The sequence below is a fragment of the Planococcus chinensis genome (assembly GCF_020071995.1).
Lineage (GTDB): Bacteria > Bacillota > Bacilli > Bacillales_A > Planococcaceae > Planococcus > Planococcus chinensis_A.
This window is the reverse complement of record NZ_JABWTK010000015.1, coordinates 1-57,378: the sequence shown is the minus strand read 5'-3', so window position 1 is coordinate 57,378 and position 57,378 is coordinate 1. Positions and strand designations below refer to the sequence as shown.

Genomic DNA, 57,378 nt, shown 5'->3' with positions numbered 1-57,378 from the left:
TCGATTTGCCGAATTCCGCCACTTCTTCTTCTGAATGGCTTGATGCGACGAGCGGTGTCCAGATCGGCCCCGGGGCGATGCCGTTTACCCGTACACCGTCCGGAGCAAGCTCCTGCGCCATCGCCCGGGTGAATGCCACAATGGCGCCTTTGGTGGTGGAATAGTCCACTTGTCCGGTCTGGCCCGCATATGCATCGATGGAAGACGTATTGATAATTGAACTGCCCGCTTTCAGATGGGGCAACGCCGCTTTTGTTAAATAAAACATGGAAAAAATATTGACGGCGAAGGTTTTCTGCAATTGTTCTGCCGAAATATCCAAGATACTTTCCTGCCGCGCGGCCCATGCCGCATTATTGACCAAAATATCAAGCTGGCCATGAAGTTCGATGACGTCTTCAATCGCTTTCCGGCAAAACACTTCATCTGAGATGTCGCCTGCGTGCAGCGTACAGCGCACATCCTGCTCTTCAATCAAATGCTTCGTTGCCTCTGCATCAATATGTTCATCGTAATAAAGGATCGCCACATGCGCTCCTTCTTTCGCAAAACCGATAGCCGCCGCTTTGCCGATGCCGCTGTCTCCGCCTGTAACCACTGCCACTTTGCCGGCCAGCTTGCCGCTTCCTTTGCGGCTCTTCAAGTCAAAAATCGGCTGGGGATCCATTGCTTTCTCGAGGCCAGGCTTTCGTGATTGGGATTGGGGCGGGATGCCTGCAGCCAAGTATTTTTCCTGCGTCAAATCCTCCATCAGAACACGCTCCTTTTTTCTCCTTGCTATACCCGCTTTGCAAAAAAACAACTCGTTTATTCAACTGTCTCGGGTTGATAGGGATGCTGTACAGGGTTTCTTTCTGATGGGGAAACTGGTTAAATAAAATCAACAGTATTTTCCCTGGAGGCGTAGCATGGTCGTTTATTGGATTGCAGCTTATATGATTGGAAATATTTTGACCGCGTGGTGGGTCGGCAAATGGAAAGGGATTGATTTGCGGAAAGAACGGAGCGGCAACCTCGGCGCCCGGAATGCCGGAGCCGTTATCGGCAAATCGGCTTTTGTCCTGACATTTCTAGGGGACGCGGCTAAAGGCGCGGTTGTCGTAGCACTCGGCCATTACGCAGGTTTGGCAGAATGGGTGGTGTCCGTTGGCGGCCTTTCCGTGATTTGCGGACACCTTTTTCCCTTATGGCTAAAAGGGCGCGGCGGCAAAGGCATTGCGACGTTCATCGGTGTCAGCTTGTCTTTGGCTCCGTTCTTTTTTCTGGTCATGTTTCTGGCTTTCGCCCTGGCCTTCCCCCTCTTGAAAAGTGCGACATTAACAATGCTGGTCAGCTACGCGGCGTTTATCTGTGCCTTGGCTTTCACTGACGGCTGGATGGACTACTGGCCGCTTATTGTGGCAGTGATCCTGATCTTGATCAAACATCAGGCAGATATCCATGAATCATTCTACAACCGGTTTCCCAAACAGTAGGCATGCGATGCTGGCTAAAGATTTTACACCAGCGGCAAGATGTGCCTTTTTTCTGGACCCATTTGTCTATCGAAGGGTTTCCATACGTGTTATAGTTTAATTATTCAAAATAATTTTATGATAGGATGGCTGAAATGAAAAAACCAATAGCATGGGTAATGGATACGACAGGGTATGTCACGGAAGAATTCAAAGCTCATCCAGACGTTTATATTGTGCCGCTCAACATCCATTTTGGCACAGAAGAGTTTATTGATGGCGTGGATTTAACCAATTCGCAGCTATATGAACGCATCAAAAAAGCGACCGAATTCCCGAAAACTTCTCAGCCTGCTGCCGGCAAATTTGCCGAACTGTACGAAAAGCTGCAGGAAGAGTATGAGTGCGCCATTGCGGTACATGCATCAGCCAAATTGAGCGGCACGATTGCTTCTTCAACCGCCGGAGCTGAAATGACAGGATTTAAAGTTTATGCCGTTGATTCTTTGGCGCTGTCTTATGGCTTGTCCGGTTTGATTGAACGCGGCATGACGCTTGCTGCAGGCGGAATGGCTGCTGAAGACATAGCCGCACAGCTCGAAATGGAAACAAAAAACTTTCGAAACTATATTTTAATCGGCAATCTGTCTCAATTGTACAAAGGCGGACGCATGAGCGGTGCCCAGTATTATCTAGGCAGCCTCTTGAAAGTAAAACCGATTGTCCAAATAAGCGCTGAAGGAGAATTGTTGCCGATTGATAAAGTGCGGTCCCACAAAAAAGCAGTTCAGTATTTAATCGACCACGCCAAGGCGGACCACGAAAAATTCGGAATCGATACGTTCCAAGTCATGCATGGCAATGTACATGCTGAAGCTGAAAACTTTAAGCAAGAGATCTTAAAGTTTAATCCACAAGCCGATGTGCAAATCGGCGATTTAAGTTCTTCCCTTGCCGTCCATGCCGGGGAAGGGACAATTGCCTTGATGTGGAGAAGACCTGTAAAGTAAGGGCTTCAGAAAAGTTCGGTCCGTCCCTGCACGGCCGCCCATTTTCCCCTTTTCCTATTCAAGTTTTACAAGCAGTTGTTCTGCTACAATAGAAGTAGAATGATGAGCGAGGTGGATTTAATGCAACATGTAGAACGGGAACTTACAGAACACGTAATGCTTTGTGATGCAAAAGGCCAATTAAATCCGGGAGCCATCGGCTATGCACGCCAACCCATCATTGTCAGCAATTTGCGCGGCAATTTCATGAGAAAGAAAAAATGGAATTACTGGTGTATTTATGGGGAGGAAATCCTGTTTTCCGCGACAATTAGCCATCTGGATTATGCAACTGTCTGCTTTGTATACATGTTAAATTACGAAACGCAGCGGTTTTATGAAAAAACCATCGTTGTCCCTTTTACCCGCCAGCTGAAATTATCAGATGAAGTGCTCGACACTTGCCACTTCCACCACAATGACATGTCTATTCAAATTGACTATCAGCACCACAACACACGGCTTCAAGTAGATGTGGGCGATTTTGACGGTGAAGCACTGCATGCTTTGTTCACTATCCAACACCCTGAAACGTACGATTCGCTCAACGTGGTGATCCCCTGGAACCGGCAAACTTTTCAATTTACCGGCAAGCATCTGTCGTTGCCCACTTCAGGAACGGTAAAAATCGGCAATCGACAGTTTGAATTTGAACCCGAATACAGCTTTGCCGTCTTGGATTATGGCCGAGGTGTCTGGCCGCGTGAATCTTCCTGGAATTGGGCGATGGCTTCGCAGCGCTCGCTTGGCCGTTCAATTGGACTTAATTTTGGCGGCAAATGGACAGACGGCACCGGCATGACGGAAAATGCATTTTTCGTCAACGGAAAAATGACCAAGATCCACGAAGATGTTCTGTTTCACTACAATCGGGAAAATTATAAGGAACCATGGCTGATTCATACTAAATTCTCCGATGATGTGAAATTAACATTCACTCCATTTTTTGAACGCACTTCCATCAGTGATATGAAGCTGGTGAAATCCGAAGTCCATCAGCTGTTCGGCTATTACAACGGTTATGTCCGGCACCCGGACGGCAAAAAAGTAAAAATCCTTCAAGTGCTTGGAGCAATTGAAGAACATTACGCAAAATGGTAAAAGAGGCACAATGGCAGCCCTTCGTAAAACGAGATCTTCACTCTCACTTTACGGAGTACAGCACCATTGCGCCTCTTTTATTTTAATTCGTTCAGCATCCGTTCGGGATAATCAGTGAAAATGCCGTGAACACCGATTTTTTGAAGTTCCTGCGCATATTCAAGGCTGTTGACTGTCCAGACATAGACAATGGCCCCTTTTTGCAAAGCATTCGTTGTCATTTTCCGAAAAGCGGATGGCAATGAAATATGGAGCCGATTCGTACCAATGACGCGGGCATAATCATAAATATCCACATAGATTTGAGACGTGATAATGGCCGATTCCAAATCCGTTTCCAAGCAGACTTTCTGTACATCTTCGTGATTAAATGAGGAAATAAGCACCCGGTCGAGCATTCCCTTTTTCGTCGCCAAATTGATGACTTTGTCCACCAATCCATCATATGGGAAAATATCCGATTTGATTTCAATATTCAAGCGGTGATGGGTATCCTGAAACACATCCATTACTTCAGAAAGTGTAGGAATGCGTTCCCCGCTCCATTCATCCGAAAACCAGGAACCGCAGTCGTAAGTTTGCAGTTCTTCGAGCGTTTTGTCTTTGACATACCCTTTCCCGTCTGTTGTCCGGTTGATTTTCTCATCATGGATGACGACCATTTTGCCGTCCTTTGTCAATTGGACGTCTACTTCGACGCCATCGATCGGCAATTGCGCAGCTGCTTGGAATGCTGCCAGTGTATTTTCCGGGTAGGTCCCTGAACACCCTCTGTGTGCATAAATCTTCATGTCTTATCCTCCTAAATCTCTGTCCGCAGTTCCCAAAGTTCCGGGAAAAAATAATGGTCCAGCACTTTTTTCAAATAATGGACGCCTGACGAGCCGCCAGTCCCTTGCCTGAAGCCGATAATGCGTTCAACGGTTTTCATGTGGCGGAACCGCCATTGCTGCAGGGAGTCTTCAATATCAACCAGTTTTTCTGCCAACTGATACAGCTCCCAGTGGGACTCTGTATCCTGATAAACAGCTTTCCATGCTTGTTTAACACTATCGTTGCTTTCGTAAACCATTGTAATGTCCCGGTCCAGCAGTTCCGGATCTATTATAAAGCCGCTTCTTGCAAGCTTTTGAATAGCCGCATCATAAAGGCCGGGTTTCTGGAATGCTGAAAGAAGTTCCTGATGGAGCTCTTTTTCATTTTCATAAATTTTTAGTACATGTTTTGTTTTATACCCTAAAGCGAACTCAATCATGCGGTATTGATAAGATTGAAAGCCGCTCGCATTTCCGAGGGCGCCCCGGAACTTCAAATAATCGGTCGGAGTCATGGTGGCCAATACGTCCCACCCTTGAATAATCTGAGATTGTATTCTCGAAACCCTGGCTAATTGCTTAAAAGCCGGCTGCAGATCGTCCCCGTTGATGCAGTTGATAGCTGACTGCAGTTCGTGCAAAATCAGTTTCATCCATAATTCGGAGACTTGATGGATAATGATGAACAGGGTTTCGTCATGCTGGCCGCTTACCGGCATCTGGGCAGAGAGCAAGCCATCCAGCTGCAAATACTCTCCATATGTCATATTTTTTTCGAAATCTGTATGAATTCCTTTTTCAGAAGCTGCTGCAATGTTCTGGCCGTTTGTGTAATCTTTCATGATGACCACTCCGTTCGGGCTCGGCTTTTTCTATCTCCGCTCAGCTCCATGCAACGATTAAAAACAGGAAATTCGGGAATACAGAATTTAACTAATTTAATTCTGAAAGGATGACTTCCATGACCTTCAAAAAAACATCTGTCCTCACTGCATTAATGCTTTCTTCCACACTCGCCCTGTCAGCCTGCGGCGAAAGCGACGAAGTAAATGAGCCCGTCGGCAACGAATCTCAAACGGATCCGGCACCCGGTTCAGGCGATGCCTCCCCTGGCGGCGGAACCGATGAAGAAAGCATCGGCGGCGATACATTCGGCTTTACCGAGTTTAGTGTAGATGTGGATTACCCGGACCAGGATGACGCCATCGATATCAGCTATGAAGAAGACCGCGACAATATAGAAGCCAGTTACGAAAACAAGTTGGAAAATCAAGATTTAGCCGGAGACGAGGCTATGGATGAAATCGAACCTGTTTTCCAGACCCTCGATCTAACTTCTGATATGACTGATGAAGAAGCCATCGAATCAGTTGTAGGCGGCTTTGGCATTGAAGCAGGCTACAAAACGATTGAAATAGAAGTGCGCTTCTCCGACGGCACGGAAAAAGAATTTAAAGGCCAAGGAAACTGATTCCGCCACTCGCCATCTGCCTCAGCAGATGGTTTTTTTGTTGAATAGATTAAACCCGTTTCCAATAAGCGACGGTATTGATGGGCTGAAAACCTGCCCTTTCGTAGACGCTTAACGCATTGTTATCCGTTTCCACATCAAGCAGCACCTGATGCTTCCCTTTTTGGAACGCCAAATTACGGCTCCATGCCAAAAAGGCCTGTCCGTATCCTTTTCCCTGCTCTTCAGGATGGACGGCAAAAGCGGTTACCCAAAGCTCATCTTCTTCTGCAATCAAGGTCGCTGTTGCCACTAATTTTCCGTCTTTTTTCATCACCCAGACATCTCTTCCCGCTTCTTCCAAGTTATGCGCCATCACCGGAATCACTTCTTCATCAAAAGCTGCCCGCAAAAGCGACTCCAGTTCTTCCCGTTCTTCGCTGAACTGCGTTACCGATACGCCTTCAGGCAGATCCACGGTTTCCAATGCCTCTACACCCAGCTGGATTTCCTTGAAGTCTTCGCTATAGCCCAAACTCGCAAGAAATCCGGCGGCTTCCGGATCTTCAATAAAAGCCGCCAATTCGCTTTCGGCTTCGCGCTGCGTATGCCCGTGATGGATTCCTTCAGCAAGTGCGGATCCAATGGACTGCCTGCGGTAATCCGGATGGACAACTGCCGACCATTCGTAATGATGAAGGCCGATGATGTCAACGGAAGTGGCAAATCCGATCAATTCCCCTTCTTCGGTATACGCAACAACGGCAAATCCGCGGGTATGCGGCTGGTCCCACACCGGTTCTTGGAGCACCACGCTGTAATCTTTTTGAAATAGAGCAAGTAATTTTTTCATATCGCTAATTGTTTGTGAATCCAGCGGAAATGATTCGATAGACAGAGAAATATTCATATTCCACCAACCTTTCTAGTATTATTTTCATCCTAACATATGATGACAGAATTGACCGTTTTTTTACCGTTCTGTATCAATCGTTTAAATGCCTAAAGCTTGGGATATACTGAATTGGTTAGTTTTATATTCGGAGGTTATCGTCTTGGCAAAACAACGTTTAACTTGGGTGGATATTACAAAAGGGTTTTTAATGATTTTGGTTGTTATCGGCCATTTTTCCGGTCCGATGCCCACAGAGTTTCCGCTCGTTAAGTACATCTATTGGTTCCATATGCCGGCATTCTTTTTGTTAAGCGGCTTGTTCTTTAAGCCGATCACTGACAATCAGCAATTAAAACCGGCTATCCAAAAACGCTTTATGCAATTATTGGTCCCATACATATTCTTTTTATTGTTGCTGACGTCCATTAAATACGGCATGGCGATCGGCGAAGGCACATTTACCGCGGCATTCCTAAGACAGGACCTGATTGAACTGGCTGTCGGCGGCCGTTTTCTCCGCGGTGAACACGGGGTTTTCTGGTTTGTCACCGTGATGTTTGCCACTTATCTCCTGTTCTTGTGGATTACGCGATTTAAGCGGTCCGTCCAATTGATGATGTTGGCAGGCTGCTACATCCTAGCTCAACTTGAAGGAAATTTTGCGATGAGCCTGGCGAGTGAACCCGATGCAGCTTCCATGCAGATTCCCATGCTTTGGAATTTGGACGTTGCGCTGCTGGCCGTTGTCTACTACGCCATCGGCTATTACTTGAAATCCTTCTGGATGAACATTCCGAAGTACGCCATTGCAGCGGCTGCGGCCATTTCGCTTGTGGCTGTGTCGGCTGACCGGGCCGGTTGGATCGATTATCATTTGAGCATGAAGTTTCTGCGCTACGACCATTTCCTGCTCGACTTGGTCATCCCGCTTTCCTTTACGCTGCTCGTGGTCGGCGTCTTTCAACTATTGGCAGCCAAAGCCACTTTCCCGTGGCTGGTGAAAATTGAAGAGCATTCAATTTCAATCATGTACCTGCATATCTTTATCGGTTTCCTGGTTGAGGATTTCCTGCCATTCAATTTGTTCACTTATACAGCACTTGGTTTATTGGTCCCGATTATGCTGTCAATCGCCATTCCCAAAACCATTCCGCTTGGCGAGATCCTGCTTGGTCGATTCAAGCCAAAAACACGCATGCAATTGCATTAATGAAAAAAAGGCTGATCCGTTTTCGGATCAGCCTTTCGTATGTAGACAAAAGAATGTTTATGCTTGAGAGATGAATGAACATCCAACCAGACGTGCTGGATCCTCCGTTTCAGCCGGACGCGTTCCGCGGGCTCGCACCGAACTAACTCGGAACTGGCGTCCCGAGTGGATTTCGGCACTTCGCTGTCCCGCTGGAAAGGCATTGGCCGAAGCCTGCGAGGGCAATCCTTTGCGACGAAGCTAGCGCAGCGATGCAGGAGCAGCGATCTTTTCAGCGACGAGGAGACTGAGGCCGAGCCCACGGAAAGCGAAGTGGCCGGGCCGGTCAGGTTTATGCATATGCATTCATTTCATTTAAACTTTGTTTACAGTCTGAAGGCTGATCCATTTGCAGATCAGCCTTTTCCATTTCCTTTTATAATTTTGCATCCGCCAGCATATTGGCGTAGATGCCGCCGCTGTCGATCAGTTGTTGCTGGGTACCGAATTCCACAAGTTCCCCCATTTCCATAACCAACACGAGATCAGCTTGCCGCACGGTATTCAAGCGATGTGCAATAACAAAGCTGGTTCGTCCGGCCATGAGCCGTTCGAGTGCTTCCTGGATTTTCAGTTCGGTCACGGTATCGATGCTGCTTGTCGCTTCATCGAGCAGGAGGATGACTGGATCAGCCACCAATGCCCGCGCAATGGATAATAATTGCTTTTGTCCTTGGCTGATCATCGACCCGTCGCCTTTCAGGATTGTATCGTAGCCATCCGGCAGTTTGACAATAAAATCATGGGCATTCGCTTTTTTCGCGGCTTCGATGATTTCTTCGTCTGTCGCATCCAAGCGGCCGTAGCGGATGTTTTCCCAAACCGTCGCCTCAAACAGGAACGGATCCTGCAGCACAAAAGCAATCTGCTTGCGCAGGGTTTCGCGCGGCATGTCTGCAATCGGTGTGCCGTCCAGCCTGATTTCGCCTTCGTTGGCATCATAAAATCGGGCAAGCAATTGCATGATGGTGGTTTTTCCCGCACCAGTGGCTCCGACAAGGGCCGCTGTCTGGCCGATTCCGACGCTAAAGCTGACATTGCGGATTGTCCAGTCTTCCTCCGCTCCTTCATACTTGAACGATACATCATCAAATTCGACATAGCCCTGCAGTTCTTTGTCCGCATTTTGGATTTCATCGTCTTTCTCTTCAGTTTCCCCCATGATGGAGAATACGCGCTCTGCTCCGGCAATCGCCGACAGCACGGTATTGAACTGGTTAGCTAAGTCATTAAGCGGGCGCGTAAACTGGCGGGCGTATTCCGTGAATATGACAATGACGCCAATGGAAATATCGCCGTTCAATGCCAAAAGTCCACCGGCTCCTGCTACAATCGCAAAACTGCCGTTGTTTAAAAAGTTCATGACTTTCGGGATAAACCCGGAATACGTCCAAGCCCAGAATCCGGTTCTCTGGAGGCGCTCACTTTTCACCAAAAACTCATCCATGACCCGCGGTTCCTGGGAAAAGGCTTTAATGATTTTCTGTCCTGAAATGCTTTCTTCGATCAAGCCGTTCAATTCACCGATCGCTTGCTGCTGTTCCTTATAGAGGCGTCCGGTTCTTTTCGTAATCCACCGCATGGCAATAAACATCAGCGGAATGATGATCAATGTCAGCAACGTCAATAACGGGCTCAGTATCAGCATGACGATCATCGTCCCCGTCAGCGTCAGAACGCTCGAAAACACTTGGATAAACGAGCTGTTCAATGTTGTCGAAACGTTCTCGATGTCATTGGTCATCCGGCTCATCAACTCGCCGTGCTGCCGCTTATCGAAGAAGGACACCGGCAGCCGCTGCAAATGCTTGAACAGCCCTGTACGCATCCGGTAAATCACTTGCTGGGCAATGCCAATCATCCAATAGTTCTGCAAATACATCGTTAAGGAGTAGCCGATATAAACTAGGATGAGCCAAAGTACAATCGGGCCCATCCCTTCAAAGGTTTGGGGCACGATGTAGTGGTCAATGATGTACCCGATCAAGTAGGGGCCCAGTAATGCCAGCGCCGAACTGATAAATACCATAACCAGCACGGTGACCAGCAGCATTCGGTGTTCATCGACCAGTTTCCAGATCCGCAGCAAAGTGGACTTCCAGTTTTCAGCACGCTCTTGTTTTTTGGGGGCATCTTTCGCCAAATCTTCTTTCTTTATAACCGGTTCATAGCCAAATGGCCGCCGAATGGCATCAAACATATTCATCCACCTCTTCCTCTTGCTGCGAAAGCGCTATTTGCCGGTAGAGCTCCGACGTTTTCATCAGCTGTTGGTGTGTGCCGTACGCTGAAATTCGGCCTTCTTCCATCAACAGAATGCGGTCCGCTTTTAAAGCCGTCCGGATTTTTTGGGTCACCACAAGCATCGTGGCATTTTCGCGTTCAAGCTCTTGCCATAAAGCCGCTTCTGTTTTCACATCGAGCGCACTTGTGCTATCATCCAGGATCAGTATCGACGGCTTTCGGACTAGCGCCCGGGCAATGGACAGCCGCTGTTTCTGACCGCCCGACAAGTTAACGCCTTTTTGGCCGACACGGGTTCCATAGCCCTTTGGAAACCGCTCCACTGTTCCGTGGATTTGGGCTTTCACCGCTGCCCCTGCCAGTTCTTCCTGCCTTGCCTGTTCTTTGCCCCAGGACAAATTATCGGAAATCGTTCCGGTGAAGAGAAGAGACTGCTGTGGAACGACGCCGATCGTTTTCCGGAGTGCCCGCAACGACCAGCTTTTCACATCACGGCCATGGATATAGACGGTTCCTTCCGTCGCATCGTAAAAGCGGGGAATCAGCTGCAGCAGCGAAGATTTGCCGGAACCGGTCGCTCCCATGATCGCCAGTTTTTCATTGGGATTCATTTTAAACGAAATGTTTTTCAACACAGGATTTTCTGTCCCTGGATAAGTGAAAGAGACGTTTTCAAATACCACTTCGCCCCGGCGGATTGCCTGCTCTTCGCCCGCTTCTTCTTTTTCGCGGACATCGTCAGCCACCAGCACTTCTTCAATCCGTTCGGAAGAAGCTTTCGCACGGGCATAAGCCATAATAATAAACGAAAACATCGAAAAAGCACCGGTCATGCGCATAGCGTAATTGATAATTGCGACCAGTTCTCCAATTTGGGCGCCGCCCTGCCGAATTTCCGAAGCGCCGAACCAAATAACTGCCAATAATGACAGGTTCATGCCGAGCAGCAGAATCGGCAAAATGATTTCCATGACGCGGAGTGCTTTGACCGTGTCCATCTTCAACGACCCGGCTACTTCTGAGAAACGGCCAGACTCGTATTTCCCCCGCAAATACGCTTTAATTAAGCGCACTGCTTGCAAGTTTTCCTGAATCATCCGATTTAAGCGGTCAAGCCGCAACTGGACAAAACTGAAGTGAGACACGCCTTTTTTGACCATAATGTATAAGAAAATTAATAAGACCGGAAAAACAATTACCAAATAAAGCGCCAGCTTGGCGTTCACCACAAGCGCCATGACCATGCTGCCGACAACGAGCAGCGGAGCGCGGAGCATGATGCGCAGCCCCATGAACAGCACTTGCTGCACCATTGTGACATCACTCGTTAAGCGTGTGATCAAGCCGGATGCTGGAAACTTGTTGAATGTGGCGAGCGAAAAAGACTGGATGCGGCCATAAACCGCTTTGCGCAAATCAAAAGAAAAACTTTGCGACACGTGGGCCGCATAATAGGAATTAATGATCCCAGCGACAAAAGCAAGCCCGGACATGGCTACCAGTACAAGCCCATACTGGATGATCCGTTCCTGGCTCCCGGCAAGAATTCCGTCATCAATGATTTTTGATATGACAAGCGGCTGAAACAACTCCACTGTCAATTCCAAGAGCATAAAGAATAATGCGATTATGATAAGCCCTTTATATGGCTTGGCGTAAGAAAAGACAGTTTTCACCTGGAAAAACCCCCTAAGAATTTCGAAACACGAATCTTTTATGTTGACTATTATGCCACAATTCTCTGACAACAGACAGTTTTATTCCCTGAAAAAAAGAAAAAAAGCAGCACCTTAAGAGGCGCTGCTTTCGGAATATCCCGCTTTCTTTTTTTTCGGTTTTACATTGCCGGCGAGAGACAGCCAAGTGACAAACACAAGCATGATCAGTGCCCCGCCGAGTTGCGCGGGTGCTAGTAATTGCTGGAACCAAAACACTGAAATGACCATGGCCGTCAATGGTTCAACAGAAGAAAGAATGCTCGTTTCCACCGGAGAGATAAAGCGCATGCTGCTCAAGAACAACACAAACGCCACCGTTCCGATAACGATGATGGCCGCCATCGCCCAAATGGCACGGACATCCTGGAACTTCGTCCATTCCGAAGAAAGGAATATCGGTTTGGCAAGCCCCATAAACGCTCCGCCAAAAAGCATCGACCAGCCGACTACCAGCATGACGCCCCATTCCTGCATCAACCGCGCCGGGTAAAGCGTGTAAAACATAAAAGTCAGTCCCACAAGGATACCCCAAAACAAGGCTTCTCCGCTGATTGCCAGTTTATCCAGCGAGCCGTTTGTCAGCAAAAGAAACAAGCCGATCAAGGTTCCTGCCATGCCGATGATTTGGTAGGACGGCGGGGATTTTCTCTGGCGCAGCGAGACAAACAGGATAATGTAAACCGGGGCAAGAAATTGCAGCAAGGTCGCGACGACTGCATCACTCGCTTCAATTGCCGAAACAAAGGTGTACTGAACGCCGAGCATGCCGAAGACAGCAAAAATCAGCAATGGGCGAGTCCAGATCCTTCCTTTGAAAATGGAAGTGATCTGCACGCCTTTTAATTTTAAAAAGCCGAGCAGGAGCAAGCCGGCTAGTATCAAGCGAACTGTCGATAAAAACTCCGGAGAAAATCCGAAGGTGCTGAGCGACCATTGCATCAGCGGCCCTGTCGCTCCCCATAGCATTGCCCCGCTTATAATCATGGCAATCCCTTTAACACGATTCATCGAATCTCTCCTTTCACCGAAAATACCTCTTCCTTTATTTGAATGGTTCCAATCATTTTAAAAAGCTATATTCAGCATTAGGCCGGCATAAACCGCCCCTACAAATATGAGTCCGAACAGCAAAGACAGCCAAGGCGACAATTTCTTTCTATAGCCCAGTACCATCAGGCCGAGACACATCACGCCGATGGCAATCAGCAAAGCACCATTCAAAGAAAAAGCAAAAGACCCGTCGATTGGTATGTATTGCGGTCCTTTCAGCAGTTCGATGAAAGGCGCCGCCCCTTCAGAACGGAGCGTGTCATTGATGTCGTGGGGCGGTGCTTCTTTGCTCATAAAAGCTGTCCAAGTAAAGACCAGCAAAATCAACAAAAATTCAACTTTCAGCCACGCACGTTCATAGACGCCTTTTTTATTCAAAAACCCATTGATCAAAGCTGCGGCCAGTATCGGAATAATTGTCAAATGTTTCAGCAGCAGCATCTGGCCATAAGGCAATACCCACGACTTCGCATAATCGGCAGGCGTAACAAAGAACAGCATAATGACTACGCCGCTGATAAACAAAGCCGCTAAACAGGCAATTGCGAACGGCGTGAACCAGGCAGTGAATGGCTTCCAGTTCGAGCCGTCATGTGCGAGCCAAGCTACGTGCAGCAGAACGCCGATCCACAGCGACATGGAAAGAAAATGTAGAGAATGGCTAAAAAACCCGGCCCATAAATTCAAGGTAGAAACATGGCTGAAAAAGCCGACAATCAAAACCAGAGCGCCGGTATAATAAGCACGCATATGCGCTGACCCGTTGTAATAAACCGTCAGGCCCAACAAAATACAAAAAAGCAAAGTGAGGACCCAGCCGTTCCCAATACGAAAATCCATCAAAACCCGGAAAAACGTGCTGAACACTTCTTGGCCGCCGCCTAAAAACACAACCAATTCAATGACCGGAGCCAAAGAAAACAGTGAAACCCCCGCAACACTTAGCAGCTGCAACCTTCTGGAATCGGGAATTTTCGGTTTACGTTCTGCTGGAACAAAACCTAAAACAATGGAGCCAATCATATAGGAAAACGCCAGATACAACAAGACATCCGAAAACACGGTAAAAAAAGTCATGATTTTTTCTTAAGAAGCTTGTACAAACTGAAACCGATTAGTACAGCTGCCGCCAGGAGAAGAACGGTCGACAATAAACCGCTGCCTTCATCAGTTTCATTCGCTTCGGAGCTTTCTTCTTGTTGTTCCGTGGCCAAATCTTCCTCCGCTGCCAGCTCGTCTTCCGCTGTTTCGTTTTCAGCAGGTTCTTCTTCAGCAAGCTCTTCTGCTTTTATCCCAAATGGCACTTGCCCTTCAATCGGATGGCCGTCTTCCCCTATGATTTTCCAGGTAATGATGTACTGGCCATTCGGAAGCCCTTCTTCCAAGGAACCCGTCATGACATTATCATTTATAGAAATATTTTCCACGTCATAATTTTGTTCAGGGCCTTCTAATAACATGGAACTTCCTTCTTCAATAACTGTGCCAAAAACCAACTCTATTTCTTCTGGCTGGACTGGCAACACTTCACCTTCCGCTGGAGTAGACGACGTTAGTGTAGTGTGTGCTTGTGCTGAAAGTGGTGTTAGCAACATCAAAAATAACAATAAAGTGATAGTTTTATTCATTTCTTATTACCTCTTCTTTCATTTCTCTCATTATTTTCTTTTTTTCTTCCACCATTCTCTCACGGCTGATAAAATAAGCATAGTGAATATCTGTTAAATTTTATTTACAATATTTTGAAAAGGATGACTATCTTCCTTTTCTTCTTTATAATGGAAATAAAGAGAAAATTCAGTTGGTAAATTTCTCTTCAACCGACGGACTGTGAAATGGACCTGCCGGTCGTTTGCGGCCGTAGCTCTCCTGTTTCAAGAAGCGGAGCTTACTGCCTGTTGAAGCAGGAAAAACTATGGAAAAGGAGCGTTATGGAATGAGTGAATTGCAAGACCTACTATCGAATAATCTCGTTTTCAACCACATCCCTTTTCCCATTATCATTATGGACAAAGACGGGCTTGTTGTATGGTGCAACCGCCATGCGGAACGCGTTTTCCAAGTCGAATCAAGTTCCATCAAAGGGCAACTTTATCCTTATATGAACCCTGAAAAAGCTGCACTTTATAAACATTCTTGGGAAACGATTTTACATAGCAAAGAACCTATCCGGTTTGAAGATGTGGAAGTTGGCTTGGGAACCGGCGGACATACATATACAACAATCGTCACTAAAGCGTTTGCCGCAGACGGCGAACAGTTTATCATGTCTATTTTTGAAGTGGATGAAGTGGATGAAGAAGGCTCAGCAAGCAGAGAATTGAATAGCTTGCGAAACGGTCTGGACGACTCGTTCATGCTTTTGTATTTTGATGAAGAGTTTCTGATTACGTATGCCAACCCTCTATTTTTAAAATTGAGCAAATGGACGCCCAAACGGATTCTCGGCAAACCGATCTGGCAAATGTTCGGCGAAGCCGGGGAAGATGTTCATTTTGTTGAAACGCTGACCGCAACGCTGAAAAACGGCAAGGTCTGGAATGGACAAGCCAAGAAACTGAAAAAAGACGGCGACGTCTATTGGGTGGATTTAACCGCCATTCCCATGCAGGTCAAAGGCGATGACACCTATTACATTTTCCTGGAGAAAGACATTACAGCCTCCAAAAATGCGCAGCATCACTTGGAGGCCATCGCTTTCATCGATCCCATTACGGGCCTCGAAAACCGGCATCGCCTGGAACAAGTGGTCAATGAATTCATTGAAGAACGCAAGCATTTTTCTTTTGTGTACATGGATATTGACCGTTTCTACACGCTGCAGGATGTTTCGGATACGGATACCGAAAACGAACTTCTTGTCGAATTTACGAAACGTTTGCGGATGTACTTCTCTGACTCGATCATTACCCGGGCAGGTTTGCACGAATTCGCTTTGGTGACACCGCTCAGCAATTGGTTTATTGAAGGCTTCCTTCATTATTTGCAGCAGCATCCCATCTATATGCACGGCACCGCAATCCCATTGACCGTCAGCGGCGCCATTACGCGTTATCCCGAAGACCAGCAATCGTTTGTCCATTTGATCAAGGCTTCGCATGCGACAATCAAAAAAGTGAAAGAACGCGGCGGCAGCGCCATTTCCGCCCTTACTTCCGATGACCACGAACGCCTTAACCGAACTTCCCTTATTGAACGGCGCCTGATCCATGCGCTGGACCGGCGCAACCTGCGTCTGCTTTACCAGCCTCAAGTCAATTTGAGTACCGGCAAAGTGGAAGGCGTGGAAGCGCTCGTACGATGGGAAGACTCGGAAATTGGCATTGTGACGCCGGATGAACTGATTCCAATCGCTGAAGAAAGCGGCATGATCCATGAAATCGGCAAATTCGTGCTTGAGACGGTCTGCGCTCAACAGCAAGAATGGAAATCGCGCGGCATCGATTTGAACGTCAGCATCAACTCTTCGATCCGCGAATTCCGGGACAAGGACATGGCAAAAGTTTTCCTGGAACAGCTTGCACTGAACGAAGGAGTGGCAAACTCGCTGACAATCGAAATTACCGAGAAATTCGCCTTGGAAGCTGAAGCGGAGCAATCCATCATCAAACAGATGAAACAACTCCACCAAGCCGGTATTTCTTTCTCGCTTGATGATTTCGGAACCGGCTATGCATCGTTCCGTTATATGCTCTTGCTGCCCATCTCCAGTTTAAAGATCGACCGGGATATTATCCAATCGATTACCAAGCAGGAAAAAATGCAGAAAATGATCAAAGGCATGATCCAATTCGGCAAGAGCTTGGATTTCCAGGTAACCGCTGAAGGCGTTGAAACCAATGAACAGCTTGAACTGCTTCGTGCCATGGACTGCGATATCATCCAAGGCTATATTTCCGGGCGTCCAATGGAAGCCCATGATCTGGAAAAGTGGTTGAATTAATTTAAAATCGGTATGGCCCTGGCATTAATCCGGGGTCATACCGATTTTTCGTTGTATCCGCTTTGCTTGCTGCTTAAATACTGCTTGCATCAGCACTTCCGCAAAGACAAGCCCCATCGCGACAGCCCCTGAAATCATCAAAGCTTCAGAAGCGAATTTTATAGCTTCCAGGTAATTGTTTTCCACAATATTCCGCATGGCATTGTACGCCTTGCTTCCTGGAACCAGCGGAATGATGCCGGCAACACTGAAAATGATCATTGGCATCCGGAACTTCTTCGCCAATAAATGGGCAACAAGCGCCACGCCGAACGCACCGGCAAAAGTCGCCTGGACGGGATCGCCCAGCACAAGCTCGTAAATCCGGTAAATCAGCCATCCTGTCATGCCGACCAAACCACAGCTGATTAAGGTGCGGCGCGGTGTATTGAAAATGACGCCAAAAGCACCGGCCGCCAGAAAACTAAGAAACGCCTCCAATGGCCAATTCATCCAATCTCCTCCTAAAATGATAATACAAGGGCGATGCCGCCCCCGATGGCAAATGCCGTCAAGAATGCTTCTGCCCCTTTCGACAAGCCGGAAACAAAATGGCCGGCCATTAAGTCACGCACGGCATTGGTAATGAGCAGACCCGGAACCAGCGGCATGATCGAGCCAATAATGATGGTGTCCCTGTCAATCCCAAATCCGGAGTAGACCGCTAATATGGCCAAGATCCCAATTGCAAGAGATCCGATAAATTCAGCAAAAAACTTTACCCGGGTTCTTTCCAAAATCGTTTCCACGATAATATATCCCGTACCTCCAAAAACAAAGGCAAACGGCAAATCGTTCCAGCTGCCGCCAAGCAGTATTAAAAAACAGCCGCTTGCTGTGGCAGCTGCCAGGATTTGCAGCCAAATATTAAATTTATAATTGTTTTGGTCGATTTTTTCCAGCTCTTCATAAGCCTGCTGAAGCGTCAATTCCATCGCAACCAATTTTCTGGAAACCGCATTGACCAGCGCTACCCGCTCCAAATCGGTCTGGCGCGCATTGATGCGGACAAAACGAGTCGGAAGTTCATCACTCGGAGAAAACATGATGCCGGTCGGCGTCACAAAACAATGGGAGTTCGTCATTTTTTGGGAAACCGCCATCCGGATCATCGTATCTTCCACCCGATAGGTTTCCGCTCCATTTTCCATCAATATTTTACCTGCTAGCAAAAAACAATCCAGGGCAAGCTCGCGCCTTGTTTCTCCAGTTTGAACCACTTGCTTTCCCCCTTAGCTTTTATCCCGTTTTAACGGACAATCAGTGGAAGATTAGCGATCCCCCACTGAAAGATTTTTATTTTATTCCTCATGATAGCGTATTTCGCCAAAAAATTAAACGCCCCTGAATTACAGGGGCGTTTAATTATACGATATTATAACATACTTTCAGCTTTATGGTTTCAAGACGACCTTCGTGCAATCATCTGTGTGGTCATTGAAGATTTGGTAAGCGTCGCTCGCTTTTTCGAGCGGCATGATGTGGGAAATGATTTCACGCGGGTCAAACTCGCCGTTTTCGATTTTTTCATAAAGCATCGGCATCAAATGAATAACCGGCGCCTGGCCCATTTTCATCGTCACATTGCGCTCAAAAATATTACCAAGCGGGAATTGGTTATATTTTAGTCCGTAAACCCCTGTCAATTGAATGACACCAAATTTGCTGACAGCGTCTTTCGCAATATCGATTGCACTTAACGTTCCGCCCTGCAGCATCAATTTCTGCTGGATCGCTTCAGCTGTAGATTTCTTGCCGTCCATTCCGACACAGTCGATGACTACTTGTGCGCCGCCGCTTGTGATTTCGTGGATGAACGCACCCATATTATCGTGCTGTGTGAAATCGAATACTTCTACATTGTTCATCTTTTTCGCCAGTTCCATGCGGTAAGGAATTTCATCGACCGCAATGACGCGTTTCGCGCCTTTCATCCAGGCGAACTTCTGGGTCATCAAGCCGATTGGCCCACATCCTAAAACGACAACAGTGTCGCCTTGCTTCACCCCTGCGTTCTCAACACTCCACCAAGCGGTCGGGAGTACATCCGATAAAAACAATACCGATTCATCTTCAAGTTCCGATGATTCCGGAATAACGAAAGGCATGAAATTCCCATAAGGTACGCGCAAATATTCCGCTTGTCCGCCCGAATAGTCCCCGTAGCGCTCTGTGAAGCCAAAGTATCCGCCAGTATCGAAATGCGGATTGCCGTTTGAATTATCGCACTGGCTCTCCATGTCATGGCTGCAATAGAAGCAATGTCCACAGCTTACGTTGAACGGCAGTACAATGCGGTCGCCTTTTTTTACTTTGGTCACTTCAGGCCCTACTTCTTCTACGATTCCCATTGGTTCATGTCCGATTACATAATCTTTTCTTGCAGGCAACGCTCCTTGATAAATATGCAAATCAGACCCACAAATTGCTGTCGATGTGATTTTGACGATAATATCATCTTTTTTCTCAATTTCCGGATCTTTCACGTTTTTCACTTGCATATCTTTTACGCCTTGAAAAGTTACTGCTTTCATCCATATCCCTCCGTTTTTTCAGAATACTTTCCTTCTTCCCTGTTTCCGCTAATGGAAAACGTCATAAAAAAAACAGGCGAAGAATTTCTTCGCCTGTTTCCGCTTAATAGCTTAAGGTATTCAATAAACCGAAGGTATCGGTTTCGTAACTTTTCACTTCGCTGTTCGCTACAGTAAACAAGGTATCGCCGATGGAAAGGATGCGCTGGACACTGGTTTCCCAGTCTTCATATGGCATATCAGCTTTCGCTATCAAATTAGCCTTCTCACTGATGCCTTCCGGGGTGATGCTATAAATCATCGCTCCTTGCGCTTCAAAGTTAACATTGCCGCCCGCGGCTTCTTCATACATTGTCACCGGGAAGCCGAATAGATCCGATTCCGGATGGACGAATAAAGCTTTGTGATCGTATTGCAGCGGTGAATAAGTGCCGCGGCCTCCGATGATTTCCGTATCCTTTTCCTTTGGATTGGCGAAATCACTGACATCAAACAAGGAAATTTTCATGCCTCCTGTCACGACAAGCGGTTCCCCGTCTTTGACAGGTTCCAGCTTGGTGTCGGAGCCAAACCCGATTAAATGATTTTCATCCAGAGGATGCAGATAATTCGAGAACCCCGGAATCTTCAGTTCACCAAGGACTTTCGGAGAAGACGGAACCGAGACGTCAATGACGAATAAGGGATCCGTTTCTTTGAACGTCACCATATATGCCGTATCTTCGATAAAGCGGGCAGAATAGATCCGTTCACCTTTAGCCAAATCTTCTACAGATCCCACTTGCTTCATGCCGCTGTCCAAGATAAACAAATGGTTTTTGGAAGGTGCAGCTTCATCCCACGCTACGCCTTCAGTCGTCACGACCCGGAAATGCCCATTGTACTCATCCATTGAAAATTGGTTGAGGAGCGTTCCGGTTACTTCACTTGATGCCTGGAACTGGACATCCGTTCCGTTCAGCATGAACTTGAAGATTTCCGTATTGGCGAAATGCGGCATCCAAATGGCCATGCCAGCATCCCCTTCTATGTTCTGTTCATCGATCGGCATATAATGCGAAGCGGTTAAATACAGCGATTCTTCCGTCATATACAGCTGCTCACTGCCGCCTAAAAAGCCTTTTGTCACAACGGTGTTTTGCTCAGGCTGCGACAAGTCAATGGCCGTTATGATGCTGTAGCTGCCTTCCATTGACCCCGGCAGGATAGAGATATTCTCAAAAGGCATAGGCTGAAGCTCCCCAACTCCTTCGGAATCATAGGTATGCGGCCGCAATTCGCCATTGTCCTGCTCTTCAATCGCCCAAAAATCAGGATACACATTGGTGACGTAATACAAAATGTTATTGGTCAGGCGCGCATTATTTAAATTGCCTTCTGTGCCGAATTCACGGAGTTCCTGCGGCGCTGTCGGATCCGCGATGTCGTAAAGATAAACAGAAACCAGGCCGATATGCGATTGGTAATTTCGGATTGTGCCTTCAAACGGAATGGCTGTATAACGGCTTCCAAGTACAATCAGTGTATCGCCCGATATAAACAACTGCTGCGGATACATCTCCTGTTCGAATTTGATTTCGCTTGCGACGCTCATGGCTTCCGGATTGCGGACATCTGTGATGAGAACCCGGGAATCGCTGATCGAGTAGATGTAGGAACCGTCCGTTTTCACTAAATCGGCTTCATCCACTCCTTCCACCTGATTATTGGTGGTTGAATGTTCGCCCCCGCTTTCTACTCCTCCGCTGGTTGCGCTGCTGTCGGCGGACTCTTCCGTAACGCCGCCTTCGTTGTTGAACATGCCAGGCTGTTCGTTATTTTTCTGCAGTTCCAGCAATTGGGTAAAATAAGCTTTCAGTTCTTCCTCGTTTGCCAGCGTTTTGATTTCTTCCTGGACACTGAACGCCACTTCTTTTACATCGAGTGACTTTAAGAAATCCCTCTGCAGTGCTGACTTTTTGATATGAAGTGTGTAATTGCCGGTCGGAATCTGGGGAATCTCAATTGTTTTTCCGTTTGGATGGAGTGCCATCTCGACTTCAACCGGCTCCCCGTCTTCATCCGTCAGATACAAATCTCCTCTTTGGATGGCTTCCGGATCGAGCGCTGAAGAAAAGTTTGCCCGCCATCCTTGTTCCGCCAAAGCAATGGAAGATGCACTTACCGATACCTTATCGTTCATCCAAACAAACGACAACGCAATTGCTGCAATGGCCGCTGCAATCAATAGCCAAATACTCCTTTTCTTCATATTCGCCTCCGCCTTTCAAACCGCTCTTTTCCCATTAGACAGGAAATAACGGAAAAAGTTACAGAATTCCCTGGATATTTTTCAGACTCGATTGAAAGGTTTGGAAAAACAAATCAGGAGCATGTACTGTTTTTCCGCCGCCTTGCGCCGACTGGGCATTGCCGCCGCCTTTCCCATCGGTCAACTGAAGAAGTTCCTGTAAAACATCTTTCATATTGCCTTCCGCTTCTTCGCCTTTTGCACAAACAAAACGGATACTATCGTCTTCCGTGATCAAAAACAGCAGCACTGCTGACGGATGATTGGCAATCGTTAAGCGCGCCAATTGCTGTACTTCTTTCACCGGACGGCCGGAAAAAACTTGCTGAATGAATCCGGTGCCGTTCTCGGGCTGAATCATCTGCGCTTCTGCTTCGAGCAGTTTTGTCCGCAGTTCTTTCATTTCCTTATCCTGTTCCGCTTTTTCATGCAGCAGTGCATCGGCTGCGGTGGGCAAATCAGTCAGTGGGGCATTGAGCTTTTGCACCAATACATTGGTCTGATCAAGCAGCAAATCGAAATGGTCCATAGCCCGGTTTCCACATAAGAAATACAAACGCGTGCCGCCTTTCGCTTTTTCTGTCCCGATGATTTTAATCATTCCAATGTCTGCTGTATTTTTGGGGTGGGTGCCGCCGCAAGCGTTCAAATCGACCCCGTCGATTTTTACCAGCCGAATATCCCCGGTTACCGCCGGCGGTTTTCTTAATTCCATCGTCTGTGCTTGACTCTCGGAAACCCATTCCGTGGAAATCGGCAGGTGCTTCCGGATGACGTCATTTGCGGCCCGTTCCGCTTGCTGCAGCTGGCTCTTGGAAATCTGCGGTGCATTTAAATCGATGGATACCCGCTCTTCCCCTAAATGGAAACTGGCTGTCTTTAACTGATGATAGTCGTCCAAAACAGCACTTAAAACATGCTGTCCTGCATGCTGCTGCATATGGTCCCACCGGCGATTCCAGTCAATTTCTGCTTTAAAGCTTCCTTCTGGCAGCGGATCCGCCGTGTAGTGCCGGATTTCATCTTCCACACTCTGCACATCCAGCACCCGCACTTCACCAATATAGCCAGTATCGGACGGCTGCCCGCCGCCTTCAGGATAAAAACAGGTTTGATCCAAAACGGCATAAGTTCCTTTCTCGTCTTCGCCGCTTGCAATGATGCTGACAATTGCCTCTGAAAGTTCCGAATCCTCGTAATAAAGTTTTGATGTCATAACAATAACCCTCTTTCTTTTTGAATAGCTCCCTCTCTTTAGTTTACAGGGAACGGATTAGTGGAAAATAATAAGTGAAAAAAGTTTTGATCAGTGGAACGATTTGTCCTCCTGATTATTCTTTGGTGCAGCGAAACCACGCTTGGAAAGGCGGGTATTTTTCTGCCCTGTACGTAACAGTTACCTACTAGGAGGGTTTACGCATGCCAAGATTTGAGCGTTCGGTTTTATTGTATAACGGCGCAGCAGGTGCGTCTACGAGTGAGACAGTTCTTCCTTTGGCCGTTCCGGCTTTGGCCAAAGCATCCAAAAAACTGGAGCTGGTTCAAACCCATTCAAAAGAGGAATTTGAAGAAGCCTGCAAAAATGCGGCCGACACAGCGGATGTCCTCTTCGTGGCTGGAGGGGACGGGACAGTCCATACCGCTGTCCAAGTATTGTCCAGCCTGGAAAAAGCCCCGGTCCTCGGTATTCTTCCGAGCGGAACCTGCAATGATTTTGCCCGTACACTCACCATTCCGATGGCACTAGATGAAGCGGCAGAAGAACTGATTGAAGGCGAAGTGAAAGAAATCGACTCCGCCCGGATCAACGATCATTCATTCTTGAATTTTGCCGGCATTGGGCTGATTGCGGATGCGTCGATGAACATCGACCCGGACTTGAAAGATCGCTATGGAAAATTAAGTTATTTCATGAGCGCCCTTCAAACCATGCGGCAATCTGAAAACTTCTCGATTTCCATGGAAATCGATGGCGTTCACTACATGGAAGAAGGTGCCGCCGTGCTGATTATGAACGGCAAATCGATCGGCACCCACACCTTCCCACTCAGCACCATTGATCCTGCCGATGGCCTGCTTGATATATTCATCATCCAGACGCCGTCCATCGCCGCGATCCGCGAATGGTTTTCACTGTCACAGCCGGATGTTTCACCTGAAGAATTAGACCACATCACGCATCACCAAGGAAAGCATATTGTCATCCGGACTGAAGACGAAATGGACGTCGATACGGACGGTGAAATTTACTTGAAGACACCGGTCACGATTGAAATCCAGCCGAAGAAATTGGAGATGCTGGTTCCAAGAACGCCGGAAGAAACTGCAATTTCATAAAAAGCACAGGAAAAAGGGCTGTCCAATAAGTCGAGTAATAGACTTATTGGACAACCCTTTGCTTCTAAAAAAAGATGTGGTAATACTATTGCTCCTGTTTCTGCATCGCTGCGCTAGCTTCGTCGCAAAGGAGTTGTCACATATTACTTTTGGGACAACTCCAGCTTGTTGAGAAAGATATAGAAAAAATTCCCCTTAGAATATCTTCGATATTCCGCAAACCAGCTGCGCTTGCCGCGGGCGAGCGCCAAGCCTCCTCAGGTGCTTGCGCACCTTGCGGGGTCTCGGCTGTCTCGCTTTCCCGCAGGCGTCTCCGCTGGTTTGCTCCATATCGAAGGAGAACAATGAATAAATAACATGCCGACTCGTTCACTTTTTATAATAAAAGTGAACTTTATTCAAAAAGTGAACGGAATGAAGCGGAAAGTGGCGACTCCTGCGGGAACAGCACGAGCTGAAGACACTGGACTGAGCGTAGCGAAGGAAGCGGCTGAAGCCGGGCCCGCGGAAAGCGTCCACTTGGAGCGAAATGACTTAGAGAATGGAATGTTTCTCGACAGCCTGGAGTTGTCCCAAATTACTTTTGAGACAACTCCTTTCCTATTCTCCAAATGGCCACTTCGGCAGCATTCGGTTCAGTTTTTTGTCTTCCCGTTTGCCGAGCACGTATTCGGCCTGCATGATGGTATGGATTTCCCGGGTGCCTTCGTAAATGACAGGCGCTTTGGAATTCCGGAGAAAGCGGGCAACCGGATATTCATCGGAATAGCCGTATGCACCGTGGATCTGCACGGCATCGTCTGCCGCTTTGTTGGCAAAATCGCAAGCTTGCCATTTGGCCATTGATGTTTCACGCGTATTGCGCAGACCTTTGTTTTTCATTTCACCGGCGCGGTAGACGAGCAGCCGGCTCATTTGGAATCCAGCCTCCATATTGGCAATCATTTGCTGGACCAATTGGTGTTCGCCGATCGGTTTTCCGAAAGTCGAGCGCGAATGGCAGTATTTTACGCTTTCTTCTAAACAGGCCATAATCAATCCGCAAGCCCCAGCTGCTACAGTAAACCGGCCGTTATCAAGCGAAGCCATGGCTATTTTAAATCCTTCGCCTTCTTCACCCAATCGGTTTTCCGCCGGAATCCGCACATCATCAAAAAACAATTCGCCGGTATTGCCGGAGCGGATGCCGTATTTGCCTTTGATCGCCTTAGACGAAAAGCCTTCGCGTGTCCGTTCGACGATAAAGGCACTGATGCCATTGTGCTTTTTCGCTTTATCGGTATACGCAAATACGATAAAATGGTCGGCTACGTCACATAAGGAAATCCAAGTCTTCTGGCCGTTCAGTATATAGTCATCGCCGTCCCGCACAGCTGTAGTGGAAAGGGCCGCTACGTCCGAGCCTGCGCCCGGTTCCGTCAAACCGAAAGCCCCTATCTTTTCTCCTTTCGCCTGCGGCACAAGAAACTGCTGTTTTTGCTGCTCGCTGCCCCATTGCAAAAGCGTCATGGAATTGAGGCCGGTGTGGACAGACACCGCTGTGCGGAATGCGGTATCCCCTCTCTCCAGTTCTTCGCAGACTATCGCCAGCGCGTTATAATCCATTCCGCTGCCGCCGTACTTTTCCGGGATGCAAACGCCCATCAGTCCAAGGTCGGCAAGCCTTTTCCAAAGACTCTGATCAAATCCACCGGTTGCATCCCATTCGGCGATATGCGGCAGGATTTCATCGTCTACAAATTGCCGCACGGTTTTCCTAAGCAATTCCTGTTCCTGTGAAAATTCAAAATCCATCCCATGTTCCCCCTTTTTCTTCTCAGCTTTGATAAGCAGAACGATGTATCGTTTCGTGAATTTCTACTCCGCGTTTTGCCATTTCACTAATATATTCATCCCCAGGTACGATAAGCTCCGGCGGAATCGCTCCCCGCTTTTCGATAATGCCGTTGCCGATCATTTGAGCCACAACGGAAATCGTATAAGCGGTTGCACGCGCCATAGCTGTCACTCCGGTTTCAGGATCTTTCATGGTCACCATATTGTATTCATAGGTCAGCTCATCTTCGCCGCTTGTCCCTGAAACCTGGACGCGGAGCAAAACGGCATCCTGCTTGTCACCGAGTTCGGTGATCGGCGTCAACACTTCACGCAGCACATCACGCGGCTTAATGGCAACTCCGTTTACCATTACGGTCTTATCCCGATCGGTAAAGCCAAGGTCCACAAGAATGCGGAACTTTTCTGCATGGCCTTTATAGCGCAAAGTTTTGTATTCCAGGGTCTCCACATCACTGAACGTGTCGATCAATGTCGACGTGCCTCCGGAAGTATGGAACGCTTCCAGTTCTCCGAATCCTTCAAATTCCACCGCTTCGATTTCGGACAAAGAAGCAACTTCTTTCACTTCTCCCTCCCGGATTACATGGGATGGATCTGTATAATGGTCAAAAACCCCTTCAAGTGAGAACACGTGATTGTATTCGATCGGCGGTTCAGGTTCTACCGGTATGCCGCCGACAAACAACTTGATTTCCCGCACTTCATCGAGCTTTGCTGCACCGTGCCCGGCTAGAATATTGATCATTCCAGGCGCTACGCCAAGGTCGGGAATTAGGGTAACACCTTTTTTCTCTGCTTCTTCGTGCAATGCCAGAACGGCATCCGTCGCTCCGCCGATGTGTCCACCCAAATCGACGTAATGGACGCCGCATGAAAGCGCGGTTTTAGCCGCTTTTTCATTGAATGTGTAAAATAAGGCATTGATCACGACATCGCCTTTCGAAATGACAGCTGCCAGTTCCAGATCGTCATTGGCATCCAGATAAAGTACTTCCAGCTTGTCGCTTTCGACATAATCCTTGAAAAGATTCGCTTGTGTGATATTCATATCAGCCAAATAAACCTTCTCCACCGTGCTGCTGGCGATTAGATCACCGGCTGCTTGCTTGCCCATCAACCCTGCTCCCAATACAACGACTTTCATATCCCTCTCCCCTTCCCAATCAGATATCATTATCAATTTGTGCACGCTGCAATTTCCCGCTGAAATCCACATAGACGCTCTTCCATTCCGTGAACACATCCAGTGCAGCCACTCCCGAATCCCGGTGGCCGTTGCCTGTCCCTTTCGTTCCCCCGAACGGCAGATGAATTTCTGCGCCAGTGGTACCGGCATTGATGTAAACGATGCCGGTATCCAAATCCCGCTGCGCTTTGAACACACGGTTTACATCGGCAGTATAAATCGAACTCGATAAGCCGTAAATTACGCCGTTATTGACTTCGATCGCTTCTTCAAAACTGCCGACTTCAATGATTGAAATGACCGGGCCAAAAATTTCTTCCTGAGCTATCCGCATATCCGGTGCAACGTCGGTAAAGATAGTCGGCGCGTAATAATGTCCTTTGTCATGCGGTGCTTCTTCAAGGATTTTGCCGCCCGTAAGCAGAGTAGCGCCTTCTTCTTGCCCGATGCCAATATAGGAGTGGATTTTTTCCAACGCCCCTTTATTGATCACCGGTCCGACTTTCACCGATTCATCCAAACCATCGCCAATCGTCAAAGCTGAAGTTTTTTCCAGCAGCAAATTCTGCAGAGCCTCTTTCACGTCTTTATGGACGATTACCCGGCTGCAAGCTGTACAGCGCTGCCCGGCAGTGCCGAAAGCACTCCATAAGATCCCTTCCACCGCCAGTTCCAGGTTTGCATCTTCCATAACGATGACGGCATTCTTCCCGCCCATTTCAAGCGAGACTTTTTTCAGATTCCGTCCGCCGGCTTCCGCCACTTTCCGCCCTGTTTCCGTAGATCCGGTAAACGAAATGACTTTAATGTCGGGATGTTCGATCATGGCTGTTCCCACTTCAGAACCCGAACCAAATACGACGTTCGCAACTCCAGGCGGCAATCCGGCCTCTTCGAATATTTTCGCCATTTCATAGGCCATCATCGGTGTCTCAGTGGCGGGCTTCCAGATGAAAGCATTGCCTGCCACAATCGCGGGAAACGACTTCCATGTCGCAATTGCCACCGGAAAGTTCCAAGGCGTGATCAGTCCGACTACGCCAATGGGTGCACGAACACTCATCGCAAATTTATCGGCAAGTTCGGACGGCGTCGTTTCCCCGAATAACCGCCGGCCTTCTCCTGCCATATAATAAGCCATATCAATTCCTTCCTGCACTTCCCCGCGTGCTTCTTCGATCACTTTCCCCATTTCTTTGGTCAATACTTGTGCCAGTTCTTCTTTCTTTTGTTTCATCAAGCGCCCAATTTCATATAAATAGTCCGCCCGCTTGGGAGCTGGAACTTTGGCCCACTTTTTCTGTGCTGTTTTTGCTGCCTGGACGGCGTCATCGACTTCTTTCGCTGTCGAAAGTTGAACCTGCGCCAACTCTTCCCCATTAGCGGGGTTCAGCACATTCGTAAATTTTGCATCCGGATTTTCGTGCCACTGGCCATTTACGTAATTGAATAACTTCATTCCCATTTCCCCCTTTAACCTCAATACTGAAAACGCTTTCATTTTCATTATTTCATATTCTCCATAAAATCTCCAGGAGTTGTTAGAAATATCTGTCTTTTAACTATATTCTCTGTCAAGGTGTCGGGACCCTGTCTATTTTTGTTAATAGTTCATCCACCTATGAAAAAGGTGCTATTTCGCAGTAAATCATTGATATCTATTGACACTGACGGTGCGTCATAGTCTAATCAATAATGAAGAGGTGATTTACTTGTATAAAGTACAGGAAGTGGCAAAGATTGCAGGAGTCAGTGTCCGCACGCTCCATCATTACGACAGTGTCGGCTTGCTGAAACCGTCCAACATCGGTTCCAACCGGTATCGTTATTACAACGGAGAAGATTTGAAATTGCTTCAGCATATTTTGTTCTTTAAAGAACTGGGCTTTTCGCTGAAGAAAATCCAGGAGATTGTGGCAGAAGGATTTGATCCGAAGTTCGCTTTGGTTCAGCACGCTGAACTCTTGGAAAAGAAAAAAGCGCGAATGGAAAAATTGATTCAAAACGCGGAACGGACCAAACGGGAGCTTGAAGGTTTGGAAACTCTATCCAATAGCGAGCGTTTCGAAGCATTTTCCGCTAAGAAATCGGATGACACGATTGAAAAGTACAAATCAGCAGCAATGCCAGAAGCAGAAACTCCAGTTCAATCTGCTGGTGCTGAACATGCAGCGCAAGTTGACGATTTGGAAATCGCAGCAGCCGCAACGCCTGTTGAGGAAATTGCAGTGGAAGAAATTGTTTTGGATGTACAAGAACCGGCTGCGGCTGAAGAGCCGAAGCTTGAAAAAGAAGAAGAGGATTTGGAAGAAATCAATCGCGAAGGCAACCGGATTTACAATGCTGTAGCGTCATTGATGCACCTTTCCCCGGATGCTCCCCAAGTGCAGACTGAAATGAAAGCTTATTACATATTATTGAACCGCTTTTATGATTGCACCCCTAAAATGTTCCGGGGGCTTGCTGACTTGTATGCATCGGACAGCCGCTTTGCCAAAAATATCGACCAGCACGGCAAAGGCTTGTCAAAATATTTAAAAGAAGCGATGTACATCCATGCAGAAGGCATGCAGCAGCATGCGTGAATTGATTGGCCCCTGCAGCAACTGCGGGAAAGACATTTATTGCCGTGACGGATTTTTGGACGGTGTTTATGTAGATGGAAAGCTGCTCTGTTTTGAATGCACAGCCGAGCAAAAAGAAGAATCGAAAAACGAAAAAAAGCTGCCCTAGACAGGCAGCTTTTTTCTCTTCAATTAAACTTCAGTCGTTTCTTTCAGGGCATCCAAACGTTCTTGGACTTCAGCACCTGTCAAACCGTGTTCAAATGCATAGCGGTTGCGCGGGTGTTCGCGGCACTCGTCTGAGCATGAACGCATGTATTTGTGTTCGTTTTCTTCAGAAGCCAAAATTTTCTTGTTGCATTCCGGATTTGCACAGTTTACGTAGCGTTCGCAAGGTTCGCCTGTAAAATGGTCTTTCCCGACAATGACATGCTCCACTTGGTTAACTGGAACAGCAATACGCTCATCAAAGACGTACATTTGTCCATCCCAAAGCTGCCCTTTCACTTCCGGGTCTTTTCCGTATGTCGCGATGCCGCCGTGCAATTGAGCCACATCTTCAAATCCTTCTCTTTTCAGCCAGCCGGAGAATTTTTCACAGCGGATTCCGCCTGTGCAGTAAGTCAGGATTTTCTTGCCTTCAAACATTTCTCTGTTTTCACGGACCCATTCCGGTAAATCACGGAAGTTTTCAACATCCGGACGCACAGCGCCGCGGAAATGGCCCAAGTCATATTCATAATCATTGCGTGCATCAAGCACAATGGTATCCTGATCCTGCATGCGTTTATAGAATTCTGCAGGTTCCAGGTAAGTTCCAGTCAATTCGTGCGGATTGATGTCTTCTTCCAATCCCAAGTGAACGATTTCTTTTTTCGCACGTACATGCATTTTTTTGAATGCATGGCCATCTGCTGCATCAATTTTAAAAACGATATCCGCAAAACGTGGATCGCTTTTCACCATTTCCATGTATTGCTCTGTTTGCTCAATTGTACCGGAGCATGTACCGTTGATTCCTTCTTGGGAAACCAGGATACGGCCTTTTAATCCGATTTCCTTGCAAGCTGCCAAGTGTTCAGCTGCAAAAGTTTCCGGATCTTCGATCGGTGTGTATAAATAATAAAGTAAAACGTTGTGTGTATGATTTTGCATGAATCATACCCCCTATTCTTCAATTTGTTTCATAAGTCCTACTGACTTCAAAAACCTCAATCATTTTACAATAAAACACGGCAAACTTCAACTTTTGCGGAATTGAAAAAACAGCTGTATTGAACAGCTGCTTTATATCTTTCAGGGCTAAACAGGCGCTTTCACTTTTCTTTCGGCCAGTTGCGGCGCCCAGCCCCTCGAGGTCGCTTCGGTCTTTCGGTGATGGCAAAAAACGCCATCTCCTCAAGTCCTCCAGCGCTTGTCGGGGCTAAGCAGGAGCCTTCACTTTTCTTGCTCCACGTTCAAGTCCCAGACAAAGCCGAATTTGTCTTTTACTTTTCCGTATTTGGCTCCCCAGAACGTGTCCTGCAGTTCCATGATCACTTGTCCGCCGTCGGACAGCTTGCTGAAAATCTCCACCGCTTCTTCTTCCGTTTCGCATTCTACAACCAATGCTAATCCGGAGCGCGGCTGAACCGGCTGTTCTTCCACCGAATCAGCCATCATCAGCTTGAAATCACCTTTTTGCAGCAGGCAGTGAAGAAGGAATTCTTTGGCATGGTCCGGAGCCGGGAAATTTGAATCCCCATAAGTCTGGCTCGCCATTCTTTCCAATCCGAATACTTCTTCGTAAAAAGCAGCTGCTTCATCCGCTTGCCCGTAAAGGGTCAGATACGGTGTAATGGCACCTTTCATTTTCCCATCCCCTAACAGATTCGATTTTTGACAGAGCGCCCTTCCAAGCACGAAGCGATTGCTTCTGCGTTCATTGCCATCATTGCCATGCGGGTTTGGACTGTCGAACTGCCGATATGCGGAAGTACGGTAACATTTGGCAGCGTCAATAACGGGTGGTCCGTCGGAAGCGGTTCCTGTTCAAAAACATCCAGCCCGGCACCCCATAGTTTGTTTGCTTTCAGCGCTTCGTATAATGCGGTTTCGTCAACAATGCCGCCGCGTGCCACGTTGATCAATACAGCAGATTCTTTCATTAACGACAATTCATGCTCGCCGATCATCCCTCTTGTTTCATCCGTCAGCGGCGTTAAAATGACCACGTAATCCGACTGTTGAAGCAGATCTTCCAATGTAGCGTATTTAACGTCTTCCAGGCTTCTGCGCGTCCGATTATGGTAAAGCACATTCATGCCGAATCCTTGGGCGCGCCTTGCTACGGCTTCGCCGATCCGCCCCATGCCAATGATGCCGAGGGTTGCGCCGCCGACATTCATACCGGCCATTCCCAGCGGGCTCCATGACTTCCATTCACCCGAACGAACGGTCCGATCCGCTTCCACAATGCGGCGCGCGGTTGCTAATAGCAGGGCAAACGTCAAATCAGCCGTGGTTTCTGTCAATACATCCGGTGTGTTGGTAACAAATACTTTATGCTTATGTGCGGCCTCCAAATCGATGTTGTTGTAGCCGACTGCCAAGTTCGTTACGATCTTCAAGTTCGGTGCAGCTTCGAAAACTTCTGCATCAATCTTATCCGATAGCATCGTCCAAAGCGCTTGAGCGTCTTTTACTCGCTTTAATAACTCCTCACGCGGAGCGGATGTTTCTGTATCTTCCCACATCCGTACTTCGAAGGACTCCTGCAAGCCCAATACCGCCTCATCAGGCAATTTCTGTGTAATGTAAACGATCGGTTTCATGCTGACCCTCCATTTCTATTATCAAACAATTATACCAATTAAAAAAACTGCCGGCAAATAAACGGCAGTTTTTCCAGATATACTCAATCCATCTCACGGGATCTGATTTTCTTTACGTAATACCAAACGGCTGCAAGGCCGCCCAGAACAATCAATGCATAAACGACATTTGAATACACATCGAGCTGTGCCATGATTTCATCGCGATTTTCCCCGACCGCTTCCCCCACAAATACAAGAATCGTATTCCATAAAAGTGTACCCAGTGTCGTGAACGTCAGGAACAGCCAAAACTTCGTATTGGCCATCCCGGCCGGAATTGAAATGAGGCTGCGGACCAGCGGAATGAGCCGGCCGAAAAAGATCGCCCAAATGCCGTAGCGGTCAAACCAGGCGTCGGCCCGGTGGATATCCGCTTTTTTCACGCGCAGGATGTGGCCATACTTCTCCACAATTTTCTCCAGGCGCTCGACATCCAACAATAACCCGATTCCGTAAAGAATCAGCGCGCCCGAAACAGATCCAGCTGTGGAAGCCAGAATGACTCCCAGAATCGTCATATCCGTCGTTGTTGTCATAAAACCGCCGACTGTCAAAATCACTTCGGACGGAATTGGCGGAAATACGTTTTCCAGCATGATCAGCAAAAAGATTCCAAGGTAACCATAGTCAGACATAATTGATGTAATCCATTGTTCCATTCTATTGCGCTCCTTAGCTTGTCGGCTCAAATTTCATCTTGATTGACCAAAGTTCTGAACGGCTTCCGATCCGGATGGCCGGACCCCAAAAGCCAAAACCTGAAGATACAAGAAGATGGGTTTTTTCTGCAAGACGATGGCCATAATCCAGATCGAATACTTTTTTCGTAATAAAGCGGTTCGGCCACATTTGCCCTTTATGGGTATGGCCGGATATATGTAAAGCTGCCCCCAGTTGTACAGGAGTCTTTAAATCCGAAGGGGTATGATCCATGATGATCCACGGCAATCCGCTTTTCGGCTGCAGCAGTTCCAGCGCATGGCGCTTGCCATTAGTCCGGTCTTCCCGTCCTGTTAAATAGAAACGATTTCCAACCAGAATAGTTTCATCCCGCAGGATATTTACGCCTGAACTTTCCATCAGCTTGACCAATAAAGGGATTTTTTTACCGTAGTATTCATGGTTCCCTAAAACTCCATAAACTCCGAGCTTCGCTTCCAATTTTTCCATTTCCTCTTTCATCCCGTAGCGTGCATACCAAACAGGGTCGTCATCCACTAAATCGCCAGCCAGCAATACGACATCAGAATTCAGTTTATTGGCCCGTGTGACAAAACGCTTCAAGTGACGTCGGCCGGACAATACGCCCAAATGGAAATCTGAACCGACGACAATATGAAGCGGGTCTGCCACTGGACGATCAACCGTAATTTCCAAGTGCCGCACCACCGGGCTGTAAGCCAGAAAAGTCCCGGCAATGAAAATCAGCAGGAAGATCAACGCCACTGCATTCCCAAGAATCAATGCTTCCTGGTTTCCTTCCCAAAACAGGCTAACGATGTTTGCCACCGGGAACAGAAGAAGGGCATATTCCAGAAATGCAAACCAATACGCGCCGATGATGGTAAAAGCGAGAAAGCGATGCCCTAAACGACCAATAAAGAAACTGAAAGCGATGAGGAGCCAAACGACGCTGAACAGGGTCGGGTAAATCCACTGTGCCCACGATTCCATCCATACATAAACGTTCCAGCCTAAATACACCACAAGCCCCAGGTAAATTGCCAGCGATCCGATAATCGACGCGATGATTTTCATAGCAGCCGTCCCCTCTTTGTTCTATATAAGGGACATTATAGCATTTTTAATTCAGCGCCACCTTACCTAGCCACTACTACGCCTTAGGTCTTAGTAAAAGATGCAGTCAGGGACCGTGTTGGAAACTTTCTGTCCTTGATAAGATTAAGTTACAAATTGAGAGGAGGAGTTAAATTGAATAAGTTTTGGATGATTACACTCGGCATCGTTGCCGGCATCATCGTACTATCCAACCTCGGCGCTATGATGGGATTGGCAGTTTCCGGTTTGATTCTCTACATGGGTGTGCATTTCTACTTGAAAAGCATATCGACTGCAGCAAAAATCTGGTGGGGATTTGTCGGAGCTGTCGGGGTGCTTTCAGCCATCTCTAACGTGCCGGCATTGATCGGAGTCGCAGCAGCTGCCGGACTGTGGTGGATTTACCGCAACTGGAATGAACGCCCTGCCGTTGCTGCAAAAACAAATGATCCGTTTACGAATTTCGAAAGACAATGGGACAAATTGACAAAATAAGGAGGAATACAAATGGCATCTTTATGGGAACGCTTGAAATTTGCAGTCGCAACAGACGTAGACGCACTCGTATCAAAGAAGGAACAGAAAAATCCGCTGGCGGTCTTGAACCGCTATATCGTGGAAGCTGAAAAGCAAACGGAGGAAACCGGCAAATGGGTGGAGCGCCAAGCTAAACTCAACAGCAAGTTTGAAAAGGAACTGGCAGAAGCTTCAGCTATGCTCGACAAAAGGCAGTCCCAGCTCGAACTGGCACAGAATTCCGGCGAAAGCGATTTGTCTGCCTTTGCTGAAATGGAAGTGGCTGCTTATTCTAACCGCGTCGCTGAACTGGAACAGACCATCGCTGAAAATCTCGCTGAATTGACTGGCCTTGAACAGCGCTACGAAGAAATGAAGCACAAAGTAAAAGACATGAAAGTCCGCCAGCTTCAGCTCATGGGCAAGGAAAATGCCACACGCGCCCATCATCAGATGGACAAAGTCCTGAACCCCCAGCTTGCAGCGGAACGCCTTGGATCTTACGATGACATGGCTTCTTATATCAAAACGCTCGGCTCAAAAGTTGAAGAGGAACACGAACGCTCCGCCATGGAACGCCGGCTGGAAGCTTTAGAAAAAAATAGCGCACAGCAAAAGGAAATTGGTTAAACTAGAGTGAGAAGAAGGATTCCTTCTTCTCGCTTTTCCGCTACAAAGAAGGAGGCAAAACTGCGATGCAACAGTTCACAACTAACAAACAGGCGTTTTTCATCTTGAGCGCTTTACTTCTCATATTCGTAGAAGCTGCATTTTTCGGAAATGGCAGCGTATTTTTGGTTCTTCTTGGTATCGGACTGATTTATTACGCAATGAATAAAAGCGCCAAAACGCGAAAAACCTATATGTGGACCGGCTTGATCCTGATTGGCATCTCCGTGCTGTCGATGTGGAGTTTGCGTTTAATGATTTTTGCAATAGCGGTCTATCTTCTCGTGCGCTTATGGAAAGGCCAGGAGTGGGAGCAGCGTGTGCCGATTCAGGGCACCGTCGATAAAGGCCTGATCCAGAACAAATTCCTGTCTGCCCAAAGCACTCCCATCGAAGCCTATGAATGGAAAGACATCCACGTACAGGGATTTGTCGGCGATTTGCTGGTGGATGCAACGCAGACTGTGCTTCCGAAAAAGACTTCCTTGATTTCTATCCGCCAAGGCTTTGGCAAAGTCAAAATCGTGGTGCCTTACGAAATTCCGGTGCGCATTTATTACACGACGCTTTTGGGGGATGCCCAGTTTTTCACCGGTGAAAAGAGACGCATCTGGAACGGCACCATCCATGCAGAAGACGGTTACACTCAAAATGAGCACAGCAAAACTGAATTGGTCATATCGATTTCCACTTGGATGGGTGATGTTGAGGTGATTCGCAGATGAAACAGATCTTACCGCGCAGCCTATTTTTCGTGGGCTTATTTGCTCTCATCATATTCGGTATTTTGATTGTGCTGCTGGGACTGCCGACTGAACGCACGTGGTCGGTGCTATGGGAAGACTTTGTTGCCGGCCTTCCTTTTGGCATTTGGATCATCGTCTTGATGCTTGCCCTGTCATCCGGAATTGCCTGGTGGTCGGAATCGCTGTCGCGTTCGAAAGTGCAGGAACTCGATGACATTTTCCAGGCACTTCTCCGCAACGAAGACCAGACCGTCATTCAAGCTGCCCAAATGAAAACCTTGCCGAATCAGTTGTCCCTATCGATTCTGAAATTGCAGAAACTGCTGGAATCCCAGCGTAAGAGCCTGGCACGCATTTCCAACGAACGGGCAGAGACCCAGGACCAAATCATTCAGGAAAGGCTGATTATGGAACGCCAGCGGCTCGCTCGCGAACTGCACGATTCGGTTTCCCAGCAATTATTTGCCGCATCGATGCTGCTGTCTTCGATGACCGAGCAGGAAGGGGCCTCTCCCGGCCTGTTGCAGACTGAAAAAATGGTGCAGCAGGCCCAGCTTGAAATGCGTGCCCTGCTCCTGCATTTGCGCCCGGCTGCGCTTCACGACAAAAGCCTTCGCCAAGGCTTGTTTGAATTGGTTTCCGAATTGAAAGAGAAAGTTTATTTCACCATTGAGCACAAGCTTGAAGAAGTGCCGTTGCCAAAAGGCGCAGAAGACCATCTGTTCCGCATTGCCCAGGAAACCCTGTCGAATACGCTGCGCCACTCCAAAGCGACCGAAGTCCATATTTTATTCATTGAACGCGACGACTTTGCCATTTTACGCATCCAGGACAACGGGGTCGGTTTTGAGAGTGAACAGTCGAAGTCGACTTCGTACGGGCTGAAGCATATTGAAGAAAGAGCCATTGAAATCGGCGCCACCAGCAAAATTGTTTCTGTGCCTTCTGAAGGCACCATTGTGGAAGTAAAAGTCCCTATCGAAAGGAAGGTTTCCCATGATTCGAATCTTATTGGTTGATGACCATGAAATGGTGCGCATCGGCGTTTCGGCCTATCTGCAGTCGCAAAGCGATATGGAAGTGGTCGGTGAAGCAGTGAACGGCGAAGAAGCGGTCCAATTGGCGCTTGATCTCCGGCCAGACGTTATTTTGATGGACATGGTCATGCCGGTCATGAACGGTGCAGAAGCCACCGAAGCTATCATCCGCCAATGGCCGGAAGCGAAAATCATGATTGTCACCAGCTTTTTGGATGACGACAAAGTTTACCCTGCATTGAAAGCAGGAGCCGTCAGCTACATACTGAAAACCTCGAAAGCGTCCCGCATTGCAGATTCCATCCGGGAAACGATGAACGGCACACCGGTGCTTGAACCTGAAGTAATGAGCAAAATGATGAAGCAAATGCGCCATGACCGGGTCTTGCATGAAGATTTGACCGAGCGCGAAATGGAAATCCTGCTGCTTCTCGCAAATGGCTACACCAACCAGGAAATTGCAGATGAACTCTTTATCGCTCTGAAAACTGTCAAAACCCATGTCAGCAACCTGCTCTCAAAATTGGAAGTCCACGACCGTACCCAAGCCGTCATTTACGCCTTCCAGCACAAACTGGTCTCTCCTCCGCAATAAGAAAAGCGCAAGCGCCTTGTTTAGCCTCGACAAGCGCTGGAAGGCTGGCCAGTGATGGCGCTTTCTGCCATCGCAGGCCAGCCTGAAGCGTCTCGAGGGGCTAGGCGCTGGAGTCTGGACATGAAACAAAAAGCTATACTCCTTTTTCATTAAATATAAAAACAGCGATTCCACAAAACCGGAATCGCTGTTTTTATTTATACAGTATGAATCGCAACCATCACTTTAAACAAGTCCCCGTCCACTTCAATTTTCATGGCGCCTCCATGAAGTTCGACGATTGATTGGGCAATGGCAAGCCCGAGTCCGGAGCCATCCGTCTGCCGGGATTCATCACCGCGCTTAAAACGCTCAAACAATTCATCCGTGTTTTCGCCAAGTTCATAGCGCGTGATGTTTTTTATCGTAAATTCTGCTTGTCCATCCATTTCTTCAAGCGATACATATACCCGTGTACCAGGCAGTGCATATTTAATGGCATTCAAAATTAAATTATCGAGCACCCGCCACCATTTTTGGCCATCCACTTGTGCATAGACCGGTTTATTGGGATGGGCAATACGGAAATCCAGTCCTGAAAGTTCAATGTCTTCTGCATGTTCGGCAAGCGCCTGCTGGAGCAATTGGTTTAAGTCAATACGGCTGCAATGAAGTTCCATATTGCCGCTGGCCATCTTGGAAACTTCAAACAAGTCTTCGATCAACGTCTTCAGACGCTGCGATTTGCGGTCCAGAATTTCTGCATAGGATATGCGTTCTTCGTCCGACAAATGAGGCGTTTTCATCAAATCGGTATAAGTGATGATCGAAGTCAGAGGCGTTCGCAGATCATGGCTGACATTGGTGATCAATTCTGTCTTCATCCGCTCGCTTTTCGCCTGCTCCGACATGGACAAGCGGACGCCTTCTTTCAACTGGTTCAGCTGTTTGGCATGCTGGGCCAAAGGCGATTTGCCGCGGACCGGAAGCTCCTGGTTCAAATGTCCGTTGACGATTGCTTCTGTTTGCATCATCAACACATTCAAATAGCCGAAACGCTTCATCTGCAGCAAAATCACAGGAAGCCCGATAAACAATGAAGCCGGTATCCACACAAGGAATAGGGGTGGATAGACAAGCGCCATTACGGTTCCTGCTCCCCATATAAAGACGATCGTAAGCAGAACTAAGCTCTGGACACCGATCGATTTATTCAGGAAGGCCTCTTTCGCGTTCCGTATGTTGCGGAGGACAAGGCTTTGCTGGAACTCATATTTCAGCAATTCCGCTTTTCTGTAATAAGCAAACAACCAGATAATCTGCAAAAGAGACACTCCGATTAATACAAGGGCGACAACCAGTTTCCAACCGAAGTCCAAGCCAAAACCAACAGGATCAGAAAACCCGATAGTCATCAATGACCGGAAAAGCTTTGTCACTGCATACAGTCCGGAAAATGATGATAAAAACACCAGTAAAAAACGGACATCCATTGTTAAGCCAAGCCATTTCTCGTAAAGGCGCATCCCGGTGAACCAGTTCAGATCAAACCGCAGATGGGTCCATAAGAGGACCCCTCCTGCAATTGCTAATGCAGCAAATCCGTATAGTATGCTTTTAACAGCTGTGAAATGCATAAAACTTTTTCCATGGCTCGAAGCCGCCAGCAATGACCGGTCAATTTGAATCGTTCCAACAAAGTTGGCATCTGATTTAATTTCAGTGCCGAAATTTGTTGTGTAAAGAGCCGATTCGGCACTTAAAGGGTTGCTGGCCGAATACGTCTTTTCAAAATAGGGATTTCCAGAAAGATCTCCTTTTGTAAACGTTTCTCCGGTTTCCGAATTTGTCAGTTCGTATACGTAGTGTTGCGACCCTTCAAGGAAAGAAGTTCGTTCGCTTCTATGTTCACGGATTATCCTTTCAATCTCATCTTTGCGCTCTTCTTCTATTTTTTTGATGACTGTTTCGTCGTCTGAAAAATTATTACGGATTTCTTTGATTTTCATGTCCCGCTCTTGCGTCAATGCTTCTTCTAGGCTTTTATTGCCTGTTGAAGCCGCGTCTTCAATATCGGTTGCGTATTGATTTTGGATGCTGAGAATTTGTTCTGCGAGCGATCCATAGCGATTGCGGTATTCCTCGATTTCTTCGGCAGCAACCGGCACCGCCTCATCGGATGATAGCGGATCCAATTCCAAGGCAATCAGACGATCTGTAAAAGAGGAAAAATCGTTCTCGAAATCCAGAGTGTCCGTGTAGGATTTCCCCAAGTATTTCTGCCCAAGTTCCATGACACTGAATATGCCGATCAAAACAAGGGATGCCATTAATAACCAAAACCATTTCTTCATAGATTAAACCGCCCCTTTTGATAAGTTGCGGAGAGAAGCCAACAATCCTTCAAATCGCGATACGAAAAAAAATTCTACAATAAACGAAAAACAGTAGAGCAAGCTGAACAAGGCACAAATAACCGCTACTATTGACCAGATATCATTTTTCCATTTTGTAGCCAATGCCCCACACCACCTTTACGTATCTCGGATTCTTTGGATCTGCTTCGATTTTTTCGCGGATTTTGCGGATATGCACTGCCACGATATTCTCAGCGTTATAAGCCGGCTCGTTCCAGACACGTTCGTAAATCTCATGGATTGAAAATACACGACCGGCATTGGCCATGAACAGTTCTGTTATTTTAAATTCAATCGGCGTCAGTTTGATTGTTTCGCCATGGAGCGTTACATCTTTCGCATCCGTATCCAGTACAAGTCCATCTATTTCGATGCGCTGGGTTTTATCCTCGTAATTTCCAAGCGTCACGTAGCGTCTGAGTTGAGATTTTACGCGGGCTACCAGCTCCATCGGATGGAACGGTTTTGTGACATAATCGTCCGCCCCCACTGACAAGCCATGGATTTTATCGGAATCCTCCGCTTTTGCACTTAGCATAATAATCGGGATATTGCGCTGTTCCCTAATTTTAAAAGTTGCTGAAATCCCGTCCATTTTCGGCATCATGATATCGAGAATCATGACATGCACTTCATTTTCTTCAAGCAATTGGATCGCTTCCAAGCCGTTGGCCGCTTTCAATACACGGTAGCCTTCATTTTTCAAATATATTTCAATGCCGTCCCGGATATCTTGATCATCGTCTGTTACCAATACCGTATGCACCATCGTATGCACCTCTTTCCTCTATGAAGTCTATTGTAAAAGAAAATTCTTAAGCACAGCTTAGGATAAATCTGAAGAAATTCTTAAGAAACCTTGAGCTATTCTGTAGAAAGAGCTTTGCGTTTTGAATCATCCTTTTTTCTGCCGAACGTCAAAACCAAAATCCCGCCCAGAAGCAGCAGCACGCCTATCCAGGCAATTCCTGTCAGCACTTCCCCGACAATGAAAACGCCCAGAAGCGCAGCTGTCATCGGCTCAGCAAGCGACAAGGTTACCGCAGAAGAAGAAGGAATACGTTTCAGGCCGCTGGAGAATAGAATATAGGAAAGGCTGGTCGCTCCTAATCCCAGATATAAAATGACGCCTATATTTTCCGTTGCTGTTATGTATGACAAATCAAAAAAGAATAAAAAGGGCATTAAATACAGTGCACTTAACGAGAAAATGACCGCAACTGCCGGCACAGCGTCCATACTCTCCAGTACATTCTTGCTGACACCGGCGTAAGTCGCGAATGATAACCCGGCACCCAGTGCGAGCAAAATGCCTGCCGGGTCAACCGTCGGTGCATCCTTATCAGCAAACAGCAGCAAACATCCGATAATCGCCAAGCCGGTCGCCATGCTCCAAATACGGTCGGGCCTTCTTTTTAGCACCGCCCATTCTAAAATTCCGGAAAAAACCGGTGCACTGCCGATGGCGACAACCGTACCGATCGCAATTCCGGTCAGTTGGACCGAGGAAAAAAACAAAGGTTGAAACAGTGCCATTGTTGCTGCTGACAACAAGACAGCTTTCCACGGGATTGAGCGGAGCTTCAGTTTTTTCGTCCATAGCACAAATGCCAAAAGTGTAAATCCTCCTATGCTCAAACGCAGCGCCCCGATTGTCAGGGGATGGGCCGTTCCATCGATGAAACTTTGCGCGGTTCCCGTCGTGCCCCAAAGCATTGCCGCAAGGAGTACCCAGATATATGGCCAATAGTTCACATTCCACACCTCTTTTTTCCGTATTATGGTAGTAACTTTATCCCGCTTTAACGGGCAGTAAGATTCCCGCTTTTCCGAGCGGGAGATCCACTGACCGTAAAAGTCCGATTGGTTCAACTAACAATCAATGGGGATGAAGAAAATCCCCATTAATTGAGTTTCACTTTATCATGAAATGAATGCTTTGAGATAGCTGTCTTTATCAATTATAATAGAAGAAAAGAGAGGAGATGATCATATGTATATGACAATCCCGGAAACTGCCGCTTTTCTGTCGATGCCTGAAGAACAAATTTTAAGTTATGTGCTTGAAGGCCGCATTCGCGCAGTCCATGACGGAGAGCAGTACTTGGTCAACACCTCACAATTCGAAACACATTTTCAGCAGCTGGAACTAGCCAAACAAGCCCTTGAAGAATGGCGTGCCACTCCGATTCCGGACGATGTCGATATTCAAGATGAAGATTAAAAAAGCATAAAACAACACGGCCGTGGAATTTTCCCGGCCGTGTTGTTTTTTTCACTACTGTTTTTTCAGAAGGTTGACGTGATCTGTTGTGCCGTCTTTCGCCATGATAAACTGCAATTCGTAATCACCTGTATGATAGACAAGATTTGTTTCACCCGTAGCTGAAACTTCCCGTTCTTCTACCGGCTCTCCAATGTGCTCAAGCAAATCTTCCTTCGTGATGCCGCCAAGATTCGTTTGGCGTTCCACATTGGTGCCGAAATAGCGTGCCTCCTTCATGACATCTTTTTCGTCATAGGCGATTTGATAAGAAGCATTCCCCATTGAACCATGGTAAAAATCGAATTCATCCACTTTTTCCTCCGGTTCGCCGATTGCTCCATACACTTCATCGCGTGTGGCTTCCCCTACTTTAAACCCATCAGAGAATCGATAGACAATGCCAGATTTGGCGTTTTTCACGATTTCTTTCAATGTTTCTATCGCCATTCCTTTTTGCTCGTCATCGATCACAGATTCTTCCGCTTCCGCCTCACTTTCCGGTTCTCCGGCTTCCTCCTGTTCCGGCTCTACTGCTGCTGTTTCCTCTGCTGTTTCAGTTGAATGTTCTTCTGTATGGCTTTTTGGCACATCTTCGTTGCTGCTCGCTTCGCTGCACGCAGCTAAGCCGAATGCCATCATTGCTGCGCTGCCAACCAAAAAAAGCTTTCTAGCCATAAAATACACCCCTTTATAAATTTTGAATATTCTATTTTATAGACGCATTACCAGCAGATTTGTTGCATAATGAGAACTTTCGGCTACTGTAAGTTAATTGGAATCCATTGCACAAAAGAAAAAACCCATGCTTATCGCATGAGTTCAGGAACAACCAGGCTGTTCAATTTCTTTTGTATAAGTCTTCCCCATTTTTCGAATTCCACAAGGAAACCGTCATGCCCGAACTGGGTTTCAATGATTTCCCAGGAAGCATTTGGCATGCTTTTCAGCCACGGAATCATCTGCTCGCTCGGGTACAGCAAATCATAGGTGAACGATAGGGCAAAGATTTCCACGTCGATTTTTTCCTGCGACACGTCATGGGTATTCATCGCTTTCAGCAAAATCAAGTAACTATTGGCATCAAAGCGCCTTGCCAGTTTTTGCCCCTGGTAGTCCAAATATGATTCTACCTGGAACTGTCCTTCTTTGGTGCTGCGCCGGAAACGCTGGTCGAACAAATTGCCGCTCCGGTAAGTGACCATCGCCGCCATGCGGGCCAGTTCGAACCCTTTCAAATCCGCAGAATTTGCATAATTCCCGTCCTCAAAAAGCGCATCAGTTTCTATGGATTGGATGCCGATCCAATTGAACGCTACTCCGTAATCGCTATAGGCCGGCGTCACTGCAAGCGGCAAGATGGCATCCACAAAATCCGGATACAAATGCCCCCACTCCAAGGTTTTCATCCCGCCGAGCGACCCGCCAAGAACTGCTGTCAAATGAGAGATGCCGAGTTCTTTCAAAGCCGCGTATTCCGCACGCACCATATCCCGTATAGTAAGCAGCGGAAACGCTGCCCGGTAAGGTTCTCCGGTTTTTGGGTTTATCGACGTTGGGCCCGTTGAGCCGTGGCAGCCTCCGAGTACGTTAAAGGTTATGACTTGAAAAACGTCTGTATCCACAGCTTTGCCAGGCCCGATCAGCCCCGACCACCAACCTGGATTTTCAGCAGTGCCTACAGCGAACTGATCGCCTGTCAGTGCGTGGCAGACAAGGATGGCCGGAGCCCCTTCTTTTCCACAGCGCTCATAGGCCAGCTCCACATCATGCAAGACTTCCGTAGATTCTAAGGTCAGTGATCCTATGGATACAGTCGTCATGTCCGTCCCCTCCTTACACGTTTTCCAATACTGCTGCCTGGATGGCTTGTTCAAGATCAGCGATCAAATCATCCGGGTTTTCAAGCCCTACTGACAAGCGGATCAATTCTTCCGTAACGCCTGACAATTCCAGTTCTTCTTTTTTCAATTGCTGATGCGTCGTCGAAGCCGGGTGGATGATCAAGGATTTGGCATCGCCGACATTCGCTACATGCGACCATAAACCGACACTGTCAATAACTTTGCGCCCGGCTTCGCGTCCGCCTTTCACGCCGAAATTGACGATAGAACCGTAGCCGTCTTTCAAGTATTTCTGCGCCAACTGGTGAGACGGGTGGTCTTCAAAACCGATGTAGTTCACCCACTCCACTTGCGGGTGGTCTTTCAGATATTCCGCGACCAAGCGCGCATTGCTGTTATGGCGCGGGATGCGCAAATGCAAAGTTTCCAGCCCCTGCAGGAAGGCATGGGCACTTTCTGCACTTAATGACGGCCCGAAATCGCGAAGCAGCTGCACGCGCAGTTTCGTTGCAAACGAAGCGCCTTCCACATCAATGCCGTAGCGGATGCCGTGGTAGCTTTCATCCGGCTCTGTGTAGTTCGGGAATCTCGAATTGTTCCAGTTGAACTTGCCGCCGTCCACGACGACGCCGCCGATTGTCGTGCCGTGTCCGCCGATCCATTTCGTCGCGGAATGAATGACGACGTCTGCACCGAATGCGATCGGGTTGCTGCCGTAAGGCGAGGCAAAGGTATTGTCAATCAATAAAGGAATTTGGTTTTCATGGGCGATGTCGGCTACCGCTTCTACATCAAAAACGTTCAAGCTTGGGTTTCCGATAATTTCGCCGAAAATTGCTTTCGTTTTGTCCGTAATGGCTGCGCGGAAGTTTTCCGGGTTCGTTCCGTCTACAAATTTAGCCGTGATGCCGTAGCGCGGCAATGTGTTGGCAAACAGGCTGTATGTACCGCCGTACAGATTGCCGTCCGCCACAATTTCATCTCCTGCTTCCGCTACGTTCAGAATGGAAAAAGCAATGGCCGCCATTCCCGAGGCAAGGGCAACTGCAGCAGTCCCGCCTTCAAGAAGCGCCACACGCTGTTCAAAGACGTCCACTGTCGGGTTCATGATGCGCGAATAAATATTTCCTTGTTCTTTCAATCCAAATAAGTTTTGGGCATGCTCCGTATTTTTAAACACATAAGAAGTGGTTTTATGGATGGCTACCCCTCTCGCTCCAGTCACTGGATCCGGTTGTTGTCCACCGTGCAATAAAAGCGTTTCTGGTTTAAAGTTTGTCATTTTGTTTTCCTCCTAAGGTTTTTTTGATGGAAACCGTGGTTGAGGAGGAATAGAAAAAAGCCCCCTTCAATTAAGAAGAGGGCCGTTGTATACGGATTGCCTCCTCTCATCTGCCAGATCCCATCTTGCCGGATCTGTAGGATTTAGCACCTTTCCAAGCATTGCTTGTTGGTTGCCGGGCATCATAGGGCCTATTCCCTCCGCCTCTCTTGATAAGAGTATTCAGATTTAGTTTTCCATCATGTTGAGTAGTATAAAAAGAATAAAATAATTTGTCAAGTCTATCTTTTCTAAAAATTTCGAAACCATTCCTTCTTTTAACCGTTTACTATATAGAGGTGAGAAAATATGATTTTATGGATTGCAATTGCACTTTTTTCAGGTTATTTAATCGGCTGTCTTCATGGCTCTTCCCTTGCCCAGATTTTATCCGGCGTCAATGTCAAAAAAGAAGGCGTAAAAAATTCCGGTGCGTCCAATGCGGCAATCGTCCTTGGCTGGAAATACGGCGCACTTGTGGCTTTTTTGGACATCCTAAAGGGCGCTGTCGCCGTTATCGGATTCCGGCTTTTACTGAACAGTTTTTCTTTGCCGGATGACGCGATCTGGATGCTTTTGTTCTTTGCCGGAGCCGGTGTCATCTTTGGACACAACTTCCCTTTCTATATGAACTTCGACGGCGGGAAAGGAACAGCCTCTGTGATCGGCGTCATGCTTGCGCTCGACTGGAAACTCGGGCTTGCCGGAGGCTTGCTGCTGGTGTTTGGTGCACTCGCCACCGATTATTTGGTGATTGGGGTGTTAGTCTTATACGGGATATTTTTTGCCATCGCTTATTGGCCGGCTGAAGGCCTTTGGCCAGTTGCCACTGCTTTTGCCTTGTTTGTTATGGCCGTTTGGAAGCATCTTGAAAACATTATTCGCATCAAAGACGGTACAGAAACGAAAGTATCCGCGGTATTTCGGAAGAAACCGGCAGGATCCGCCTAACACGACCGATTTATATAGGACTTTTTGCTTCTTTTCTCTGCTTGAGTAAAGTTTTTGGAAGATGTCCTTGACTTATTCTTTATTTCACAATAAAGTAAACATTACAAATCGAATAACGTACATCACTTTCTTATCCAGAGAAACCGAGGGACAGGCCCTATGACGTTTCGGCAGCGGGTTCGCTATATGCGGACACTGTGCTAATTCCTGCAAACGCCTTTTGCGTTTGGAAGATGAGAACGAGATGGTTTCATTCTGAAGCCTTCTTTTTTCTTGTGGATAAGAAAAAAGAAGGCTTTTTTTCGTTCATTTTGAAAGAAAGTGGAAGTGTACAGTAAAGGTTTAGACAGCAAGAGGAGGCACACAAATGATTCAATTCGAAAAGGTTGCAAAAACCTACCAATCCGGCAAACAGGAAATCCACGCATTGAACGGGATTGACTTGACTGTCGAAACGGGTGAAATATACGGCGTCATCGGCTTCAGCGGCGCCGGCAAAAGTTCCTTGATCCGGACGGTCAACTTACTGGAACGTCCGACAAGCGGCCGGGTTTTGATCCACGGCAAAGACATTTCCACTCTTTCAAGCAAAGAAATACGCAAAACCCGGAAAGACATCGGCATGATTTTCCAGCATTTCAATCTGCTGAATTCAAAAACGGTGTATCACAACGTGGCCATGCCGCTTATCCTGGCAAACACACCAAAAAACAAAATCAAAGAACAAGTGAAAGACTTGCTTGATTTTGTCGGACTCGCTGACCAGGCCCAGAAATACCCGGACCAGCTTTCCGGCGGACAGAAGCAGCGGATCGGCATCGCGCGTGCACTTGCCACCAACCCTTCGGTTCTGCTGTGCGATGAAGCGACATCCGCACTTGACCCGCAAACAACACAATCCATCCTGGAATTGCTTCGCCGCATCAACCGGGAATACAATATCACCATTTTGCTGATCACTCACGAGATGGGCGTTATCCGGGAAATCTGCGATAAAGTCGCGGTTCTCGAAGCCGGCAAAGTGATTGAGCAAGGCAGCGTATTCGAAGTATTCACCAATCCTCAGCAGCCGACGACCCAGCGTTTTGTCCGTTCTGTTATGAACGACGACCTGCCTGAATCGCTGCTGAACCAAATCCAGGATCCAAACCGCAGCCATACCATTTACCGGGTCCAGTTTACTGGCCCATCGGTCGGCCAGCCATTGATGTCGCGGGTATCGCGGGAATTCAACTTGGATTTGAATGTGCTATTTGGCAATATCACTGAACTTCAAGGTGCTCCTTATGGCAATTTGATCGTCGAGTTTTCAGGATCGTCGGCTGAAATCGAGCAAGCGCTAAAAGCGATTCGCAGCGACACGGTCAAGGTAGAGGAGGTTAAGAACTATGCTAGTTGATAACGAACAAATTCTGGAAGCCCTTTGGGAAACCGTTTATATGACAGGTGCTTCGTTTCTTTTTTCATTGATCATCGGATTCCCGCTCGGAATTTTGCTGGTCGTCACCCGCAAAGGGCATTTATTGGCAAACGAGCCGGTTTCAAAAGTACTGAACATCATCATTAACATTTTCCGCTCTGTGCCGTTCATCATTTTGATGGTTGCCATTATTCCGCTGACCCGCCTGATCGTCGGTACGTCAATCGGTACAGCAGCTGCCATCGTGCCTTTAGTGTTTTATGCTGGGCCGTATATCGCACGCTTGATCGAAAACTCCTTGCTTGAAGTGGATAAAGGCGTCATCGAAGCGGCGCAGGCAATGGGCGCTACACCCGCTCAAATCATCTTCCGCTTTTTGATTCCGGAAGCGTTGAGCTCACTTGTCCTGGCATTGACCATTGCGATTGTCGGTTTGATCGGTGCATCCGCTATGGCCGGAGCCATCGGAGGCGGAGGCCTTGGGGACTTGGCCATCACTTACGGCTACCAGCGCTTTGACACATTGGTCATGGTCATTACCGTCGCCATCCTGGTGATCCTTGTCCAAGGCGTGCAGTCGCTTGGAAACCTTTTATCAAAACGCGTACGCCGGAGTTAAAAAACAAATTCAAAAACAAACATTGGAGGAATTACAACATGAAGAAATTAACTTCCCTTTTACTATTAGCCGCACTGGTTCTGATTTTGGCAGCATGCGGAGGCGGCGATGAAGAAGGCGCCGACGGCAACCGAAAAGTCACACTCGGCATCAGCGGCTCTGATACAACCATCTGGGATTATATCGGCGAAAAAGCCGAAAAAGAAGGCATCGAAATTGAAATTGTTACTTTCTCTGACTATGTAGCACCGAACATGGCGCTTGCTGAAGGTGAATTGGATTTGAATGCATTCCAGACCATTTCTTATTTCGATGAATTTGTTACTGAACATAAATTGGATATCGTACCGATCGGTTCTACTGTTATTGCTCCAATGGGCCTTTACTCTGAAAAGTACAAGTCCATCGACGAACTGCCGGACGGCGCTCAAATTGCTTTGCCGAACGAAGCGACAAATATGGGACGCGGCTTATTGCTCCTGCAGGAAGCCGGTTTGATCAAATTATCGGATGATGCCGGTTTGACTGGCACTGCCGACGACATTATCGAGAACCCGAAAAACATCGAATTGGTGCCGATGATCTCCGGCCAAACGCCGCGTGCGATGGCTGATGTTGCCGCTTCGATCATCAACAACGGCGTTGCCGTAGATGCCGGATTGAATCCGACAACAGACCCGATTGCCCGTGAAAGCGAAACAGCAGCACCTTACATCAACTTGATTGCGGCAAGCAAAGAAAATGCAGACGACCCGGATTTCTTGAAGATTGTTGAATTGTACCAGCAAGACGATACTGCTGAATTTATCAAAGAACATACAAAAGGCGCTCAAATCCCGACATTCGTCCCTGTAGAAGAACTAGTGGATTACCAATAAACCCTGAGGAGGAACATCAATGACAGCTATCCAAGAAGCAGCCTTAACCATTTCCCAGGCCATCGACTCAAAACGCGAAGAGTATATCGCCACCAGCCAGGCCATCCATGCCAAACCGGAAATCGGCAATGAAGAAGTGTTTGCCAGCGCCACTTTAGTGGAGTTGCTGGAGGTTGCCGGTTTCACTGTTGAAACGGGCGTTGCCGGACATGCGACCGCATTTTTTGCCAGCAAAGAAAGCGCGCTTCCAGGTCCGACGATTGCTTACCTTGCTGAATACGATGCCTTGCCGGGCCTCGGACATGCTTGCGGCCATAATATTATCGGTACGACCAGTGTCGCAGCGGCGATTGCCCTTTCGGAAACTTTTTCTTCTACGGGCGGACGCGTCGTGGTGCTCGGGACGCCGGCCGAAGAAGGCGGACCGAACGGCAGCGCCAAGGGAAGTTTTGTAAAACACGGACTGCTTCAAGGAATTGATGCTGCATTGATGATCCATCCATCCGGGAAATCGGCCATCACCGGCCCTTCCCTCGCGGTCGACCCGCTTGATTTTCATTTTTACGGCAAGCCGGCGCATGCCGCAGCTTCTCCTGAAGAAGGCATCAATGCACTCGATGCGGCGCTTCAATTGTTCAACGGCATCAATGCCTTGCGCCAGCAGTTGCCGTCTGATGCCCGCGTCCATGGCATCATCACGCACGGCGGCGATGCGCCGAACATCATCCCGGAATACGCTTCGGCCCGTTTTTACATCCGAGCCGATTCCTGGAAGAAGACCGAAGACACCGCACGAAAAATCCGGTCCATTGCTGAAGGCGCTGCCCTTGCCACTGGAGCAACGGTCAAAATTGAGCGGTTCCAGAACGAAGTGAAAGATCTGGTGCTGACCGATGCCTTGGATGCAATTGTGCGCGAAGAACTGCTGGCGGTCGGCGAAGAAGTCGCCGCGTCCCGCTCGAAAGGACTCGGTTCAACGGATGCCGGCAACATCAGCTACGAAGTGCCGACGGCTCATCCGTACATCAAGATCGGTCCGGATGACTTGATTGCCCATACTGCTGAATTCCGTGAAGCGGCCAAGTCCGATGCCGGCAATGAAGCATTGGTTCGCGGCGCGAAAGCATTGGCGAATACGGGATACCGCCTGTTGACGGATGCTGCCTTGCTTGAAGAAGTAAAACAAGCACACGCGCAGTCGTTGATTGAGAAGAATAGCAAGAAATAAAGGAAAGGCAGCGAAGTTCGCTGCCTTTTTTTATTGCAGAAGCGTATTTCAACCTCAACTGGGCGTATTTTAGATGCAACTGGGCGTATTTTAACCTTTACTGTGCATATCTTCCCTTCAACCGAGCGTATTTCCAAAATTCTCTTTTTTCGTGCTAAAATAAAGAGAATACATATCTTAGGGGGAACTGCACATGTTTGAAGCTTTAATTGAACGCTTGGTTCGTTATGCAAAAATCGATACACAATCTGATTTTGAAAGCACCGAAACGCCATCAACACTCGGCCAGTGGGATTTACTGAACGTATTGGAAAAGGAAATGAACGATATCGGTCTGGAAGATGTCGGCATGGACGAATTCGGTTACCTGTTCGGCACCTTGCCGTCCAATACCGACAAAGAATTGCCGGTGGTCGGCTTCTTAGCGCATGTGGATACTGCGACAGATTTCACCGGAAAAAACGTCAATCCGCAGCGCATCGAAAACTACGACGGCAACGATATTCAATTGAGTTCAAACGTCACAATGGCGGTTTCCGACTTCCCGGACTTGAAAAATTACGTCGGCCACACGCTTATTACAACCGACGGCACGACCTTGCTTGGCGCTGACAATAAAGCGGGCGTCGCTGAAATCATGACGGCGATGGAATATTTGATCCAACATCCGGAGATTAAGCACGGCAAAATCCGCGTGGCGTTTACGCCGGATGAAGAAATCGGGCGCGGGCCGCATAAATTCGACGTCGGCCGTTTTGCTGCTGACTTCGCATATACGATGGACGGCGGTCCGCTTGGCGAACTGCAGTATGAAAGCTTTAACGCTGCTGCCGCCAAATTGACGGTCCAAGGGAAAAGCGTCCATCCGGGTTCTGCTAAAAACAAGATGATCAACGCCCAAACCGTCGCTATCCGTTTCCAGGAAGAAATGCCGAAAAACGAAGTACCAGAATTGACAGAAGGCTACGAAGGGTTTATCCATTTAAACAGCTTTAAAGGAGATGTAGAAAAAGCGGTTCTTTCGTACATCATCCGCGACTTTGACAAAGACGCTTTCGAAGCGAAAAAAAGCCATATGCAAAAAACAGCTGCGAAGCTGCAGGAGCAATATGGCACAGAAGCCATTAAGCTTGAAGTTGAAGACCAGTACTATAATATGCGCGAAAAAATCGAACCGGTCATGGAAATTGTGGACGCAGCTGAAGCGGCCATGAAGGCGCTCGGAATCGAGCCGAATATCGTACCGGTCCGCGGCGGAACAGACGGTTCGCAATTGTCGTATATGGGCTTGCCAACGCCGAACATTTTCACTGGCGGCGAAAACTATCACGGCCAGTACGAATTCATTTCGGTACAGAACATGGAAAAAGCCACACAAGTGATCGTGGAGATTGTAAAATCGGTGGAACAAAAATAAGCGCCTGCGGGCGCTTATTTTTTATTCAAATGATGCTGCGGCCATTTTGCGCCAGCGCGTAGTGAATGCCGTGCTGCAGCGTTTGGAAGCAGTTGAATTTGGAAAGGTTTAAACCTGATTCGGTAATCACCATGCTCATTTTCGGTGCAATGCCGACCAAAATTGTATCAGTTCCGATCAACGAAGCCGTTGATCCCAATTTATCGATCAGTGCTGCGGCATGAAGCGTAAAATTATTGTTTAAGCCGGTTAAATCAAGCACCAAATATCTTGCTTTATACTTCGGAAGATTTTGCAAAGTTTTGACCAAGAGCTCTTCTGCCCGTGCTTCGTCGTAAGTTCCAAGCAAAGGAACAACCACGATGTCTTCAAGCACCGGGATGATCGGCGAAGAAATTTCCTTGATCAGTTCATTGAGTTCTGCCGTTTTTTCATCGACCAGCCGTTCCAATTGGCTGATTTGCTCGGCTTCTTTCAAGCGGGCAAGCCGGTGAATATTTTCTTCAATATTTTTTTCGGAAGGGAAATACTCAATGACCGTTTCCGGATGGCCCTCAATTTGGTGATGCAGGACGCGGTACCAAATATTGCGGCCTAACAGCAAAGTGAAGATGCCGGCGTAATGCGCAGCCAAGTATCTTCCGCCCTCTTTTTTCCCTTGTGCTACGTTAATCTTATGTTCCCAACTGTTTTTCAAATTCACCTGGAGGGTCCCTGCAGATTCATCCAAATCGTGGATGCTTGCTCTTCCCCATCCTGCAGATGCATATGTATTGGTAATCAAATGCGCCGCTTCAGAAATGCTGACGTTTTTCATTCCGGTAAAGTATTCACCGACCAATAAGCCCTGGCGGAAACCGGTAGTCTCCAATACCACGCTTGCTGCGTCTTCTCCTGAAATTTCTTCTATCGTATCAAAAAACATTTTCATTGCACTTGCGGTCCAAAATAGCACAGCATCCTGGCCTTCAAATAAGAATTGGCCTTCTTCCAGATCCCATGCAAATTGCAGGCCGCCTACATTTATTGCCGGTTTTGTTTCCATGTGTTGACTCCTTTCATTCTCTGTTTTCATTTTACCATACCCTCTCCTGTCACCTAAAGCATACAGACCAGCAAGCAGCTCATGTTTGAGGTGAAGCCATTTGAGGAATACAAAACTAATGACATTTAGAAAGAGGTGCTTCTCATGACAGACAAAAAACCTTTCAATGAAGAAAACCGCGAAACAAGAGATACGCCATCCAGAGATAATCCGGAACAGGTCAAAACAGATAAAGAAACGATGCACGAAATGTTCAAAGAAGAAGAGACTGTCGATGCCATTCCTTTAGAGGATCTAAAAGAAAATATGGACGATGAAGAAAATAAACGTTCGACAAAAGACAGTTCTGGAAGCGACAAGCTCTTCCCGGATTAATGCTCAGAATTAACCTACTTTTCTGAAGAACCGCATGGTGCCCACCATGCGGTTTTTCTGTGTTATGATTCTTGAATGAACAGGAGTGACCTTACGAATGAAAAATTGGATTTACCCTCTTATGGTTGTGGTAGCAGCAAGCTGTTACGGCATCCTTTCAACGATTATCAAAGTGGCCATGGCCAACGGATTTACCGCGGCTGAAGCGGTAACAAGCCAATACTTTATCGGCTTTGCACTTGCAGTGTTGCTGCTGCTCTTTACGAAACGAAAAATCCCCCGCCTGCGCGGCTGGAAAGTATTGGCGTTGTCCGGCACGTTCACCGCTGCAACCGGAATGGTGTACGGGCAATCCCTCGTCTATTTGCCCGCTTCCCTCGCAGTCGTCCTGCTATTCCAATTCACCTGGATCGGCATGTTCCTGGATTGCATCGTGCACCGCCGATGGCTGAAACGCACCGAAGCCGTTTCATTGGTTTTATTGTTCGGCGGCACAATACTTGCTGCGGGAGTTATTGACGCAGATCTCAGCAGCATCCCTTGGCAAGGATGGGCTTGGGGCATCGGAGCGGCATTCTGTTTTTCTGCCTTTATGTTTGTCAACGGCATAAAAGTCGAAGGCATGGATACTACGACCCGTTTGTTTTTTGTTTCTTTCGCGGCCGCTATTGTGATCTCGATTTTCCAGACACCGGAAATCGTCTGGAACGGACAGCTCTTTAATGAAGGCCTGTGGGTATATGGCTTGTTGCTCGGATTTTTCGGCATTATCATGCCCATCTGCTTTTTCTCGATTGCCGTGCCGCATGTCGGCTCCGGGCTCGCTTCCATTTTAAGCGCTATGGAACTGCCGGTAGCCGTTATCGCTTCGGTTCTGGTCTTGAATGAAACTTTGACGATTCTTCAAGTAGTCGGCATCTTCGTTATATTATTCGGCATGGTGCTGCCAAGCATATTCAGCCGAAACCCGAAAATTGTAGAACCCGTTTAAAGGCCTGCTTCCCAGCAGGCCTTTTTGTTTTGCTTTGGCAGATACTCCGATCTTCCGATGATTTACAGCTTCTAATGTTTAGCAAGATTTTAAACAGGAATATAGATAAAGAGCAGCAAACTACTAAAGGAGTGAAGAGGATGAATCAGGAAGAATTGAAGCAGAATGCCTTGAAAATTTTAGAGGAAAGCCATGTTGGTATTTTATCAACGGTGAAAGGCGATAAGCCGCATTCCCGTTACATGACGTTTTTCAACGATGAATTCACTTTATACACCGCAACCAACAAACAAACTCAAAAAGTCGACGAGCTTGAAGCCAATCCCCATGCGCACATCCTGTTAGGCTATGAAGGCCAAGGCGTCGGAGATGCGTTCCTTGAAATTGAAGGCACGATGGGTGTTCACGATGACCAAAGCATGATTGATAAAGTATGGAACGAACATTTGGAAGGCTGGTTCTCCGGACCGGATGATCCGAATCTTGTCATTTTAGCCATCAAACCGGATCGTGCCCGCCTGATCAATAAAAAAGGCAAAGAGCCGCAAACGCTTCAATTATAGAATACAAAAAAACGGCTCATTTATTTGAGCCGTTTTTTTAAGGTTGCAAAATCGCGCGGAGGCCTTCTTTATTGAAAAGCAAATCTTCCAGCGTGTATTCGTCCAGTACTGCCAGATAAGCATGCAGCGCTTTTCCGAGCACACCGCGCAGTCCGCAGACCGGCGCAATCGGGCAGCGGTTATGTTCCATATCAAAGCATTCAACTAAATGGAAATCGTCTTCCATGCGCCGGACGACGGTACCGATGTTGATATTCTCTGGAAGGTCTGCCAAGCGGATGCCGCCTCCCCGTCCTCTGACGGTGTGGATAAAGCCGGCTTTGCCGAGTTCAAAAGTAACTTTCATTAAATGGTTTTTCGATATATTGTAAGCATCAGAAATTTCCTGAATCGTCGAAAGCTTATTTTCTTCTGTTGAAGCCAAGTAAATCAATACGCGCAATGAGTAGTCGGTGTACATTGTCAGTCTCATTTTTTCACCTTCCCTGCCTATTCATTATAGCCGCTAAGTGACCTTCAGAAAAGAAATTGAGACTTGTTGAGAACAGACGTTAATTTGCGTGCAAATAAAATCGAAAAGGAGCGGATCGATTATGTTATCACCCGAAACTCGAATGATTATCAAATCCACTGCCCCCGTCCTTGAAGATCACGGCGTTGCCATTACCACCCGATTTTACAGCAGAATGTTTGAGGAACATCCGGAATTGCTGAACATTTTCAACCACGCGAACCAGGCACAGGGACGCCAGCAGACGGCGTTGGCAAAAACCGTTTATGCAGCAGCTGTCCACATCGACAATTTAGAGGAAATCATGCCTGCCGTTATTCAAATTGCCCATAAGCACGTCAGCCTGGGCGTGAAGCCGGAACATTATCCGATTGTCGGCGCCCATCTGCTGATTGCAATGAAAGAAGTGCTCGGAGATGCGGCCACCGATGAGATTATTCAAGCCTGGTCTGATGCCTACGGCGTGATTGCCGATGCCTTTATCAGCGTCGAGAAGAGCATGTACCAGACCACAGCCGAACAAGAGAACGGCTGGAATTATTTCAAGGACTTTGTTGTAGCGCGCAAAGTAAAAGAAAGCGACGTCATCACTTCGTTTTATTTAAAACCAGCGGACGGCTCCAATGTGCCGACCTATATACCAGGCCAATACATTTCGGTGCGCGTGTCCATCCCTGGAGAAAAATATACGATGATTCGGCAGTATAGCTTATCCCAGGCATCCAAGCCGGATGAATTCCGCATTTCCGTCAAACGGGAAGCCGACAATGACCCGAACGGAATCGTTTCGATTTACCTTCATAAACAAGTAAACGAAGGCGACCGGCTAGAAGTCAGTGCACCAGCCGGCGTGTTTGTCCTCGATGCTTCCAAAACGACACCGGTCGCTTTTATCAGCGGAGGCGTCGGCATCACACCGATGATGAGCATGTTCGAAACCGTTGCCACTTCGACGCCGGAACGCCCGACGGTCTTTCTTCACGGGGCACGGAACCGAAACCAGCATGCGTTTGATGAAGACATTAAAAGCTTTGTCAACCGGATGGAGAACGCTTCCTACAGCACCGTCTATTCCGACGAGGAAAACGGCTTTATTACCCGGGCGATGCTGGAAGAACATGTAGATCCCGCCGGAGATGCCTATGTTTGCGGACCGGTGCCGTTCATGGTCAGCATGATTCGAGAACTGCGCAATATCGGCATGGATGACAGCCGGATCCATTACGAATTCTTTGGACCGGCTATGGATTTGGAAGAACTGAAGAGCCAATAAATGAACTGTTTGTTTACAAGGAGCTGTCCAATAAGTCGAATATCAGACTTATTGGACAGCTCCCTGCTTCTAATAAAGCGTTGGGAGTACTATTGCTCCTGTCTCTGCATCGCTGCGCTAGCTTCGAGACATGAAAAACCGTTGCATCGCTACGCTAGCTTCGTCGCAAAGGAGTTGTCCCAAATTACTTTTGGGACAACTCCTCAGCTTGTTGAGAAACTAAGGTTTTGACCATCAAGCTCTTTGTTTTTGAATGAAAAATCAATTGAACATCGAGTTTTTAGACCCTCCTGTTAAGCAGGAGGGTCATTTTTTTGATATTCTGCGCT

The 57,378-nt window shown here is 47.6% G+C and carries 55 protein-coding genes, 1 pseudogene and 2 riboswitches (1 of these 58 only partly in view); of the genes and pseudogenes, 25 read left to right on the top strand and 31 right to left on the bottom strand.

What is annotated here, in order from left to right; all coding sequences use genetic code 11:
- Nucleotides 1-751, bottom strand: partial view of an SDR family oxidoreductase gene (locus HU147_RS17660; protein ID WP_224077423.1) — the 5' portion only. It extends 128 nt beyond the left edge of the window; the window shows 751 of its 879 coding nt (coding positions 1-751); it begins with the start codon at nt 749-751; its stop codon lies beyond the left edge, outside the window.
- A 157-nt stretch (nt 752-908) separates the two neighbouring features.
- On the opposite strand from HU147_RS17660, the gene HU147_RS17655 reads away from it, so the two are divergent.
- The 3 genes from HU147_RS17655 to HU147_RS17645 all read left to right on the top strand — a co-directional run bounded on the left by HU147_RS17655 (nt 909) and on the right by HU147_RS17645 (nt 3,604).
- Entirely contained in the window at nt 909-1,475 is a 567-nt protein-coding gene (locus HU147_RS17655; RefSeq protein WP_224077422.1) for a glycerol-3-phosphate acyltransferase, read from the top strand.
- A gap of 134 nt (nt 1,476-1,609) precedes the next feature.
- Nucleotides 1,610-2,464, top strand: a complete 855-nt coding sequence (locus HU147_RS17650; RefSeq protein ID WP_224077421.1) for a DegV family protein — start codon at nt 1,610-1,612, stop codon at nt 2,462-2,464.
- A gap of 120 nt (nt 2,465-2,584) precedes the next feature.
- On the top strand, nt 2,585-3,604 hold the full coding sequence (locus tag HU147_RS17645) for a DUF2804 domain-containing protein (protein WP_224077420.1): 1,020 nt from the start codon (nt 2,585-2,587) through the stop codon (nt 3,602-3,604).
- A 77-nt stretch (nt 3,605-3,681) separates the two neighbouring features.
- On the opposite strand, the gene HU147_RS17640 is transcribed toward HU147_RS17645, so the two are convergent.
- Both HU147_RS17640 and kynA read right to left on the bottom strand, forming a co-directional pair.
- Nucleotides 3,682-4,395, bottom strand: a complete 714-nt coding sequence (locus tag HU147_RS17640) for a glycerophosphodiester phosphodiesterase family protein (RefSeq protein WP_224077419.1) — start codon at nt 4,393-4,395, stop codon at nt 3,682-3,684.
- Between the two features lie 11 nt (nt 4,396-4,406).
- On the bottom strand, nt 4,407-5,261 hold the full coding sequence (kynA, locus tag HU147_RS17635) for a tryptophan 2,3-dioxygenase (RefSeq protein WP_224077418.1): 855 nt from the start codon (nt 5,259-5,261) through the stop codon (nt 4,407-4,409).
- Nucleotides 5,262-5,380: 119 nt separating this feature from the next.
- On the opposite strand from kynA, the gene HU147_RS17630 reads away from it, so the two are divergent.
- Entirely contained in the window at nt 5,381-5,890 is a 510-nt protein-coding gene (locus HU147_RS17630) for a YusW family protein (protein ID WP_224077417.1), read from the top strand.
- Between the two features lie 49 nt (nt 5,891-5,939).
- On the opposite strand, the gene HU147_RS17625 is transcribed toward HU147_RS17630, so the two are convergent.
- Nucleotides 5,940-6,722, bottom strand: coding sequence for a GNAT family N-acetyltransferase (locus HU147_RS17625; protein ID WP_224077416.1), 783 nt, complete (start codon nt 6,720-6,722; stop codon nt 5,940-5,942).
- A gap of 202 nt (nt 6,723-6,924) precedes the next feature.
- On the opposite strand from HU147_RS17625, the gene HU147_RS17620 reads away from it, so the two are divergent.
- Complete coding sequence (locus tag HU147_RS17620) at nt 6,925-7,974, top strand: acyltransferase family protein (protein ID WP_224077415.1); 1,050 nt, start codon at nt 6,925-6,927, stop codon at nt 7,972-7,974.
- 415 nt (nt 7,975-8,389) lie between these two features.
- Here the strand turns inward: HU147_RS17620 and HU147_RS17615 are convergent, their stop codons facing one another.
- The 5 genes from HU147_RS17615 to HU147_RS17595 all read right to left on the bottom strand — a co-directional run bounded on the left by HU147_RS17615 (nt 8,390) and on the right by HU147_RS17595 (nt 14,653).
- Nucleotides 8,390-10,213 (bottom strand): ABC transporter ATP-binding protein, encoded by a 1,824-nt coding sequence (locus HU147_RS17615; protein WP_224077427.1) that lies wholly within the window; start codon nt 10,211-10,213, stop codon nt 8,390-8,392.
- Nucleotides 10,206-11,933, bottom strand: coding sequence for an ABC transporter ATP-binding protein (locus HU147_RS17610; protein ID WP_224077414.1), 1,728 nt, complete (start codon nt 11,931-11,933; stop codon nt 10,206-10,208). Before HU147_RS17610 ends, HU147_RS17615 begins: the two co-directional genes overlap by 8 nt.
- A gap of 114 nt (nt 11,934-12,047) precedes the next feature.
- Nucleotides 12,048-12,983 carry a DMT family transporter gene (locus tag HU147_RS17605; protein ID WP_224077413.1) on the bottom strand — a complete coding sequence of 312 codons (936 nt, stop codon included), beginning with the start codon at nt 12,981-12,983 and terminating at the stop codon, nt 12,048-12,050.
- Between the two features lie 57 nt (nt 12,984-13,040).
- Nucleotides 13,041-14,102, bottom strand: a complete 1,062-nt coding sequence (locus tag HU147_RS17600) for a copper resistance D family protein (RefSeq protein ID WP_224077412.1) — start codon at nt 14,100-14,102, stop codon at nt 13,041-13,043.
- Nucleotides 14,099-14,653 carry a copper resistance CopC family protein gene (locus HU147_RS17595; protein ID WP_224077411.1) on the bottom strand — a complete coding sequence of 185 codons (555 nt, stop codon included), beginning with the start codon at nt 14,651-14,653 and terminating at the stop codon, nt 14,099-14,101. Before HU147_RS17595 ends, HU147_RS17600 begins: the two co-directional genes overlap by 4 nt.
- Before the next feature lie 308 nt (nt 14,654-14,961).
- Here HU147_RS17595 and HU147_RS17590 point away from each other — a divergent pair, with 308 nt between their 5' ends.
- Nucleotides 14,962-16,968, top strand: coding sequence for a bifunctional diguanylate cyclase/phosphodiesterase (locus tag HU147_RS17590; RefSeq protein ID WP_224077410.1), 2,007 nt, complete (start codon nt 14,962-14,964; stop codon nt 16,966-16,968).
- A gap of 24 nt (nt 16,969-16,992) precedes the next feature.
- Here the strand turns inward: HU147_RS17590 and HU147_RS17585 are convergent, their stop codons facing one another.
- The 6 genes and pseudogenes from HU147_RS17585 to HU147_RS19610 form a co-directional block, all read right to left on the bottom strand.
- Entirely contained in the window at nt 16,993-17,460 is a 468-nt protein-coding gene (locus HU147_RS17585; protein WP_224077409.1) for a threonine/serine exporter family protein, read from the bottom strand.
- Nucleotides 17,461-17,471: 11 nt separating this feature from the next.
- Nucleotides 17,472-18,227 (bottom strand): threonine/serine exporter family protein, encoded by a 756-nt coding sequence (locus tag HU147_RS17580; protein ID WP_224077408.1) that lies wholly within the window; start codon nt 18,225-18,227, stop codon nt 17,472-17,474.
- A 174-nt stretch (nt 18,228-18,401) separates the two neighbouring features.
- Nucleotides 18,402-19,541, bottom strand: a complete 1,140-nt coding sequence (locus HU147_RS17575) for a zinc-dependent alcohol dehydrogenase (protein ID WP_224077407.1) — start codon at nt 19,539-19,541, stop codon at nt 18,402-18,404.
- Between the two features lie 103 nt (nt 19,542-19,644).
- Entirely contained in the window at nt 19,645-21,792 is a 2,148-nt protein-coding gene (locus tag HU147_RS17570) for a beta-propeller domain-containing protein (RefSeq protein ID WP_224077406.1), read from the bottom strand.
- A gap of 58 nt (nt 21,793-21,850) precedes the next feature.
- A complete protein-coding gene (locus tag HU147_RS19535; protein ID WP_369075687.1) occupies nt 21,851-22,771 on the bottom strand; it encodes a DHHA1 domain-containing protein in 921 nt (306 codons plus the stop codon).
- Nucleotides 22,772-22,843: 72 nt separating this feature from the next.
- Nucleotides 22,844-23,056, bottom strand: a pseudogene (locus HU147_RS19610) (alanine--tRNA ligase-related protein); the annotation flags it as partial.
- Between the two features lie 194 nt (nt 23,057-23,250).
- On the opposite strand from HU147_RS19610, the gene HU147_RS17560 reads away from it, so the two are divergent.
- Nucleotides 23,251-24,168 (top strand): diacylglycerol/lipid kinase family protein, encoded by a 918-nt coding sequence (locus HU147_RS17560; protein WP_224077404.1) that lies wholly within the window; start codon nt 23,251-23,253, stop codon nt 24,166-24,168.
- Between the two features lie 600 nt (nt 24,169-24,768).
- Here the strand turns inward: HU147_RS17560 and HU147_RS17555 are convergent.
- Genes HU147_RS17555 through HU147_RS17545 form a run of 3 tightly spaced genes read right to left on the bottom strand, consistent with a single transcriptional unit; the run spans nt 24,769 to nt 28,652 of the window.
- Nucleotides 24,769-25,962 (bottom strand): acyl-CoA dehydrogenase family protein, encoded by a 1,194-nt coding sequence (locus tag HU147_RS17555; protein ID WP_224077403.1) that lies wholly within the window; start codon nt 25,960-25,962, stop codon nt 24,769-24,771.
- Nucleotides 25,963-25,984: 22 nt separating this feature from the next.
- The gene (locus HU147_RS17550) at nt 25,985-27,151 is read right to left on the bottom strand and encodes a saccharopine dehydrogenase family protein (RefSeq protein WP_263427912.1); all 1,167 of its coding nucleotides are present in this window, start codon (nt 27,149-27,151) and stop codon (nt 25,985-25,987) included.
- Nucleotides 27,152-27,170: 19 nt separating this feature from the next.
- Complete coding sequence (locus HU147_RS17545; RefSeq protein ID WP_224077401.1) at nt 27,171-28,652, bottom strand: aldehyde dehydrogenase family protein; 1,482 nt, start codon at nt 28,650-28,652, stop codon at nt 27,171-27,173.
- A 253-nt stretch (nt 28,653-28,905) separates the two neighbouring features.
- On the opposite strand from HU147_RS17545, the gene HU147_RS17540 reads away from it, so the two are divergent.
- Nucleotides 28,906-29,778, top strand: a complete 873-nt coding sequence (locus tag HU147_RS17540) for a MerR family transcriptional regulator (RefSeq protein WP_224077400.1) — start codon at nt 28,906-28,908, stop codon at nt 29,776-29,778.
- Entirely contained in the window at nt 29,771-29,926 is a 156-nt protein-coding gene (locus tag HU147_RS17535; protein WP_224077399.1) for a hypothetical protein, read from the top strand. The genes HU147_RS17540 and HU147_RS17535 overlap by 8 nt, the downstream gene beginning before the upstream one ends.
- A gap of 23 nt (nt 29,927-29,949) precedes the next feature.
- Here the strand turns inward: HU147_RS17535 and trhO are convergent, their stop codons facing one another.
- From trhO to HU147_RS17510, 5 genes are all read right to left on the bottom strand, one after another.
- Nucleotides 29,950-30,912, bottom strand: a complete 963-nt coding sequence (gene trhO / locus HU147_RS17530; protein WP_224077398.1) for an oxygen-dependent tRNA uridine(34) hydroxylase TrhO — start codon at nt 30,910-30,912, stop codon at nt 29,950-29,952.
- Between the two features lie 282 nt (nt 30,913-31,194).
- A complete protein-coding gene (locus HU147_RS17525; RefSeq protein WP_224077397.1) occupies nt 31,195-31,608 on the bottom strand; it encodes a VOC family protein in 414 nt (137 codons plus the stop codon).
- An 11-nt stretch (nt 31,609-31,619) separates the two neighbouring features.
- On the bottom strand, nt 31,620-32,570 hold the full coding sequence (locus HU147_RS17520) for a 2-hydroxyacid dehydrogenase (protein ID WP_224077396.1): 951 nt from the start codon (nt 32,568-32,570) through the stop codon (nt 31,620-31,622).
- Between the two features lie 83 nt (nt 32,571-32,653).
- On the bottom strand, nt 32,654-33,271 hold the full coding sequence (locus HU147_RS17515; RefSeq protein ID WP_224077395.1) for a DedA family protein: 618 nt from the start codon (nt 33,269-33,271) through the stop codon (nt 32,654-32,656).
- A gap of 13 nt (nt 33,272-33,284) precedes the next feature.
- On the bottom strand, nt 33,285-34,370 hold the full coding sequence (locus tag HU147_RS17510; RefSeq protein ID WP_224077394.1) for a metallophosphoesterase: 1,086 nt from the start codon (nt 34,368-34,370) through the stop codon (nt 33,285-33,287).
- Between the two features lie 174 nt (nt 34,371-34,544).
- Here HU147_RS17510 and HU147_RS17505 point away from each other — a divergent pair, with 174 nt between their 5' ends.
- The 5 genes from HU147_RS17505 to HU147_RS17485 all read left to right on the top strand — a co-directional run bounded on the left by HU147_RS17505 (nt 34,545) and on the right by HU147_RS17485 (nt 37,954).
- Nucleotides 34,545-34,886: a lmo0954 family membrane protein gene (locus HU147_RS17505; RefSeq protein ID WP_224077393.1), complete on the top strand. Its 342-nt coding sequence runs from the start codon at nt 34,545-34,547 to the stop codon at nt 34,884-34,886.
- A 12-nt stretch (nt 34,887-34,898) separates the two neighbouring features.
- On the top strand, nt 34,899-35,537 hold the full coding sequence (locus HU147_RS17500) for a PspA/IM30 family protein (RefSeq protein WP_224077392.1): 639 nt from the start codon (nt 34,899-34,901) through the stop codon (nt 35,535-35,537).
- A gap of 65 nt (nt 35,538-35,602) precedes the next feature.
- Nucleotides 35,603-36,301, top strand: a complete 699-nt coding sequence (gene liaF, locus HU147_RS17495; RefSeq protein WP_224077391.1) for a cell wall-active antibiotics response protein LiaF — start codon at nt 35,603-35,605, stop codon at nt 36,299-36,301.
- Nucleotides 36,298-37,341, top strand: a complete 1,044-nt coding sequence (locus HU147_RS17490) for a sensor histidine kinase (RefSeq protein WP_224077390.1) — start codon at nt 36,298-36,300, stop codon at nt 37,339-37,341. The genes liaF and HU147_RS17490 overlap by 4 nt, the downstream gene beginning before the upstream one ends.
- Nucleotides 37,319-37,954: a response regulator transcription factor gene (locus HU147_RS17485; protein WP_224077389.1), complete on the top strand. Its 636-nt coding sequence runs from the start codon at nt 37,319-37,321 to the stop codon at nt 37,952-37,954. The genes HU147_RS17490 and HU147_RS17485 overlap by 23 nt, the downstream gene beginning before the upstream one ends.
- A 197-nt stretch (nt 37,955-38,151) precedes the next feature.
- On the opposite strand, the gene HU147_RS17480 is transcribed toward HU147_RS17485, so the two are convergent.
- The 3 genes from HU147_RS17480 to HU147_RS17470 form a co-directional block, all read right to left on the bottom strand.
- Nucleotides 38,152-40,287: a sensor histidine kinase gene (locus HU147_RS17480; protein WP_224077388.1), complete on the bottom strand. Its 2,136-nt coding sequence runs from the start codon at nt 40,285-40,287 to the stop codon at nt 38,152-38,154.
- A 142-nt stretch (nt 40,288-40,429) separates the two neighbouring features.
- On the bottom strand, nt 40,430-41,119 hold the full coding sequence (locus HU147_RS17475) for a response regulator transcription factor (protein WP_224077387.1): 690 nt from the start codon (nt 41,117-41,119) through the stop codon (nt 40,430-40,432).
- Between the two features lie 95 nt (nt 41,120-41,214).
- Complete coding sequence (locus HU147_RS17470; protein ID WP_224077386.1) at nt 41,215-42,105, bottom strand: DMT family transporter; 891 nt, start codon at nt 42,103-42,105, stop codon at nt 41,215-41,217.
- 238 nt (nt 42,106-42,343) lie between these two features.
- Between HU147_RS17470 and HU147_RS17465 the strand changes: the two genes are divergently transcribed.
- Nucleotides 42,344-42,574, top strand: a complete 231-nt coding sequence (locus HU147_RS17465) for a helix-turn-helix domain-containing protein (protein ID WP_036805687.1) — start codon at nt 42,344-42,346, stop codon at nt 42,572-42,574.
- Nucleotides 42,575-42,628: 54 nt separating this feature from the next.
- Here HU147_RS17465 and HU147_RS17460 read toward each other — a convergent pair whose 3' ends face one another.
- The 3 genes from HU147_RS17460 to HU147_RS17450 form a co-directional block, all read right to left on the bottom strand.
- Complete coding sequence (locus HU147_RS17460; protein WP_224077385.1) at nt 42,629-43,291, bottom strand: YjgB family protein; 663 nt, start codon at nt 43,289-43,291, stop codon at nt 42,629-42,631.
- 131 nt (nt 43,292-43,422) lie between these two features.
- Complete coding sequence (gene metX / locus HU147_RS17455) at nt 43,423-44,436, bottom strand: homoserine O-acetyltransferase MetX (RefSeq protein WP_263427911.1); 1,014 nt, start codon at nt 44,434-44,436, stop codon at nt 43,423-43,425.
- Nucleotides 44,437-44,449: 13 nt separating this feature from the next.
- On the bottom strand, nt 44,450-45,739 hold the full coding sequence (locus HU147_RS17450) for an O-acetylhomoserine aminocarboxypropyltransferase/cysteine synthase family protein (RefSeq protein ID WP_224077383.1): 1,290 nt from the start codon (nt 45,737-45,739) through the stop codon (nt 44,450-44,452).
- A gap of 103 nt (nt 45,740-45,842) precedes the next feature.
- Nucleotides 45,843-45,958: riboswitch (SAM riboswitch) on the bottom strand.
- Between the two features lie 129 nt (nt 45,959-46,087).
- On the opposite strand from HU147_RS17450, the gene HU147_RS17445 reads away from it, so the two are divergent.
- The 6 genes from HU147_RS17445 (at nt 46,088) to pepT (ending at nt 52,291) form a co-directional block, all read left to right on the top strand.
- Complete coding sequence (locus tag HU147_RS17445; RefSeq protein ID WP_224077382.1) at nt 46,088-46,729, top strand: glycerol-3-phosphate acyltransferase; 642 nt, start codon at nt 46,088-46,090, stop codon at nt 46,727-46,729.
- Nucleotides 46,730-46,856: 127 nt separating this feature from the next.
- A riboswitch (SAM riboswitch) is annotated at nt 46,857-46,969 on the top strand.
- Between the two features lie 127 nt (nt 46,970-47,096).
- A complete protein-coding gene (locus tag HU147_RS17440; RefSeq protein WP_224077381.1) occupies nt 47,097-48,128 on the top strand; it encodes a methionine ABC transporter ATP-binding protein in 1,032 nt (343 codons plus the stop codon).
- Nucleotides 48,118-48,768 carry a methionine ABC transporter permease gene (locus tag HU147_RS17435; protein WP_224077380.1) on the top strand — a complete coding sequence of 217 codons (651 nt, stop codon included), beginning with the start codon at nt 48,118-48,120 and terminating at the stop codon, nt 48,766-48,768. The genes HU147_RS17440 and HU147_RS17435 overlap by 11 nt, the downstream gene beginning before the upstream one ends.
- A 38-nt stretch (nt 48,769-48,806) precedes the next feature.
- Nucleotides 48,807-49,646 carry a MetQ/NlpA family ABC transporter substrate-binding protein gene (locus HU147_RS17430; protein WP_224077379.1) on the top strand — a complete coding sequence of 280 codons (840 nt, stop codon included), beginning with the start codon at nt 48,807-48,809 and terminating at the stop codon, nt 49,644-49,646.
- Nucleotides 49,647-49,665: 19 nt separating this feature from the next.
- Nucleotides 49,666-50,874: a M20 family metallopeptidase gene (locus tag HU147_RS17425; protein ID WP_224077378.1), complete on the top strand. Its 1,209-nt coding sequence runs from the start codon at nt 49,666-49,668 to the stop codon at nt 50,872-50,874.
- Between the two features lie 193 nt (nt 50,875-51,067).
- On the top strand, nt 51,068-52,291 hold the full coding sequence (pepT, locus tag HU147_RS17420; protein ID WP_224077377.1) for a peptidase T: 1,224 nt from the start codon (nt 51,068-51,070) through the stop codon (nt 52,289-52,291).
- Nucleotides 52,292-52,316: 25 nt separating this feature from the next.
- Here pepT and HU147_RS17415 read toward each other — a convergent pair whose 3' ends face one another.
- A complete protein-coding gene (locus tag HU147_RS17415) occupies nt 52,317-53,336 on the bottom strand; it encodes an STAS domain-containing protein (protein WP_224077376.1) in 1,020 nt (339 codons plus the stop codon).
- A 144-nt stretch (nt 53,337-53,480) separates the two neighbouring features.
- Here HU147_RS17415 and HU147_RS17410 point away from each other — a divergent pair, with 144 nt between their 5' ends.
- From HU147_RS17410 to HU147_RS17400, 3 genes are all read left to right on the top strand, one after another.
- Entirely contained in the window at nt 53,481-53,711 is a 231-nt protein-coding gene (locus HU147_RS17410) for a hypothetical protein (protein ID WP_036805620.1), read from the top strand.
- Between the two features lie 97 nt (nt 53,712-53,808).
- Nucleotides 53,809-54,702 carry an EamA family transporter gene (locus HU147_RS17405; protein ID WP_053165270.1) on the top strand — a complete coding sequence of 298 codons (894 nt, stop codon included), beginning with the start codon at nt 53,809-53,811 and terminating at the stop codon, nt 54,700-54,702.
- A gap of 140 nt (nt 54,703-54,842) precedes the next feature.
- The gene (locus tag HU147_RS17400) at nt 54,843-55,265 is read left to right on the top strand and encodes a pyridoxamine 5'-phosphate oxidase family protein (RefSeq protein ID WP_036805609.1); all 423 of its coding nucleotides are present in this window, start codon (nt 54,843-54,845) and stop codon (nt 55,263-55,265) included.
- Nucleotides 55,266-55,302: 37 nt separating this feature from the next.
- On the opposite strand, the gene HU147_RS17395 is transcribed toward HU147_RS17400, so the two are convergent.
- The gene (locus HU147_RS17395; protein WP_224077375.1) at nt 55,303-55,737 is read right to left on the bottom strand and encodes an RrF2 family transcriptional regulator; all 435 of its coding nucleotides are present in this window, start codon (nt 55,735-55,737) and stop codon (nt 55,303-55,305) included.
- A 121-nt stretch (nt 55,738-55,858) separates the two neighbouring features.
- Between HU147_RS17395 and hmpA the strand changes: the two genes are divergently transcribed.
- Nucleotides 55,859-57,049, top strand: a complete 1,191-nt coding sequence (hmpA, locus tag HU147_RS17390; protein ID WP_224077374.1) for an NO-inducible flavohemoprotein — start codon at nt 55,859-55,861, stop codon at nt 57,047-57,049.
- The last annotated feature ends 329 nt before the right edge of the window (nt 57,050-57,378 follow it).

Excerpts from the sequence above, each read along its gene's own strand:
- HU147_RS17655 (WP_224077422.1), top strand. The coding sequence starts at position 909 with ATGGTCGTTTATTGGATTGCAGCTTATATGATTGGAAATATTTTGACC.
- HU147_RS17650 (WP_224077421.1), top strand. The coding sequence starts at position 1,610 with ATGAAAAAACCAATAGCATGGGTAATGGATACGACAGGGTATGTCACG.
- HU147_RS17645 (WP_224077420.1), top strand. The coding sequence starts at position 2,585 with ATGCAACATGTAGAACGGGAACTTACAGAACACGTAATGCTTTGTGAT.
- HU147_RS17640 (WP_224077419.1), bottom strand. The coding sequence starts at position 4,395 with ATGAAGATTTATGCACACAGAGGGTGTTCAGGGACCTACCCGGAAAAT.
- kynA (WP_224077418.1), bottom strand. The coding sequence starts at position 5,261 with ATGAAAGATTACACAAACGGCCAGAACATTGCAGCAGCTTCTGAAAAA.
- HU147_RS17630 (WP_224077417.1), top strand. The coding sequence starts at position 5,381 with ATGACCTTCAAAAAAACATCTGTCCTCACTGCATTAATGCTTTCTTCC.
- HU147_RS17625 (WP_224077416.1), bottom strand. The coding sequence starts at position 6,722 with ATGAAAAAATTACTTGCTCTATTTCAAAAAGATTACAGCGTGGTGCTC.
- HU147_RS17615 (WP_224077427.1), bottom strand. The coding sequence starts at position 10,213 with ATGTTTGATGCCATTCGGCGGCCATTTGGCTATGAACCGGTTATAAAG.
- HU147_RS17605 (WP_224077413.1), bottom strand. The coding sequence starts at position 12,983 with ATGAATCGTGTTAAAGGGATTGCCATGATTATAAGCGGGGCAATGCTA.
- HU147_RS17600 (WP_224077412.1), bottom strand. The coding sequence starts at position 14,102 with ATGACTTTTTTTACCGTGTTTTCGGATGTCTTGTTGTATCTGGCGTTT.
- HU147_RS17595 (WP_224077411.1), bottom strand. The coding sequence starts at position 14,653 with ATGAATAAAACTATCACTTTATTGTTATTTTTGATGTTGCTAACACCA.
- HU147_RS17590 (WP_224077410.1), top strand. The coding sequence starts at position 14,962 with ATGAGTGAATTGCAAGACCTACTATCGAATAATCTCGTTTTCAACCAC.
- HU147_RS17585 (WP_224077409.1), bottom strand. The coding sequence starts at position 17,460 with ATGAATTGGCCATTGGAGGCGTTTCTTAGTTTTCTGGCGGCCGGTGCT.
- HU147_RS17575 (WP_224077407.1), bottom strand. The coding sequence starts at position 19,541 with ATGAAAGCAGTAACTTTTCAAGGCGTAAAAGATATGCAAGTGAAAAAC.
- HU147_RS17570 (WP_224077406.1), bottom strand. The coding sequence starts at position 21,792 with ATGAAGAAAAGGAGTATTTGGCTATTGATTGCAGCGGCCATTGCAGCA.
- HU147_RS19535 (WP_369075687.1), bottom strand. The coding sequence starts at position 22,771 with ATGCAGCAGCATGCAGGACAGCATGTTTTAAGTGCTGTTTTGGACGAC.
- HU147_RS17560 (WP_224077404.1), top strand. The coding sequence starts at position 23,251 with ATGCCAAGATTTGAGCGTTCGGTTTTATTGTATAACGGCGCAGCAGGT.
- HU147_RS17555 (WP_224077403.1), bottom strand. The coding sequence starts at position 25,962 with ATGGATTTTGAATTTTCACAGGAACAGGAATTGCTTAGGAAAACCGTG.
- HU147_RS17550 (WP_263427912.1), bottom strand. The coding sequence starts at position 27,151 with ATGAAAGTCGTTGTATTGGGAGCAGGGTTGATGGGCAAGCAAGCAGCC.
- HU147_RS17545 (WP_224077401.1), bottom strand. The coding sequence starts at position 28,652 with ATGAAGTTATTCAATTACGTAAATGGCCAGTGGCACGAAAATCCGGAT.
- HU147_RS17535 (WP_224077399.1), top strand. The coding sequence starts at position 29,771 with ATGCGTGAATTGATTGGCCCCTGCAGCAACTGCGGGAAAGACATTTAT.
- trhO (WP_224077398.1), bottom strand. The coding sequence starts at position 30,912 with ATGCAAAATCATACACACAACGTTTTACTTTATTATTTATACACACCG.
- HU147_RS17525 (WP_224077397.1), bottom strand. The coding sequence starts at position 31,608 with ATGAAAGGTGCCATTACACCGTATCTGACCCTTTACGGGCAAGCGGAT.
- HU147_RS17520 (WP_224077396.1), bottom strand. The coding sequence starts at position 32,570 with ATGAAACCGATCGTTTACATTACACAGAAATTGCCTGATGAGGCGGTA.
- HU147_RS17515 (WP_224077395.1), bottom strand. The coding sequence starts at position 33,271 with ATGGAACAATGGATTACATCAATTATGTCTGACTATGGTTACCTTGGA.
- HU147_RS17510 (WP_224077394.1), bottom strand. The coding sequence starts at position 34,370 with ATGAAAATCATCGCGTCGATTATCGGATCGCTGGCAATTTACCTGGGG.
- HU147_RS17500 (WP_224077392.1), top strand. The coding sequence starts at position 34,899 with ATGGCATCTTTATGGGAACGCTTGAAATTTGCAGTCGCAACAGACGTA.
- liaF (WP_224077391.1), top strand. The coding sequence starts at position 35,603 with ATGCAACAGTTCACAACTAACAAACAGGCGTTTTTCATCTTGAGCGCT.
- HU147_RS17490 (WP_224077390.1), top strand. The coding sequence starts at position 36,298 with ATGAAACAGATCTTACCGCGCAGCCTATTTTTCGTGGGCTTATTTGCT.
- HU147_RS17485 (WP_224077389.1), top strand. The coding sequence starts at position 37,319 with ATGATTCGAATCTTATTGGTTGATGACCATGAAATGGTGCGCATCGGC.
- HU147_RS17480 (WP_224077388.1), bottom strand. The coding sequence starts at position 40,287 with ATGAAGAAATGGTTTTGGTTATTAATGGCATCCCTTGTTTTGATCGGC.
- HU147_RS17475 (WP_224077387.1), bottom strand. The coding sequence starts at position 41,119 with ATGGTGCATACGGTATTGGTAACAGACGATGATCAAGATATCCGGGAC.
- HU147_RS17465 (WP_036805687.1), top strand. The coding sequence starts at position 42,344 with ATGTATATGACAATCCCGGAAACTGCCGCTTTTCTGTCGATGCCTGAA.
- HU147_RS17460 (WP_224077385.1), bottom strand. The coding sequence starts at position 43,291 with ATGGCTAGAAAGCTTTTTTTGGTTGGCAGCGCAGCAATGATGGCATTC.
- metX (WP_263427911.1), bottom strand. The coding sequence starts at position 44,436 with ATGACGACTGTATCCATAGGATCACTGACCTTAGAATCTACGGAAGTC.
- HU147_RS17450 (WP_224077383.1), bottom strand. The coding sequence starts at position 45,739 with ATGACAAACTTTAAACCAGAAACGCTTTTATTGCACGGTGGACAACAA.
- HU147_RS17445 (WP_224077382.1), top strand. The coding sequence starts at position 46,088 with ATGATTTTATGGATTGCAATTGCACTTTTTTCAGGTTATTTAATCGGC.
- HU147_RS17440 (WP_224077381.1), top strand. The coding sequence starts at position 47,097 with ATGATTCAATTCGAAAAGGTTGCAAAAACCTACCAATCCGGCAAACAG.
- HU147_RS17435 (WP_224077380.1), top strand. The coding sequence starts at position 48,118 with ATGCTAGTTGATAACGAACAAATTCTGGAAGCCCTTTGGGAAACCGTT.
- HU147_RS17430 (WP_224077379.1), top strand. The coding sequence starts at position 48,807 with ATGAAGAAATTAACTTCCCTTTTACTATTAGCCGCACTGGTTCTGATT.
- HU147_RS17425 (WP_224077378.1), top strand. The coding sequence starts at position 49,666 with ATGACAGCTATCCAAGAAGCAGCCTTAACCATTTCCCAGGCCATCGAC.
- pepT (WP_224077377.1), top strand. The coding sequence starts at position 51,068 with ATGTTTGAAGCTTTAATTGAACGCTTGGTTCGTTATGCAAAAATCGAT.
- HU147_RS17415 (WP_224077376.1), bottom strand. The coding sequence starts at position 53,336 with ATGGAAACAAAACCGGCAATAAATGTAGGCGGCCTGCAATTTGCATGG.
- HU147_RS17410 (WP_036805620.1), top strand. The coding sequence starts at position 53,481 with ATGACAGACAAAAAACCTTTCAATGAAGAAAACCGCGAAACAAGAGAT.
- HU147_RS17405 (WP_053165270.1), top strand. The coding sequence starts at position 53,809 with ATGAAAAATTGGATTTACCCTCTTATGGTTGTGGTAGCAGCAAGCTGT.
- HU147_RS17400 (WP_036805609.1), top strand. The coding sequence starts at position 54,843 with ATGAATCAGGAAGAATTGAAGCAGAATGCCTTGAAAATTTTAGAGGAA.
- HU147_RS17395 (WP_224077375.1), bottom strand. The coding sequence starts at position 55,737 with ATGAGACTGACAATGTACACCGACTACTCATTGCGCGTATTGATTTAC.
- hmpA (WP_224077374.1), top strand. The coding sequence starts at position 55,859 with ATGTTATCACCCGAAACTCGAATGATTATCAAATCCACTGCCCCCGTC.